Source organism: Pseudoalteromonas sp. FUC4 (genome assembly GCF_008370255.1).
In the GTDB taxonomy this organism is placed as follows: Bacteria; Pseudomonadota; Gammaproteobacteria; order Enterobacterales; family Alteromonadaceae; genus Pseudoalteromonas.
This window is the reverse complement of record NZ_SEUI01000003.1, coordinates 288,358-346,028: the sequence shown is the minus strand read 5'-3', so window position 1 is coordinate 346,028 and position 57,671 is coordinate 288,358. Positions and strand designations below refer to the sequence as shown.

Annotated in this window: 55 protein-coding genes (2 of these 55 only partly in view); 24 read left to right on the top strand and 31 right to left on the bottom strand. The window is 39.4% G+C overall.

Going from position 1 to position 57,671, the window contains the following annotated elements; genetic code table 11:
- Positions 1 to 178 carry the beginning of a glycine cleavage system aminomethyltransferase GcvT gene (gene gcvT, locus EU510_RS11110; RefSeq protein ID WP_149593545.1) on the bottom strand. It extends 905 nt beyond the left edge of the window, so only the first 178 of its 1,083 coding nucleotides appear in the window; its start codon is at positions 176 to 178; its stop codon lies beyond the left edge, outside the window.
- Between the two features lie 117 nt (positions 179 to 295).
- Entirely contained in the window at positions 296 to 895 is a 600-nt protein-coding gene (locus EU510_RS11105) for a hypothetical protein (RefSeq protein WP_149593544.1), read from the bottom strand.
- A 126-nt stretch (positions 896 to 1,021) separates the two neighbouring features.
- Here EU510_RS11105 and EU510_RS11100 point away from each other — a divergent pair, with 126 nt between their 5' ends.
- Both EU510_RS11100 and EU510_RS11095 read left to right on the top strand, forming a co-directional pair.
- Positions 1,022 to 1,867 carry a LysR family transcriptional regulator gene (locus EU510_RS11100; RefSeq protein WP_149593543.1) on the top strand — a complete coding sequence of 282 codons (846 nt, stop codon included), beginning with the start codon at positions 1,022 to 1,024 and terminating at the stop codon, positions 1,865 to 1,867.
- A 212-nt stretch (positions 1,868 to 2,079) separates the two neighbouring features.
- Positions 2,080 to 4,236 carry a TonB-dependent receptor family protein gene (locus tag EU510_RS11095; RefSeq protein WP_149593542.1) on the top strand — a complete coding sequence of 719 codons (2,157 nt, stop codon included), beginning with the start codon at positions 2,080 to 2,082 and terminating at the stop codon, positions 4,234 to 4,236.
- A gap of 119 nt (positions 4,237 to 4,355) precedes the next feature.
- On the opposite strand, the gene rlmB is transcribed toward EU510_RS11095, so the two are convergent.
- The 5 genes from rlmB to EU510_RS11070 all read right to left on the bottom strand — a co-directional run bounded on the left by rlmB (position 4,356) and on the right by EU510_RS11070 (position 10,340).
- A complete protein-coding gene (gene rlmB, locus EU510_RS11090) occupies positions 4,356 to 5,099 on the bottom strand; it encodes a 23S rRNA (guanosine(2251)-2'-O)-methyltransferase RlmB (RefSeq protein WP_002958023.1) in 744 nt (247 codons plus the stop codon).
- The gene (gene rnr / locus EU510_RS11085; protein WP_149593541.1) at positions 5,096 to 7,591 is read right to left on the bottom strand and encodes a ribonuclease R; all 2,496 of its coding nucleotides are present in this window, start codon (positions 7,589 to 7,591) and stop codon (positions 5,096 to 5,098) included. Before rnr ends, rlmB begins: the two co-directional genes overlap by 4 nt.
- A 199-nt stretch (positions 7,592 to 7,790) precedes the next feature.
- Positions 7,791 to 8,525: an enoyl-CoA hydratase/isomerase family protein gene (locus EU510_RS11080; RefSeq protein ID WP_149593540.1), complete on the bottom strand. Its 735-nt coding sequence runs from the start codon at positions 8,523 to 8,525 to the stop codon at positions 7,791 to 7,793.
- 100 nt (positions 8,526 to 8,625) lie between these two features.
- Entirely contained in the window at positions 8,626 to 9,240 is a 615-nt protein-coding gene (locus EU510_RS11075) for a DNA-binding response regulator (protein ID WP_149593539.1), read from the bottom strand.
- Positions 9,240 to 10,340 carry a sensor histidine kinase gene (locus EU510_RS11070; protein ID WP_149593538.1) on the bottom strand — a complete coding sequence of 367 codons (1,101 nt, stop codon included), beginning with the start codon at positions 10,338 to 10,340 and terminating at the stop codon, positions 9,240 to 9,242. Before EU510_RS11070 ends, EU510_RS11075 begins: the two co-directional genes overlap by 1 nt.
- Before the next feature lie 327 nt (positions 10,341 to 10,667).
- On the opposite strand from EU510_RS11070, the gene EU510_RS11060 reads away from it, so the two are divergent.
- The 4 genes from EU510_RS11060 to queG all read left to right on the top strand — a co-directional run bounded on the left by EU510_RS11060 (position 10,668) and on the right by queG (position 14,701).
- Positions 10,668 to 11,534 (top strand): DMT family transporter, encoded by an 867-nt coding sequence (locus tag EU510_RS11060; protein ID WP_149593536.1) that lies wholly within the window; start codon positions 10,668 to 10,670, stop codon positions 11,532 to 11,534.
- On the top strand, positions 11,531 to 12,235 hold the full coding sequence (locus tag EU510_RS11055; RefSeq protein ID WP_149593535.1) for a glycerophosphodiester phosphodiesterase: 705 nt from the start codon (positions 11,531 to 11,533) through the stop codon (positions 12,233 to 12,235). The genes EU510_RS11060 and EU510_RS11055 overlap by 4 nt, the downstream gene beginning before the upstream one ends.
- Before the next feature lie 45 nt (positions 12,236 to 12,280).
- Positions 12,281 to 13,501: a methyl-accepting chemotaxis protein gene (locus EU510_RS11050; RefSeq protein WP_149593534.1), complete on the top strand. Its 1,221-nt coding sequence runs from the start codon at positions 12,281 to 12,283 to the stop codon at positions 13,499 to 13,501.
- Between the two features lie 66 nt (positions 13,502 to 13,567).
- The gene (gene queG / locus EU510_RS11045) at positions 13,568 to 14,701 is read left to right on the top strand and encodes a tRNA epoxyqueuosine(34) reductase QueG (protein ID WP_149593533.1); all 1,134 of its coding nucleotides are present in this window, start codon (positions 13,568 to 13,570) and stop codon (positions 14,699 to 14,701) included.
- A 34-nt stretch (positions 14,702 to 14,735) separates the two neighbouring features.
- On the opposite strand, the gene EU510_RS11040 is transcribed toward queG, so the two are convergent.
- From EU510_RS11040 to EU510_RS11030, 3 genes are all read right to left on the bottom strand, one after another.
- Complete coding sequence (locus tag EU510_RS11040) at positions 14,736 to 15,863, bottom strand: PleD family two-component system response regulator (protein WP_149593532.1); 1,128 nt, start codon at positions 15,861 to 15,863, stop codon at positions 14,736 to 14,738.
- Between the two features lie 54 nt (positions 15,864 to 15,917).
- Positions 15,918 to 17,912, bottom strand: a complete 1,995-nt coding sequence (locus tag EU510_RS11035; protein WP_149593531.1) for an ATP-binding protein — start codon at positions 17,910 to 17,912, stop codon at positions 15,918 to 15,920.
- Positions 17,913 to 18,031: 119 nt separating this feature from the next.
- A complete protein-coding gene (locus EU510_RS11030) occupies positions 18,032 to 18,520 on the bottom strand; it encodes a GNAT family N-acetyltransferase (protein WP_149593530.1) in 489 nt (162 codons plus the stop codon).
- Between the two features lie 81 nt (positions 18,521 to 18,601).
- Here EU510_RS11030 and EU510_RS11025 point away from each other — a divergent pair, with 81 nt between their 5' ends.
- From EU510_RS11025 to EU510_RS11000, 6 genes are all read left to right on the top strand, one after another.
- On the top strand, positions 18,602 to 19,177 hold the full coding sequence (locus EU510_RS11025) for a glutathione peroxidase (protein WP_149593529.1): 576 nt from the start codon (positions 18,602 to 18,604) through the stop codon (positions 19,175 to 19,177).
- 86 nt (positions 19,178 to 19,263) lie between these two features.
- Positions 19,264 to 19,545, top strand: a complete 282-nt coding sequence (locus tag EU510_RS11020) for a peptidylprolyl isomerase (protein WP_002958009.1) — start codon at positions 19,264 to 19,266, stop codon at positions 19,543 to 19,545.
- A gap of 64 nt (positions 19,546 to 19,609) precedes the next feature.
- Positions 19,610 to 20,188 (top strand): glutathione S-transferase family protein, encoded by a 579-nt coding sequence (locus EU510_RS11015; RefSeq protein WP_149593528.1) that lies wholly within the window; start codon positions 19,610 to 19,612, stop codon positions 20,186 to 20,188.
- Between the two features lie 17 nt (positions 20,189 to 20,205).
- Positions 20,206 to 20,556 (top strand): DUF2750 domain-containing protein, encoded by a 351-nt coding sequence (locus EU510_RS11010; protein WP_149593527.1) that lies wholly within the window; start codon positions 20,206 to 20,208, stop codon positions 20,554 to 20,556.
- Between the two features lie 99 nt (positions 20,557 to 20,655).
- Entirely contained in the window at positions 20,656 to 21,336 is a 681-nt protein-coding gene (locus EU510_RS11005; protein WP_149593526.1) for a hypothetical protein, read from the top strand.
- A gap of 148 nt (positions 21,337 to 21,484) precedes the next feature.
- A complete protein-coding gene (locus EU510_RS11000; RefSeq protein WP_149593525.1) occupies positions 21,485 to 24,058 on the top strand; it encodes a M1 family metallopeptidase in 2,574 nt (857 codons plus the stop codon).
- A 105-nt stretch (positions 24,059 to 24,163) separates the two neighbouring features.
- Here the strand turns inward: EU510_RS11000 and EU510_RS10995 are convergent, their stop codons facing one another.
- The gene (locus tag EU510_RS10995) at positions 24,164 to 24,529 is read right to left on the bottom strand and encodes a hypothetical protein (RefSeq protein ID WP_149593524.1); all 366 of its coding nucleotides are present in this window, start codon (positions 24,527 to 24,529) and stop codon (positions 24,164 to 24,166) included.
- A 75-nt stretch (positions 24,530 to 24,604) separates the two neighbouring features.
- Positions 24,605 to 25,480, bottom strand: coding sequence for a hypothetical protein (locus tag EU510_RS10990; protein ID WP_149593523.1), 876 nt, complete (start codon positions 25,478 to 25,480; stop codon positions 24,605 to 24,607).
- 157 nt (positions 25,481 to 25,637) lie between these two features.
- Between EU510_RS10990 and EU510_RS10985 the strand changes: the two genes are divergently transcribed.
- The 3 genes from EU510_RS10985 (at position 25,638) to yjjG (ending at position 27,835) form a co-directional block, all read left to right on the top strand.
- Positions 25,638 to 26,537 carry a phosphoribulokinase gene (locus EU510_RS10985; protein ID WP_002958002.1) on the top strand — a complete coding sequence of 300 codons (900 nt, stop codon included), beginning with the start codon at positions 25,638 to 25,640 and terminating at the stop codon, positions 26,535 to 26,537.
- A gap of 64 nt (positions 26,538 to 26,601) precedes the next feature.
- Positions 26,602 to 27,147 (top strand): inosine/xanthosine triphosphatase, encoded by a 546-nt coding sequence (gene yjjX / locus EU510_RS10980; protein ID WP_149593522.1) that lies wholly within the window; start codon positions 26,602 to 26,604, stop codon positions 27,145 to 27,147.
- A 13-nt stretch (positions 27,148 to 27,160) separates the two neighbouring features.
- Entirely contained in the window at positions 27,161 to 27,835 is a 675-nt protein-coding gene (gene yjjG / locus EU510_RS10975) for a pyrimidine 5'-nucleotidase (RefSeq protein ID WP_149593521.1), read from the top strand.
- A 78-nt stretch (positions 27,836 to 27,913) separates the two neighbouring features.
- Here yjjG and lpxC read toward each other — a convergent pair whose 3' ends face one another.
- From lpxC to mraZ, 16 genes are all read right to left on the bottom strand, one after another.
- Complete coding sequence (gene lpxC / locus EU510_RS10970; RefSeq protein WP_002957999.1) at positions 27,914 to 28,825, bottom strand: UDP-3-O-acyl-N-acetylglucosamine deacetylase; 912 nt, start codon at positions 28,823 to 28,825, stop codon at positions 27,914 to 27,916.
- Between the two features lie 106 nt (positions 28,826 to 28,931).
- Positions 28,932 to 30,176, bottom strand: a complete 1,245-nt coding sequence (gene ftsZ / locus EU510_RS10965) for a cell division protein FtsZ (RefSeq protein ID WP_149593520.1) — start codon at positions 30,174 to 30,176, stop codon at positions 28,932 to 28,934.
- A gap of 21 nt (positions 30,177 to 30,197) precedes the next feature.
- A complete protein-coding gene (gene ftsA / locus EU510_RS10960) occupies positions 30,198 to 31,430 on the bottom strand; it encodes a cell division protein FtsA (RefSeq protein WP_007582937.1) in 1,233 nt (410 codons plus the stop codon).
- Positions 31,427 to 32,212 (bottom strand): cell division protein FtsQ/DivIB, encoded by a 786-nt coding sequence (locus EU510_RS10955; protein WP_002957996.1) that lies wholly within the window; start codon positions 32,210 to 32,212, stop codon positions 31,427 to 31,429. The genes ftsA and EU510_RS10955 overlap by 4 nt, the downstream gene beginning before the upstream one ends.
- A 1-nt stretch (position 32,213) precedes the next feature.
- The gene (locus EU510_RS10950) at positions 32,214 to 33,134 is read right to left on the bottom strand and encodes a D-alanine--D-alanine ligase (RefSeq protein WP_149593519.1); all 921 of its coding nucleotides are present in this window, start codon (positions 33,132 to 33,134) and stop codon (positions 32,214 to 32,216) included.
- Positions 33,131 to 34,582: a UDP-N-acetylmuramate--L-alanine ligase gene (gene murC, locus EU510_RS10945; RefSeq protein WP_002957994.1), complete on the bottom strand. Its 1,452-nt coding sequence runs from the start codon at positions 34,580 to 34,582 to the stop codon at positions 33,131 to 33,133. The genes EU510_RS10950 and murC overlap by 4 nt, the downstream gene beginning before the upstream one ends.
- Entirely contained in the window at positions 34,583 to 35,659 is a 1,077-nt protein-coding gene (gene murG / locus EU510_RS10940; protein WP_149593518.1) for an undecaprenyldiphospho-muramoylpentapeptide beta-N-acetylglucosaminyltransferase, read from the bottom strand.
- Complete coding sequence (ftsW, locus tag EU510_RS10935) at positions 35,656 to 36,831, bottom strand: cell division protein FtsW (RefSeq protein WP_024606332.1); 1,176 nt, start codon at positions 36,829 to 36,831, stop codon at positions 35,656 to 35,658. Before ftsW ends, murG begins: the two co-directional genes overlap by 4 nt.
- A complete protein-coding gene (murD, locus tag EU510_RS10930) occupies positions 36,828 to 38,162 on the bottom strand; it encodes a UDP-N-acetylmuramoyl-L-alanine--D-glutamate ligase (protein WP_149593517.1) in 1,335 nt (444 codons plus the stop codon). Before murD ends, ftsW begins: the two co-directional genes overlap by 4 nt.
- Positions 38,163 to 39,245, bottom strand: a complete 1,083-nt coding sequence (mraY, locus tag EU510_RS10925; protein ID WP_002957990.1) for a phospho-N-acetylmuramoyl-pentapeptide-transferase — start codon at positions 39,243 to 39,245, stop codon at positions 38,163 to 38,165.
- Entirely contained in the window at positions 39,245 to 40,627 is a 1,383-nt protein-coding gene (locus EU510_RS10920) for a UDP-N-acetylmuramoyl-tripeptide--D-alanyl-D-alanine ligase (protein WP_149593516.1), read from the bottom strand. Before EU510_RS10920 ends, mraY begins: the two co-directional genes overlap by 1 nt.
- Entirely contained in the window at positions 40,624 to 42,102 is a 1,479-nt protein-coding gene (murE, locus tag EU510_RS10915; protein ID WP_149593515.1) for a UDP-N-acetylmuramoyl-L-alanyl-D-glutamate--2,6-diaminopimelate ligase, read from the bottom strand. The genes EU510_RS10920 and murE overlap by 4 nt, the downstream gene beginning before the upstream one ends.
- Complete coding sequence (locus tag EU510_RS10910) at positions 42,095 to 43,912, bottom strand: penicillin-binding transpeptidase domain-containing protein (protein ID WP_149593514.1); 1,818 nt, start codon at positions 43,910 to 43,912, stop codon at positions 42,095 to 42,097. Before EU510_RS10910 ends, murE begins: the two co-directional genes overlap by 8 nt.
- The gene (ftsL, locus tag EU510_RS10905) at positions 43,909 to 44,235 is read right to left on the bottom strand and encodes a cell division protein FtsL (RefSeq protein ID WP_002957986.1); all 327 of its coding nucleotides are present in this window, start codon (positions 44,233 to 44,235) and stop codon (positions 43,909 to 43,911) included. Before ftsL ends, EU510_RS10910 begins: the two co-directional genes overlap by 4 nt.
- Positions 44,232 to 45,170, bottom strand: coding sequence for a 16S rRNA (cytosine(1402)-N(4))-methyltransferase RsmH (rsmH, locus tag EU510_RS10900; protein WP_024606338.1), 939 nt, complete (start codon positions 45,168 to 45,170; stop codon positions 44,232 to 44,234). The genes ftsL and rsmH overlap by 4 nt, the downstream gene beginning before the upstream one ends.
- Positions 45,171 to 45,198: 28 nt before the next feature.
- Positions 45,199 to 45,657 carry a division/cell wall cluster transcriptional repressor MraZ gene (gene mraZ / locus EU510_RS10895; protein WP_007582904.1) on the bottom strand — a complete coding sequence of 153 codons (459 nt, stop codon included), beginning with the start codon at positions 45,655 to 45,657 and terminating at the stop codon, positions 45,199 to 45,201.
- Positions 45,658 to 46,152: 495 nt separating this feature from the next.
- On the opposite strand from mraZ, the gene EU510_RS10890 reads away from it, so the two are divergent.
- Genes EU510_RS10890 through EU510_RS10880 form a run of 3 tightly spaced genes read left to right on the top strand, consistent with a single transcriptional unit; the run spans position 46,153 to position 47,197 of the window.
- Positions 46,153 to 46,491, top strand: coding sequence for a DUF883 domain-containing protein (locus EU510_RS10890; RefSeq protein WP_149593513.1), 339 nt, complete (start codon positions 46,153 to 46,155; stop codon positions 46,489 to 46,491).
- Between the two features lie 6 nt (positions 46,492 to 46,497).
- The gene (locus EU510_RS10885) at positions 46,498 to 46,953 is read left to right on the top strand and encodes a threonine/serine exporter (protein WP_149593512.1); all 456 of its coding nucleotides are present in this window, start codon (positions 46,498 to 46,500) and stop codon (positions 46,951 to 46,953) included.
- Position 46,954: 1 nt separating this feature from the next.
- Complete coding sequence (locus tag EU510_RS10880; protein ID WP_149593511.1) at positions 46,955 to 47,197, top strand: hypothetical protein; 243 nt, start codon at positions 46,955 to 46,957, stop codon at positions 47,195 to 47,197.
- A gap of 3 nt (positions 47,198 to 47,200) precedes the next feature.
- Here the strand turns inward: EU510_RS10880 and EU510_RS10875 are convergent, their stop codons facing one another.
- Together EU510_RS10875 and EU510_RS10870 are read right to left on the bottom strand one after the other, a co-directional pair.
- On the bottom strand, positions 47,201 to 48,175 hold the full coding sequence (locus EU510_RS10875; RefSeq protein ID WP_149593510.1) for a glutathione S-transferase family protein: 975 nt from the start codon (positions 48,173 to 48,175) through the stop codon (positions 47,201 to 47,203).
- Between the two features lie 21 nt (positions 48,176 to 48,196).
- Entirely contained in the window at positions 48,197 to 49,039 is an 843-nt protein-coding gene (locus EU510_RS10870; RefSeq protein ID WP_149593509.1) for a pirin family protein, read from the bottom strand.
- A 200-nt stretch (positions 49,040 to 49,239) separates the two neighbouring features.
- Here EU510_RS10870 and EU510_RS10865 point away from each other — a divergent pair, with 200 nt between their 5' ends.
- Together EU510_RS10865 and EU510_RS10860 are read left to right on the top strand one after the other, a co-directional pair.
- On the top strand, positions 49,240 to 52,344 hold the full coding sequence (locus EU510_RS10865) for an EAL domain-containing protein (RefSeq protein ID WP_149593508.1): 3,105 nt from the start codon (positions 49,240 to 49,242) through the stop codon (positions 52,342 to 52,344).
- 88 nt (positions 52,345 to 52,432) lie between these two features.
- Positions 52,433 to 53,320 (top strand): LysR family transcriptional regulator, encoded by an 888-nt coding sequence (locus tag EU510_RS10860; protein ID WP_149593507.1) that lies wholly within the window; start codon positions 52,433 to 52,435, stop codon positions 53,318 to 53,320.
- Positions 53,321 to 53,323: 3 nt separating this feature from the next.
- On the opposite strand, the gene EU510_RS10855 is transcribed toward EU510_RS10860, so the two are convergent.
- On the bottom strand, positions 53,324 to 54,277 hold the full coding sequence (locus EU510_RS10855; protein WP_002957975.1) for a YihY/virulence factor BrkB family protein: 954 nt from the start codon (positions 54,275 to 54,277) through the stop codon (positions 53,324 to 53,326).
- A gap of 127 nt (positions 54,278 to 54,404) precedes the next feature.
- Between EU510_RS10855 and EU510_RS10850 the strand changes: the two genes are divergently transcribed.
- The 4 genes from EU510_RS10850 to EU510_RS10840 all read left to right on the top strand — a co-directional run.
- A complete protein-coding gene (locus tag EU510_RS10850) occupies positions 54,405 to 55,484 on the top strand; it encodes a mechanosensitive ion channel family protein (protein WP_149593506.1) in 1,080 nt (359 codons plus the stop codon).
- A gap of 439 nt (positions 55,485 to 55,923) precedes the next feature.
- Positions 55,924 to 56,070 carry a hypothetical protein gene (locus EU510_RS19905; protein WP_188085419.1) on the top strand — a complete coding sequence of 49 codons (147 nt, stop codon included), beginning with the start codon at positions 55,924 to 55,926 and terminating at the stop codon, positions 56,068 to 56,070.
- Positions 56,071 to 56,186: 116 nt separating this feature from the next.
- The gene (locus tag EU510_RS10845) at positions 56,187 to 57,458 is read left to right on the top strand and encodes a dicarboxylate/amino acid:cation symporter (protein ID WP_149593505.1); all 1,272 of its coding nucleotides are present in this window, start codon (positions 56,187 to 56,189) and stop codon (positions 57,456 to 57,458) included.
- Positions 57,459 to 57,493: 35 nt separating this feature from the next.
- On the top strand, positions 57,494 to 57,671 hold the start of the coding sequence (locus EU510_RS10840) for a putative porin (RefSeq protein ID WP_149593504.1). 884 nt of this gene lie beyond the right edge of the window; 178 of the gene's 1,062 nt are visible here — the first part of the coding sequence; the start codon lies at positions 57,494 to 57,496; its stop codon lies beyond the right edge, outside the window.

The window sequence follows — 57,671 nt, the reverse complement described above, 5'->3', positions numbered from 1 at the left end:
GCCCTTCAATATCAACAATAGTCATGTGTGATACGTCAAACATACCTGCGTCGGTACGCACGCTATTGTGTTCTTCTATTTGTGAGCCGTAGTTGATTGGCATTTCCCAGCCATGAAAATCAACCATTTTTGCGCCCGCTTCTAGGTGCTTAGCATGTAGTACAGTTTTAGAAGTCATAACATTCCTTCACGTTTAAATTAACCCTGCTTAGGGCGTGGCTTAAATAGACTTTAATTGCTTAATTACAATTAAAAACAGGTAAACATTGTTATGTTCACCTGTTGTTTTTATTCGTTATGCGGCTTCACTATGCATAAGTGCAAAACCTTGCGCTTGCATGTAGCTTTGCCATTTTTGTAATTCTTGTTGTTTAGCGACTAATACAAAGTGTTGTTCGTCGTTATTATCAATGGCGGTAATAAATACATCACCGCTTTGTGCACCGTAGCAAAGTTGCGCGTCAGAAAGGCGCAAACCTGGCGTTAATTTAAAGGCATTAACTAGGGTATCAAATGCGTTGTCGCCACTTAAAATAAAGCTTGCTAGGTCGGTGCGTACTACATAATCAATATCAAAACGTAGTTGTTGCTCGTTTATAAGCGCTTGTAGTTGAAGGCTTGCATTGTGTGGCAGTACGAATCTAAAGGCGGTTTCGCTAAAGTAATAAACAGCAAAACTGTAGTCAGAATTATAATCGCCATCAAGCGTGCCTTTTAAGCCTAAACCGCTGGCGGTAAGCTTAGTTAAATCAAGCCCTAAAATAGTGCTTAAAAATACACTGGTTTCGGTGCCGCTAAAATCCATTACAACGTGATTGTTGTTAGTTTGCAAAGCGTTAGTAACCGCACTACTTGCGTTGCTGTGGCGGGCAAACATTATTGGGTTAAAAGTCATAACAAACACCTATGTATTTTCGATTATAAAAGTATATTGCCCACGCCTATCAACAACAAATTGTAATTATTTATCAATTGATAAATAATACTTATATATATAGCCATATAAATTGTAATTTTAAATATGAAAAACATATCAACAGACGGTTTACGCACTTTTGTAATGGTAGTTGAGGTAGGTGGTTTTGCTAAAGCAGGCGATTTACTTGGCCTGTCGCAACCTGCTGTAAGTTTGCAAATAAAGCGCTTAGAAGACGTGCTTGGCTATAAACTATTTAAAAAACAAGGGCAGCGCCAAGTATTAAATCAGTACGGCGAGCTATTATTGCCTATGGCAAAACAAATGATGCAACACAACGATGCTATTTTGCAGCAGTTCACCTCAGAAAACATTGCAGGTAAAGTGCGCTTGGGTATTCCGAGCGAATTTGCAGCGCGTATTTTACCCTCAATTATTGGCGACTTTGTGGCGCTCTACCCTGAGGTGTCGTTAGAAGTAAAATCGCGTTTAAGTAAGCATTTGCTTTCGGCTTCTCGCCAAGATCAGTTCGATTTAGTACTTGCGCTAAATGAGCGACTCAACTCTGATAAGTTCCCTATTTTTATGCAAGACGAGTTAGTCTGGGTGGGCGACCTGTCACTTGCGCAAAACGACGTGGTTACACTAGTTACCGCACCAGAGGGGTGTATTTATCGTCGCCGTGCTACTGATGCATTAAAAAGTGCGGGCATTAAATACCGAATAGTTTATAGCAACGCCGATTTAACCGGCCTTATTGCTGCATTAAAGGAAGGCTTAGGCATTACGGTACTTGCCAAAAGCACAGTACCGAGTGAGCTTAACTATCAGGTTCAAACCAAGCATTTACCTGCCCTTGGTAATATTGGTATTAGTTTGGTTAAAAGTTCGGGTGAGTCGGAAAACGCGGTAGATAAACTCGCTGAATTTATAGCCCTACGCTTGGGCTAGCGCTTATATGGTACATATAACTCGTTCAGTCTTTATAACTAGTAAAATAATTACAAAATAATACAAAAGAAACAATTTAGTTAATTAAGTTGCATAAGCAGGTGTTTTTAGTTCTATTAAACTGAATAATTAAATAGTTAATAACATTGATTCGTATTCGTTAACGTGTTCAAATTACGCCAATTAAGATAATTGACATGATTAGGAACACAATGAACCCTAAGTTTTTAGTATCTACTCTGGCAACTGCGGTTGCTTTGTCTTTTAGTGCTACTGCAATAGCAAAAGACACCAGCAATAAAGAACAACGCTTTGAACAAATTACTGTTATTGGCTCTCAGCAAGCAATTAACGATATTCCTGGTTCGGCTACGTTTATTTCTGAAGAAGAGCTTCAAAAATTCCAGTTTACCGATATTTCTCGCGTTTTAGCGTCTGTTCCGGGCGTGTACGTGCAAGAAGAAGACGGCTACGGCCTTCGTCCTAATATTGGTATGCGCGGTACAGGTACTGGTCGTAACGATAAAATATCAGTAATGGAAGACGGTGTTTTAGTTGCACCAGCACCATACTCAGCACCATCTGCTTACTACTTCCCTACTATGGGTCGTATGGAATCTATTGAAGTATTAAAAGGCGCGGCATCAGTTAAGTACGGCCCGCGTACTACGGGTGGTGTTTTAAACTTACTTTCGCGCAGCTTACCTACTGAGCCAAATAGCTCAAAAGGTATGGTAGATGCAGCCCTTGGTAGCGACGGTTACTACAAAGGTCACGCTTACTTTGGTAAAGAAAAAAACAACACAGCAGGCTTAATTGAAGTATTTACTTACGGCGCAGACGGCTTTAAAGAGCTGCCAGTAGGCAATGACAACACCGGCTTTGAAAAAACAGATTTACTACTAAAGTTCGGCCATACGTTTGGTCAAAACGATGCACATAATCTTGAGCTAAAAATTAAGTACTCTGACGAAACATCAGACGAAACATACATGGGCTTAACTGACGAAGACTATCAAGAAAGTCCTTACCGTCGTTATGCTGCATCGCAAAACGATGAAATGAATACTCGCCATAACGCATACCAACTTAACTACGCGTACCGTTTTGGTGATGGCTATGAATTTTTAGCTACGGCTTACTTAAACGATTTTCATCGTAACTGGTATAAAGCCAGCAAAGTAAGCGAAAACTACCTTGAGCAATACAGTGAATTTGAAGCAAACCCGACAAGCGAAGGCATTGAAGGTATTGGTATTAAAGCTAATAACCGCGATTACCAAGCTAAAGGTATTCAGTCTGAATTACATATTCCTGCAGGCGATCACTATGTGACTGTTGGCGTACGTTACCACGAAGACGAAATGGATCGTTTTCAATGGGAAGACAAGTACACACTTAATCAAGACCTAAGCTTAACGCTTACAGAGCAAGGCGTTCCGGGCTCTGATAGCAACCGTGTAGATAGCGCAGAAGCAAGTACCTTGTTTATTCAAGACGAGTGGACAATTGATGCATTAGTAGTAAGTGCAGGTCTTCGTTATGAAGACATTACTATTACGCGTGAAGAGTGGTCTAAATCAGATCCAACTCGCAGCAACGGTTTAACTAAAGATGTGTCGAACGACACTGAAATTTTAGTGCCGTCATTAGGTGCCACTTACACACTTAACGAAAACGTAACGCTACTTGCAGGCATTCAAAAAGGGTATGCACCAGCAGCGCCTGGTAATGCAGACCAAGAAGAAGAAGAAAGTGTAAACATTGAGTTTGGCTCTCGCTTCAATATGGATGGCTTTAGCGGTGAAGTAATTGCCTTTTACTCAGACTACGACAACATGCACGGTAACTGTACTGCAGCGGTTGGTTGTAGCGACGACAACATTGGCGACCAATACAACTACGGTGAAGTAGAAGTAGCGGGCTTTGAATTTAGTGCAGCACGTACGTTTGCAACTGATACAGCTATGTTCCCAGTTAAATTAACGTATACCTACACAGACTCTGAGTTTAAAAACGATTTTGATTCAGAAATTTGGGGCGCGGTAGAAAAAGGCGATGCAATGCCTTACGTACCAGAAAACCAAGTAGCGTTATCGTTAGGTGCTGAGTTTTCTGCGTTTGTAGTTAACAGCCAAATACGTTACGTATCTGATGCGCATGCTAACTTAACTGAGTCGGGCTTAAACGCAATTGATAGCCGCGTAGTATGGGATTTAGCTGCTAAATACTTAATTGATGAGAATCAAAAAGTATACCTAAGCGTTGATAACTTGTTTGATAAAACATACGTTGCTAACCGCTCAAACGGTGGCATTCAACCAGGTAAGCCGCGTACAGTACAGGTAGGCTACACTTACTCATTCTAGCGAGTTATACCAACCTGCATCAATTGATGCAAAGTTAAAGCGTAAATTACAGACACAAAAAAGCCGAGATTGAATTTCAATCTCGGCTTTTTAATACATAAAACTTATCGTTTTATATATTAGTTATTTGCGTTACGTTGGCGTAATACTTCAAACAAACAAATACCCGTGGCTACCGATACGTTTAAGCTTGAAACTGTACCCGCCATTGGGATTTTAACGAGCATATCGCAATGCTCACGCGTTAAGCGTCGCATGCCCTCGCCTTCTGCGCCCATAACAATAGCCATTGGCCCCGTTAAGCTTGCATCAAATACGTGGTTATCAGTTTCGCCAGCAGTGCCTACAACCCATACGCCTGCATCTTTAATTTCACGAAGCGTACGTGCAAGGTTAGTCACTTGAATAAGCGGTACTGTTTCGGCTGCGCCACAGGCCACTTTACGTGCTGTGCCGTTAAGCTTTGCCGACTTATCTTTAGGTACAATAACAGCGTGAACACCAGCAGCGTCTGCACTACGTAGGCATGCACCTAAGTTATGCGGATCGGTAATACCATCAAGCACAAGTAAAAACGGTGTGTCTTCACGAGCGATTATCGCATCAAGATCTTTTTCGTTAAACGTTGGCGCTGCTTTTACGTTGGCAATAATACCTTGATGCTGCTCACCTTTTGATTTGCTATCAAGGGCTTTACGCTGCATAAACTGTACTGAAATACCAAATTTACGTGCTTCATCAATAATCGGAGTTGAGCGTTTGTCGTCACGACCTTTAAGGGCGTAAATTTCTACAAAGCGCTCTGGTTCGCTTTCTAAAATTGCTTCAACAGAATGAAAGCCAAAAATTAATTCATTACTCACGTATTGTCTGCTCCTGGGCTAGTACGTTTGCGGGCATTTTTGCCTGCTCTTTTAGGCTTTTTAACGGCCTTCTTCTTTGGTTTTTTCTTTACGGCAGTGTCTGCTGCTTTTTTATCTGCAGGTTTTGTTGCAGACTTATTTGCAGGCTTGCCTTTATCTTTATTTGCTGGCTTTTTTTTACCTTTTGGTTTGTCATCGCTGTGCGACTTTTTACCTGGTACTTTGCCTGCTTTTAATTGCGAACGTACACTTGCTGGCGCATGCTCAGACTTGCCTGAACCTTTTTTTGGTGCACGACGACGTGAGTATCTGTCTTGTGCAACATCGCCTTTAAGCGTTAAGTTTATACGGCGATCGTCTAAACTAACCGACGCAACTTTTACTGTTACTTTATCGCCAAGGCGATAAACTTTGTGAGAGTGCTCTCCTATTAAGGTGTGTTTTGCAGCATCATGTGCAAAAAACTCGTCGCCTAAATTAGTAACGTGAATAAGCCCATCAATTTGTAAATCGTCTAAACGAATAAACAAACCAAAATTGGTAACCGATGAAATAACACCATCAAACTCTTCACCTACATGGTCTTGCATAAACTCACATTTAAGCCAATCAGCTACTTCGCGAGTTGCATCGTCAGCGCGACGCTCTGTTGTAGAACACTGCTCACCTAGTTGATCAACTTCGTCGTCGGTATAAGCATATTCGCCAGACGTTTGCTGACCTTGTGCTTTTATTACTGCTTTAATAGCACGATGCACTACTAAATCTGGGTAACGACGTATTGGCGACGTAAAATGCGCGTAAGCCGATAACGCTAAACCAAAGTGACCAATGTTATCTGGCTGATATACAGCTTGTTTCATTGAACGCAGTAACATAGTTTGAATAAGTTCAGCCTCTGGGCGCTCACCCAATCGCGCTAATACTTGCGTTATTTCTTTTGGTGTTGGTTCGTCGCTTAATGTACTCTCGATACCTAACTCGCCTAAAAACTTAGTAAAGTTACCTAGTTTTTCTTGATCTGGTTCGTCATGCACACGATAAAGCGCACTCGCTTCATGCTTTTCAAGAATTTTAGCCGCTGATACGTTGGCTAAAATCATACATTCTTCAATTAGTTTGTGCGCGTCATTACGAATAACAGGCACTATTGATTCTATTTTACGCTGAGCGTTAAATACAAAACGTGTTTCTAGGGTTTCAAACTCTATGGCACCACGGTCTTGGCGTGCAGCTTTAAGTGCCATGTACATTTGCTGTAAATCAGTTAAATGTGGCACAACGGCTGAGTATTCTTCGCGTAGTTTTTCATCGTTTTGTAAAATGGCATTTACTTTGGTGTAAGTTAACCGTGCATGCGAGTTCATCACGGCTTCGTAAAACTTATAACCCGAAAGTTTACCCGCGCTCGACACGGTCATTTCGGCAACCATACATAAGCGATCTACTTTTGGATTAAGCGAACATAATCCGTTAGAAAGCACTTTTGGTAGCATAGGAATTACTTGCTCAGGAAAATACACTGAGTTACCACGCAAAATTGCTTCTTTGTTAAGCGGCGTGTTCATTCCTACGTAATGCGATACATCGGCAATAGCAACCCATAAGCGCCAGCCACCTGATTTTTTAGGTTCACAATATACGGCGTCATCAAAGTCGCGTGCATCTTCGCCATCAATAGTTACAAGTGGTAAATCACGTAAATCTACGCGACCTTGTTTGCCGGCTTCTTCAACAAATTCCCCTAGGTGAGCAACTTGTGCTTCAACTTCTTCTGGCCACACATGAGGAATATCGTGATTGCGCAGTGCAACTTCAATTTCCATACCTGGGGCTAAATGCTCACCAAGTACATCTATAACTTTACCTACCGCGTTCATGTTACGGCTTGGGTTTTGCGTAATTTTAACCTGCACCATTTGGTTATGGCGGGCACCGTTTTCGTTGCCTGGTAAAATCATTATATCTTGCGTTATGCGCGGGTCTTCAGCGACTACAACAGCAACACCGTGCTCAACAAAGTAACGGCCAACAATTGGTGCGCGCTCGTTAGTAAGCACTTTTATAATACGTGCATCGCATTTTGAGCCAGAACCACGTTTAGTGCCTTTAGCTAGTACAATGTCGCCATGTAACACCATATTCATTTGGTGCTTAGCAATAAACCAATCTTTACTCTCGCCTTCAACTTCTAAAAAGCCGAAACCGTCTCTGTGGCCTATTACTTTGCCTTTGGTTAAACCGGCTTCGTCAATTAGGGCGTAGCATTTAAATTTATTAAAATACAGCTGTCCGTCACGCTCCATAGCGCGAAGGCGGCGTTTAAATGCTATTTGGCGTTCGTCATCGTTTACTGCTAGTTCTTCACATAATTGCGCGTAGTTAGCAGGCTTTGAACGCTCTTGAAGGTGAGTAAGTATAAACTCACGACTAGGGACTGGGTTTTCGTACTTTTCTTGTTCTCGACTGAGATTTGGATCTTGGTTTGACATTCACTATCTTGTTAGTTGGTTATGTAGGTATTTTAACCCATATAGTTATAATGAGACAGGTAAAAGCTATTAAACTTTTAAGAAAGCACTTTTACCTTGCTGTTTACCTTGGTGTATAGTTTAAAAATTTAGCGCAATGGGGCTTAACGATCCCTTAACTGCAAAGTGTTTTCATCTAGTAGCAATACTAAGACTTATACTATTTTTTTTGTAGATTTTTCCACAGCAGTTTACTTATATTATCAATAAAGCTTGGATCTTCTTCTTTCATCGTAAGTAAAATCTGCTTATTCATTTGTGTTTTATTTTGAGCGTAAATCCAACGATTTTTATTAAACTGCTGAGCAAACTCAAGTACACCCGCTTGTAGTTCATCGTTATTTTCAAACACAGCTTCAACTACTTTGTTCTCTAGCAACTGCTGTGCACCAACACGCTCTCCTGACATAGCTAGGCGATTAAAGAAGGTTTGCGAAATGGCTTTATTAATTACAGGAAACATAGATGGAACAAACGGCACCATTACATCCACTTCAGGAAAACAAAAAAAACCTTTGTCTGATTTCATAAATCTAAAGTCGCACGCACACGCAAGTACAAAACCATTACCATAGGTGTGCCCGTTTAACGCAGCAATAATAGGCATAGGAAAAGTAACTATACGTTTAAATAAGTTACTTATTTGAATCATAAAGTCAGAAATTGCTGCAGGTAAAATACTTGGATTTGACATCCATTGAAGGTCGATACCCAATGACCAACTTTTATCACTCGACGACGTTAAAATAACTGACTTAATATTTTGATCTGCTTCAATGTGGTCTAGGTGTAAATTAAACTCAGCCAAAAACGCTGGGTTGTGGCGGTTTTCAGCGGTATTCATGGTGAGTATAGCGATATTATTTTTWGTTGTTAGTTCTATTAAATTTGCCATTAAAACCTCTTTTAGCGCTTTTTAAGCTAATTTTAAGCGCTGTTCGTTACTTTTATGCATAACATAGTAATACTTTGCTTATAATTTATAAACCCACTAATTAAAGCCACCCTTTTTGTTTAGCTATACGCGCAGCATCTATGCGGTTAGTGGCATTTAATTTTGCAATAGCGTCTGATAGGTAGTTACGCGTAGTCCCTTCGCTTATAAATAGCTGCTTGGCTATGTCGCTTGTTTTAAGGCCGTCGCTTGCAAGTTTAAGGGCTTTGCGTTCTTTATCGGTAAGCGGATCGGCGTCGTCTAATGCATTAATAGCAAGCTCTGGGTCTATCACTTTTTGCCCCTGCATTACTTTTTTAAGCGCATTTATCAGCTCTTCACTGGGTGCTTCCTTTAAAATAAAACCTTTAACACCTGCCGTAAGCGCTCGCCTAATATAACCTGCACGAGAAAATGTGGTCATAATAACCATTTTTATAGCAGGGAACTTAGCGGCTATTTTTTCGCTAAGCTCTATACCATTCATGGTTGGCATTTCTATATCGGTTAAAATTATATCGGGGTGTAAATCACTATCAAGCGCCTCAATTGCATTAAGTGCATCTTGCCCGTTACTTGCCTGCCCAATAATCTCAATATTAAAATCAAGCCCTAACAATGCTGCTACTGCGTCGCGCACAAGCGCTTGATCTTCCACTAAATACACTTTGATCATTATAAATCCTTAGCTGTAATTGGCAGCACTACTTTTAAAGTAAAATTATCGCCACAGGTAAATGCTGCACTGCCATTTAGTTGCTCTGCTCGCTCTTTAATACCATTTAGGCCATTGCCCGAATTCAATGTACTACACAGACCATGGTCAATTACGGTTATAAGTAACTGCTGCGGTGTTTGTTCTATATTTATTTCGCAATTTTTTGTGCTGCTATGGCGTAATAAGTTAGTAACTGCCTCTTTAATTATTAACCCAGCGAACCCTTCAACCTTAGCGGGCAAAGTACTTACACTTACACTAACTTTTACACTAAAACCTTGCTCTATTAACCTTTGTTCTAATTGTGCTATTTGACTGACAAGATTAAGCTGTTTTAAATCACTTACAGCGTTTCTTACATCGCTAAGTAACTGCCTTGCCAAATCGGCCACTTGTGCAATTTCGCTATTTGCTTGAGCGTAGCGCTCTCCTTGGTTTAATTTATTAGCAAGCTCAGCTTTTAAAGCAATAGATGACAGTGAGTGGCCTAAAATATCGTGCAAGTCGCGAGCTATTCGTTCTCGCTCAGCAATTGCTGCTAATTGCTCTAATTGCTTAGCGCTTTCTTGTTCGCGCTTTTTGTGTAAACGCTCTTTTTGACCTGCTATACCAAAGGCAAATAAAGCCCCACACAATATTAAAGATCCGGCTAAAAAGTACTTAACGTTATGTACATCAGCAGTATATGCAGCCCCTATAACGCTTACAATAACAGCTAGTGCTGCAAAAAGCCGCTGTTTGTAGCTGTATGATGCCCCTGCTATATAGGCAATAAATCCAAATAATGTTGAAGTGCCTGACGTATAAAATGTGGCACAAAAGCACACCAATAACATCACTATAAATAACTTGGTAACATTAGAGTTTTTGCAGTCCATCGCCTTGATGTAAAGCAGTATAAAAACAATGTAAAATGCGAACGTCATAACAATGTTATTTACGCTTAAATTGGAAATATTAAAAATGGTAGGCAGTAAATAAAAACCGGTGAAAATTAGCGGTGCATAATCCCAAAACTTTTTCCCTGACGTTTTTTCAGCTGTACTTAATGTGTCCATATTGGGGCCTCTGACTTATTCTTTTTATTTATAGCACTGTTTTTATTAATAAATATAAATAACATAAAAATGCTCATGAGTATAAAGTAATCATTTATTGAAACTGTAAAGCCCAGCCCATCAACAAATTCATTAATAGACAGGCTTATTAAAATTAAAGAGTTCATAATTATCCCCTGTTGAGTAAGGTAACTATGCCAGCGTACAAAAATAATAGGAGTGTGAAGTGTCATCAACTTTTATGACATTTGTCATGCGATAAAAAAATTCATCTTAAGAATTTTTAAGCAATGTTAATATGTTCAAAAAGTACAACAAGGAAACTAAATGCAATCTCAGCAGCAAAGTTTAATTTATTTGCACATAGCGGTATTACTTTTTGGCGGAACCGCTCTGTTTGCCAAGCTTATTGGTTTAAATGCTTTAGATATTACCGTTTACAGAACTGCAATTGCAGGAATGGCTATTTTAACCATGCTCTATTTTCAAAAAAAACAAATTAAACTCAACAAACCTAAAGACTATCTTATTGCATTATTTTTAGGTGTTGCGGTGGGCGTTCACTGGGTTACCTATTTTGCTGGTATGCAAATGGCCGGTATAACAATTGGGATGTTGGCGTTTTTTAGCTACCCTGTAATGACGGTGTTTTTAGAGCCCCTATTTAATAAAAGCAGGCCAAAAGCAAAAGATATAATAAGCGCCGCCGTAGTTGTTTTAGGTATTTACTTATTAGTACCAAGTGCAAACTTGGGCGACGATGTAACCTTAGGTGTGATAACAGGTGTGATATCAGCATTGTTTTTTTCAGTCAGAAACATTACCCATAAGCGCTACTTTAGCCAATATGGTGGCCCGCAAACTATGTTTTATCAAACCTTAGTGGCAAGCATTATGTTGTGTGCATTTATAGAAGTGCCAGTGTATGAAGTTAGTAATCACGACCTGATTTTAATTGCTGTAGCGGGTGTTATATTTACAGCTACACCGCACTCGTTATTTGCAGCAAGTTTAAAACATTTATCAGCGGCAACCGCTGGGTTAATTTCTTGCTTGCAACCACTTTATGGCACCATACTGGCTATAGTAATTATTCATGAACGTCCTACTGTTATGACGTTAATTGGTGGAGCACTCATAGTTAGTGCCGCTTGTTTTGAAACGTGGTCAATCACTAAAAAGGCTCGACAATGAAAATATTTGCGCATCGTGGTGCCAGTGGAGATTTTCCTGAAAACACCAAAAGCGCTATTTTAGAAGCGTTAAAAGTAGGTGTTGATGGTATTGAAGTAGATATTCAAAGTTCCATCGATGATTACATGTTAATACACGATTCATGGCTTGATAGAACCACCAGCGGAAAAGGTAGGGTGAGTAGCTTTTCCGCTCATGAGCTCTTTAAGCTTGATGCTGGAAATGGTGAAAAAATCCCTACACTTCAACAGCTGTTTGATTGGAATAACAATAAATCTTTATTAAATATAGAGCTTAAACACACGTTTGCACTAGAAAGGTTTGTGGCTCAATTAGAACAAAACATTGAAGCTAAAAAAATATCGAAAGCCAATATTTTAGTATCATCGTTTGATCATCATCAACTACAGTGGCTTAAAAACAAGCTACCATGGCTTAAAATAGGCGCCCTTACTTCTTCTATTCCAATTAACTTTGCAAAGTTTGCTAGTGATTTAAACGCTTTTAGCGTGCATGTAGATAAAACCTTTATAAATAAGGCTTTTGCAGATGATGCAAAAAAAAGAGGCCTAAAGATTTATGCTTATACAGTCGATAGGGAAGAAGATATAGCGCTAATGATTGAGTATGGCATAGACGGAATTTTTACAAATTACCCAGCGCGAACCAAAGCTTACTTGTTGTCGTTACAAAAGAGCTAACTTACATTCCCCTCACTTAAATAACAACCGTAGGGCTTGAGCATAATGAGTGGTTTCATGAAAATTTATAACTATATAGAGCAAACATTCTTTTTTACGTTAACGCGTAAAATAGTCGGTAATTTAAGTTTTGTATTACTGTTTCAAGCAATTACGTTATTTTGGCTGCATCAGAGTTTAAGCGAACAACAGCAAAATACAGGGCTATTTTGGCTGCTTACGCTTGTTATTATATCTGGTTTTATTTTTACTCTTTTTTATATGCGTTTTTTAATTGTTCGCCCTGTTACTGCTATGCGCGATACTTTGATAGAAATAAACCAACAAGATGCAAATTTAGCAGCAAAACTTCCCCAATTTTCGTATGACGAATTTAAAGATCTAAGTTCACAATACAATATATTTACTGCCCATTTAAGTGAGTTACTAAGCACAACATATAACAGTGCTCAAGCTAGTGCACACAGCAATACACAAGTCACTCAATCAATGCAAAACACTGAGCAATCTAGCGAGCAACAAATACAGTTAAGCCACAGTATTATTAATGCCAGTATGCAAATAACCCAAAGCCTACAAAACATAGTAAATAATACAGATAGCGTGCATAACGTTAATAATGAACACCTTAACTTTGTAAAACTCTCTGCATCAGAGCTCGCCGCTTTAGTAAAGCAGGTTAAACTTATTACTAATATGCTAGGTAGCTTTTCAAATACAATTGCGGGGCTGAAAGAGAACAGTGAAAACATTCGTAGTATTTTAAAAATGGTTGAAGAGTTTTCTGATCAAACTAATTTGTTAGCCCTCAACGCCGCAATAGAAGCCGCTAGAGCGGGTGAAGCTGGCAGAGGATTTGCCGTTGTTGCAGACGAAGTACGCACGCTTTCAATAAAGGTAAGTGGCGCAACTAGGCAGATTAGCGACTTTATAAACCAGATGAATGATTTGGTAAACGAGACAAATAAAGAGTCAGAGCAATTAATGTCTCACTCTAATAACGCACAAAGCTCAATAAGTGCAACCTGTGATGGCTTTACTAAAATGCTTAGTGAGTTTGAGCACAACCAACAGCAGCTGCAACAAATAGCCAGTGCTGTACATATGCTTGAGGGCACTCAAAGTACGACTCACCAGTCGGTAGAGCAAATCGTAGCTTTAGGGGAGCAAGCTAAACAGCAAATAGATACGGCATTAGCCGATAGCGAGCAATCTCAACAGCTAAGCTTACAAACCCAACAACAGTTAAAGCGTTTTGTGCGCTAAGAAGCGTTTTCGGGCTCAGAGAAATATGGTAAATTACGCAGCTATTAATTTAAGTGTGTAAAGCGTGTGAGCAACCCTACCCCAGACTATGAAAAACTAGCCCTGCAAATAAAAACCTGGGGGCAAGAGCTTGGCTTTAGCGAAGTGGGCATTACTGATATTGACTTATCTAAGCACGAAGCCCAATTACAACGTTGGCTTGATGCAGGCTACCACGGCTCGATGGATTATATGGCTGCGCATGGCATGAAACGCGCCCGCCCTGCTGAATTAGTGCCTGGTACACAACGTGTTATATCTGTAAAAATGAACTACCTCCCACCTGATGCTGGCTTTGCAAAAACCTTAAAAAATAAAGAAAAAGCATACATAAGCCGCTATGCACTGGGTCGTGATTACCATAAATTAATGCGTAATCGTTTAAAAAAACTCGGCCAAAAAATAGAACAAGAAATTGGCGAGTATGGCTTTAGACCTTTTGTTGATTCAGCTCCTGTACTTGAGCGTCAACTTGCCGAAAAAGCCGGTTTAGGGTGGCGTGGTAAGCATTCGTTATTAATTAATCAAGAAGCAGGATCGTGGTTTTTTTTAGGCGAGCTATTTATTGATTTACCTCTACCTATAGATGCAGAGAACACCTTTGAAGGCTGCGGTAAATGCGTTGCTTGTATTACGCTTTGCCCAACAGGTGCAATTGTAGAGCCTTACGTTGTTGATGCACGTAAATGTATATCGTACTTAACCATAGAACACCAAGGTCCTATTCCAGAGCAGTATCGAACTTTATTAGGCAACCGTGTTTATGGCTGCGATGATTGCCAGTTGGTATGCCCTTGGAATCGTTATGGGCAAATAACTGACGAAAATGATTTTCATCCTCGTACTCAATTAAAAGACAAAGACTTACTTGAGCTATTTGCTTGGGATGAGCCTACATTTTTAAAAAATACCGAAGGCAGCCCTATTCGCCGTATTGGTCACGAGCGCTGGTTACGTAATTTAGCAGTTGGTTTAGGTAATGCAGAATTTAGTCCCGCTATTATTCATGCCCTAGAAGATAAATCTCACGTATGCAGCGAGCTTGTTTTAGAGCATATTGAATGGGCGCTTGCGCAGCAAAACGATAAGCAACGATTACAAATTCGTAAAACAGCTAGGCTAATTAGAATTGTAGAAAAAGGCTTACCAAGGGATGCATAGCACCGCTTAAGTAAACCTTTATATTGCGAAGTAACTAGTTTTTCAAAAGTAACGATAGATCTTGTTCTATCTCTGTAAAGGCTGCTTTGACTTGTTTAACAGACTCCTCTCTTGCTACTGAGTTTTGGATTGTTTCATCTACTTTTTTATAAATAAACACCTCCTGATCTTCATCCAGTCCCATAGATGGGATACGTTCTTCGAGCTCTTCTTGTAACTGTTTAAACACTCTTTCGTTGTTTTGACGGTTTTCATTCAACAAGCTAATTAAGCTATGAAACTTACTATGAACAGTACTTGCTACGGCATTAAGTTTCGCTCGTTGTGATTCAAGCATTTTCTTGGTCATGATGGCACGTAGCTGCTGCTCGGTAACACTGACAATAAAACATACGTGGTCGCGTATACGGCCATGCTTATCAGGATCATGATCGGGCATATTTAAAATAAGTAAGCTAATCAATTCATAGTTAACTAAAATTCGGTGCGAAAACTCATGTAAGCGCCCTTTGTTTTTCAGCATTTCAAATAGCTCCACCACAATAGGTGAACACACGCCGTTTAGTGCAAAGTGGCTAATTTCATTATTTTCTCTAAATTCTACATTGCTTTGTAAATCAAAGGACTGCAGACAATCTACAAGCGCTTTACCCAGCTCTTGAGGATCGTTAATAAAACCAATGTTTTCAACGTAATTAACTATTTGCCCCATTTCACTGCTATTGGCCATTGCATTAAATGCAGTTGATGTTGCATCTTCAACTTGCTTTTCTAGGCTTTGCTTTTCAACGAGTACTTGATTTAAATTTTTAAGCTTAGACTTAAGTTCGTCATGGCCAAAAGGTTTTACAATATAATCTTCTGCGCCAACAGAATAGCCTTCCATGCGTTCTTCAACAGTGCCGCGAGCAGAAACAAACATAACAATAATGTGTGCTGTATTTGGATTTGCTTTAAGTGCTTTACATACTTCATAGCCGTTCATTTGCGGCATGCTTACGTCGAGTAATATAACCTGAGGCATATAACCTTCAACCATGTTTAAACACTCAGGACCACTTGTTGCTACTTGTAATTCAAAATCAAGCTCCTCTAAAATTTCCTCAATAATTTCAAGGTTAAAGGGTTCGTCATCAACGGCAAGTATTTTAGTTAAGGCCATAATTTATCATCCATTCAAATTCTCAAAAAAGTTACTTGGTATGCTAGTTAGCAATTAATTACTGTGCTGTATTAATTGATCTTCAGCCAAATGCTCGTCTAGGTTTATTTCTAATGGCACCTGTATAGATATAGTTGCACCACCATTTTCATTATTGTGTGCGGTGATCTCGCCTTGATGTAAAGATACAAATTCTCTACACAATGCAAGACCCAATCCTGTACCACCGGCACCGCTATTTGTTTTACTGCTTTGTACAAACTTAGTAAAAATATGTTCCAGCTCATCTTCTGGAATACCGACCCCATTATCGGTAACCTCTATAGTAGCAAGCTTATTATCTGACTCTAAATTTACCCGTATTTTACTTTTTGGTTCACTAAATTTGAGTGCATTACCTAATACGTTTCGAAGTAACTGGTTTATTTGCTCTTCATCACACTGCGAAATTACAGGTAACGGCTGCTCGGTAAATACAATCTCAATTTCTTTCTCCATTGCCGTACCAGATACATCATCAATACTTGTTTTAATAATGTTCGCTAAATTATACGGACGAGGATTAAATGGAAACTTACCCACATCTAGCTTAGACAGATCGAGTAAATTATTAAGTAACGAAAGTAAACGCTCGCCACTACTTTCTATTCGAGATAAGTATTTTATGAGTTTTTCTTTTGCAAAATCCCCTGCATCTAATTTACTTAACCCAAAACGCGAAAAGCTTAAAATAGAGTGCATAGGTGTGCGAAGCTCATGAGACATGTTTGCTAGAAACTCTGATTTACTTAAGTTTGCAGCCTCAGCCACGTTTTTAGCATGCTCCAGCTGTGAAGTACGTGCTCTAACTTGCTCTTCAAGTACATCTTTTGCTTCTAGCAGTAAATCTTCTTTTTGCTTAAGGTGGGTTACATTTTTAAATATGACGGCAAGTGCTATTTCGCCATGGTGATCTATTTCATTAAAAGACCCCACTAACGGTATATAGCCCCCTGCTGTTTTAGATAAACGTAAGTCGCAGCTAAATTGGCGATTGCTGTTTAGTGTCGAAATTTTATCTTTAATACCTAAAATTGAATCATCATCTAAAAAATCAAATACTGATTTACCTTCGAGTTCATTAAACGGTAAATTAAATAGTTTTAAACAAGCATCATTAGCTTCTATCACTCTACCGCATTTCTCAAACAACATAATTGCATCCGGCGTATGCTTATAAATAACCTGAAGTAGGCTGTCTTTTTCAATCAGAGCATCTACGGTATCTTGTAGCCTTTCTACAAGCTCTGCGTTATGACGTTTTAATAACTCTGTTTGCCATAATTTATGTATTGATTGCAATAGTGAGCTATCGTTTAGTGGTTTTACGAGTACGTCTTCTACGCCTTGACGAATTGCGTCAATCATTGAAACTTGATCAGGGCGTGAGGTAAATAACAAACAACGACAATGCGGTTGGGCTACTTTTAAATTTGAAAAAATTCCTAAACCTGTTCCGTCATCTAAAACAAAATCACTTATCAGTATATCGATTTTCTTTTCTTTCGTAATTTCTAAAGCTTCTGCAGAGGTGGTTGCTGTATGGGTCTCGATATGAGCACCAATCAAGCTGTTTTTCATTTTTTCGAGGCGCTCAGGAACATGATCGACGAGTAAAATAGTAGGTAACTGCAAAATATGATTAGAGCCTAATTCTAGTAGGCTCTCTAAAAGAGAAGTAATTTCTTTATTAGAAAAAAATGGGTAGACCACGGTTGCGTCAGGCGCAATATGATTTAGCTCGCTAAACGCAGTTAGTTGTTCACCGCTTTGTGCTTTTGGAGCAAGCAGCATAAAACGCTCTTGCGCTACTTGGCTAACAAGCGGCTTTATAGAGTCGACAGGCACACCATGGGAAACAACAACTAAGTCGTAGTCGCCTATATTGGTATACATGTCTAGCATGCTGAAATGAATTAATTCGACTTCACATCCTATTAATTCTAAAAGCACTTTCACACGCATTGCGATGACACTGCTACTATCAATAATTAATATTTTTCGAATCATCAAGCCACACTTCAAATTAATAAACTTAATATCCTAATAGCGTAGTCTATTTTTATTTAATTGGCATAAAGCCCTATCGTTATTTTGTAAAAAAATATTACAAAGTTTTAAAAAACAGTTTATTTAAGATGCTTTCCAAAAATAGTCAGGCTGTAGGCCTTGTTATCCATTATAGCTACGCTTGGTAACTCACCCCATATTTCAAAATCAAAATGCTTAAACAATTTAACACTGGGTAAATTATGACTAAAAATAAAACCAAGCAATACTTTAATATTTAATTGCTTAGCTTGTGTTTGAGCAAATATCATTAGCTTTTTACCAAGCCCTTTACCTTGTGCTTTACGGGTAATATAAATGCTCATCTCTACTGTGCCATCGTAAGCAGGGCGCCCATAAAACGACTTATAACTTACCCAGGCAAGTACTTGGTTATTTTCGCAGTAAACGTAAATAGGTCTTTTATCGTTATGGCTATTAAACCAGTCACGCTTTTCGTCAACAGTAACTTCTTCGGTATCCGCAGTTACCATTCGCCCAGCAATGGTTTCGTTATAAATGGCTACAATTTCACTAAGATCATCAATAGTTGCTAAACGGGTTGTCATAGGTCATTCAAAGGTTGATCAATTTGTTTCATATTAGCGTATGATTATCCAATCAAACAATTGAAAAGTTTAGGTAATGTAATGCTAAAAAAAATTATAATAGGATTAATGGCTTTATTTATTAATGCCCCACTCCACGCTGAAACATCATCAACTATTAACCAAACCTCTACCCAAGACTGTCAAGATTTTACCAATGTCGATATTCGAAAGCTTCGCTCAAAAGAATCTATTAATTTATGCCAATTTAAAAATAAGCCTTTATTAATAGTAAACACGGCAAGTAACTGTGGTTTTACACCCCAATTTAAAGGCCTTGAAGCGCTATATCAACAATACAAAGAACAAGGTTTAGTCGTATTAGGTTTCCCTTCTGATGATTTTTTTCAAGAAGAGGATAGTGAAAAAGAAACTGCAAAAGTATGCTTTGTAAATTATGGTGTAACCTTCCCTATGTTTGCTACAAGCGAAGTGCGTGGTAGTAAAGCGAATCCAATTTTTAAATATTTGAATGAGCAAACTAGCTCTCCAAATTGGAACTTTTATAAGTATTTAGTGTCTGCTGATCGTGAGACGGTTTTACGGTTTAACAGCAAAGCAGCACCTGATTCAGAGCAAATGATTGCAGCAATTGAAACTGCGCTTTCTGAAAAATAAGTTTATACTGGTACAATTAGTTGAAACTAACTAGAATGACATTTCAATTAGGTTAAAAAAACACCACACTATATTTGGGAGATTTTATGACAGTAGCAAGCGCACGACATATACTTGTAGACAGTGAAGCACAATGCTTAGACTTAAAAACAAAAATTGAGCAAGGCGAAGACTTTGCTGAATTAGCAAAAGCACATTCTAATTGTCCATCAGGTCAGGATGGCGGTGCTCTTGGTGAGTTTGGCCCTGGTATGATGGTTCCAGAGTTTGATAAAGTTGTGTTTTCTGCGCCAATTAACCAAGTTCAAGGCCCTGTACAAACTCAATTTGGTTATCATTTACTTGAAGTTACTAGCCGTTCAGAATAAATTTAACTGTACTGTAAGTAACATTTTATAAAAGCCGCTTATGCGGCTTTTTTATGGAGTAATTATGCAATTAATTGGTTCTGTACCTTCACCTTACGTACGTCGAATTAGAATTTGGGCGCAAGAAAACGACTGCAAGCTAGAACTTATAAGTTTAGACATATTTTCTGATCAAGACCGCCCTACCATGGCCAGTAAAAACCCAGCCCGAAAAATCCCGATTTTGGTAGATGGCGACTTAACACTTAGTGACTCTAATTCTATATTACGCTATTTACTTGAAAAAACAGGTCAATCAAAACTGACTTGGCCTCAAGAGCACTTACTTACGACTATAAATGCCTGTAACGATTCGCTAGTAGAGATGGTGTTATGTAAACGCTCTGGGTTTGACACCAAAAGCGACAAATTATTTTTTAACCTGCAAAACGAACGAATTGAGCAAACATTAAGCTTTTTAAATACCCATTTAAGCGATGAAGAATTTAAAAGCTGTGAATACCTCAACATCAGTTTATACTGCCTACTTGATTGGATTTGCTTTCGTGAATTAACTGACTTTAGTCAGTATTCAGAGCTTGTTGCTTTTCATAAGCAATATGGTGAGCGTCAAGCAGCAATAGACACTAATCCTCGTCACTAATTTAAAAGGGTAAACACATGAGCGATATCGAAATTGAATCACAACTAGTTAGCTTCGTAGAAAAAGTACGTGTTAGCGAAGTAATTTGGGCACTTGGTGCAGAAGATAATGGCTTTGTAGTGTGCGATTCTAACCAATTTGACGAAACTGATGTACTGCTGCTGTGGGAAAGTGAAGCAGCAGCTAAAGCACAGTGTAAAGAAGAATGGAAAGATTATAGCCCAGTAGAAATAAACCTAGATGAGTTTTTAGACGCATGGGTTGAAGACTTAAACGAAGATAACGCACTTGTTGGCATCAATTGGAATGACGACCAAGTATGTGTAGAGATTGAACCTACAGGTTTAGCTCGCGCACTAAGTGAATAATACTTTATACGCTTTACTCTAAAAGCGGATAAAACCCGACTAGCATCTACTGCTAGTTGGGTATAAAATAAAACACATCATTATTTTCAAGGTATTACGTTGAAAACCCATCTTGGTCGCCGGCCCTTTTCAGCCATGGAACTGCACACTCTTTATAATGGATATATATACGGTGATTTTAAAGTTGCACGCGAGCAACCAAAACACTGGCATTTTTGGCTTCCGTTAATAGCATATTACAGTGGTGCTTATAGCGATGAGGTTGGTTACTTAACGCTTGATGATCTGTCTTTTGAAAAAAATGTATTATGTTTTAATTTTCATACCCACGGTAAAATAAAACCTCGTTTAGTCCCTGTACATCAGGCAGTTATAGATGCTGGATTTAATGAATATATAGCGTTTATAAAATCAAAAAATCAACACAGATTAATGTTCGACTTACCTGCTAAAACTGGCAGATACAGTGAAAAAGTCCGTATTTGGTTTTCAGGTGAAGGTGAGCGAGCCGGTTATCTGCAAAAATGTGATATACCAAACGTTGATCAACTTGGTATGAAAACAGCAATAAGCAGTCTTCGTCTTAACTTTGAGCAACAAGTTCGTATATACGCTCTACAAGCCAACTCTAAAGACGCATTTAATTACTTGATGGGTTTTAACGAGTATCCACACGATGTATTTAACGATACCCACTTATTAAATACCGTTGTCCAACAAATACGTATTATTAACTCACACCTGCATTGGCAACGCTTTATAGCACGCGAAAGCCACTGACAAACTTTGTTACTATTTCCCCTTAAAGTCACCGTTATAATCAATTACTCTATTAAAAAAAACTGTTAGGATATCCAACCCCCTAATTATATGAGCATAAAAAAGCCTATTTAGGGTCGTTTCTAACAACAACAATCTAGGGATCACTATGTTTCTTAAAAGCCTCTTAACAGTGAGCGTTGCTTTGGCAATGGGTGCTGCAAACGCTAACGAATTCGTTATTGAAAAACTCGCAAAACCAAGTTCACAACAGGTGTCGTTAACACTCGACCCGAGCCAAGATACATTTACAGGGATGACAGAGATTTCCCTAGAAGTACTAAAACCAACAAAATACATTGAGTTAAATGGCGTAGCTTATGCTGTTAAAATGGCGCAACTGCTTGGTGAAGAAAACTGTGATTTAAACAACGAAATGCTTAAAACGGGCAAAGTTAAATTTAGTTGTGATGAGCAAATTCAACCGGGTAAATACACACTTAAAGTTGATTTTTCAGCGCCATATAATCGTCAAAGCGTTGGTTTATACAAAACATTAGATCAAGGTACACCTTACTTATTTACTCAATTTGAAATGAGTGATGCACGACGTGCATTTCCAGTTTTTGACGAGCCAAGTTACAAAATTCCATTTCAGCTAACAATCACTGCGCCTACATCACAAAAAGTATATTCAAATACGCCTGAGCTAAAAACAACAGTTAATGGCGATATGACCACACACTATTTTGATAAAACGCCGCCAATCCCTTCATACTTAGTCGCTATGGCTGTTGGCCCGTTTGAAGAATTAGATATTAAAGGCATGCCAATTCCTGGCCGTGTAATTACCCCTCAAGGTAAAATTCACTTAGCTGAATATGCAAAAGAAAACATGCCAAAAGTACTGGGCGCACTTGAAGCGTATTTTGGTATTCCTTACGTTTACAAAAAATTAGACTCAGTAGCAGTTCCAGAGTTTCCATTTGGCGCAATGGAGAACTCCGGCTTAGTAACCTACCGAGAAGATATTTTATTAGTTGATTTAGCTGCCGCAACCCGCAGTAAAAAACAGCGTAATGTATCAATTATTGCTCATGAACTTGCTCACCAATGGTACGGTAATTTAGTAACCATGAAATGGTGGAATGACTTATGGTTAAACGAAGCATTTGCTAGCTGGATGGCTGCAAAAATTACTAAGCAGCTTAACCCTGAGTTTGAATCGCACTTAGACTTACCACAAAACAACGTAATGGCACTTGATGCACGTTTAAGTACTAAGCCTATTCGTAAGCCAATTAAAACCGAAGCCGACATTATGGATGGTTTAGGTCTTGCTTACAGTAAAGGTAGCTCAGTACTTGCTATGGTCGAAAATTGGATTGGCGAAGATGCATTTCAAAAAGGTATACAAAGCTACTTAAAAGAGTTTTCGTATAAAAACGCAGAAGCGGCCGACTTATGGGAAGCACTGGGTAAAGCATCAAATAAAGACGTAGCGAGTGTTTTAAAATCGTTTATTGAGCAATCTTCTTTCCCGCTCGTTAAAGTAACTCAACAAGGTAGCAAAGTAACTATTTCACAAAGCCGCTTTGTAAACGCAGGCGTTGATGCGCCAGAGCAGTTATGGAATGTACCAGTTGCAATTAAATATGGTGCTGGCGATAAAGTAAAAACAGCAAACGTATTACTTAATAAACAAAGCCAAACACTAGGTTTAGACTTTGAACCAGAGTGGATTTATCCAGATCAGGGTGCACTAGGCTACTATCGCTGGGTAATGGATGATGCACAATTTAGCGCACTTGTTAAAAAGGCGCCAAGCGTACTGAGTGACCGTGAACGCTTGGCGTTGTTATCGGCTACTGACGCACTACTTGATGCTGGTGTTATATCTGCAGCTAAATTAATGCAAACTCTTGAAGTATTCGTAAGCGATAGCCACCCTCGCGTAGCAAATACCGCACTAGGTTACTTGGTATCACAACAACGCACTTTTAAAGACGATAGCAATAAAGATTTATGGCCTGAATTTATTCGCGGTGCAGTAACGCCTGCGGCTAAAAAATATGGCCTAGAAGCTAAAGCTGGAGAAGACGGTGCTATTGCACAACTTCGTGCGGCCGTTGTGTCACGCTTAGGTTTTGATGGTGAAGATCAAAGCGTAATCAAAAAGGCAAAAGAACAAACGCAAGTTTATTTAAATGATCCACAAAAAGTAGACCCTTACTTAGCAGGAACATACTTAACACTTGCTGCTTATCATGGTGATAAAGCACTGCTTGATCAATTCATGACTACGTTTAAAACAACTAAAGATCCACAAGTACGCACTAACATGCTTGCTGCAATGGGATTTTTTGGTAAACCTGAGTTACAAAAAGCAGTACTCGCTTATAGCTTAACGGATGAAGTAACGGCATCTGATATGCGCACTATTTTATCTGGTCAGAGTTATACAGATGAGCGCCAAGCGTTATTTATTGATTGGGTTTACAGTAACTACGATAAAGTAACCGCAAGCTTACCGCCTTTCTTTATTCCTAACTTGCCGTACTTTACAACTGCGAGTTGTAATGCCGAAAGCTTAGCTAAAACAAAAGCCTTTTTTAACGAAAAAGTAGCCGATGTGGCCGGTTACGCGCGTACATTAAGTAAGCTTGAAGAAAGTACTAATGATTGTATTGCGCTTAAAACACGTGAACTTGAATCGGTTAATAGCTTCTTAAAAAGTAAGTAACGCTTAGATTCATACAGCTATAAAAATACAAAAGCCGCTGAGTATTAAACTCAGCGGCTTTTTAGTAAGTATCTTAACCAAGCTTTTGCTTAACTAAGCCTTTTATTAACCACCAATAATCATAGTTAGCTTGGCTATAAAGTCTTTGGCTGCTTGCTCAGAATTTATTTTAAATGCCACACCATAGTGAATAGGTTGAGCGCTTTTAAAAATGCGCGTAGGAAAGCGTGTCATCTCGCTGCTATGAAAATACCCTTGCGCACGCGTTACGCCATCAATATCATTAAAATCATCGCTAAATACTTCAAATGCCGGGCGAATTACTATTTTACCCTTGCCGCTTTCGCTGTGAGTATAAAATGCTTCTTTAGAGTTTACTAACATGTACTCTGCAATGTTTTTAATTTTAAAATTACTTCTACACTGTAATTTAATAAGCTGTTCTGTCAGCTCGTCTGCACTATAAGCCACGTGTAATCCCTATTAGTTAATTTGCGTATTAGATTAACGCATACACACAATAAAATCTGAATTTATTTGTCTGCTTTACTTTGTTATATCACATACAAAAGCGAGTTTTTCATTGTTGTAACTCATTCTTGTTATATTTGTTTCGCAGTAGGTGCTTAAATTAAGCCATTGCGATACTTCATCACTTCCATCAAGTTTACGCTGATAAACGCGGTTTTTAATAGCATAAGCAATGGTCGTATTATCTTTTAAAATAAAATCTTGAACTTGAGCCGGTAACCTTAATAGGTCTTCAACCTGTTTATCTTGTGGATTAAAACTCGCTAAAATGTGTTGCTCGTTTTTAGTGTAACTAAATAAAAATGCAGCCATTGAGTTGTTATAAATAAGCGTTCGGCCAATATTACTGGCAGCTATTTCCCCCTTCGCCTGTGCAACAGAAGTATATTGAAGAGTGTGAGGCTTTCCTAAAATAAACATCACTAAATCATTTTGAACACCCCATGCATGGTATCCAACAGGTTCAATCCAATCAAAAATACGACTTGGCGCATCTTCACTTTTGAGTGGGTATTGCCACAATTTTTGCTTACCGTCAGCTTCTACAACAATTGCTGATATCGCATCACCACTTGGCATAACTGTTGGTGAATATTCGCTTACGGGAGAGTTAGTTATATTGGTAACTTTTTTTGACGTGAAATCATAATAAGCAATATCAGTTTGGCTCTGCCCTTTATTAATTACTTCATGAGTAAAGTATAAACCTGTACTTGTTAAGTGCGGTTGGTTGTTATAACTATTTTTATCGCTCACTATACTAACTTGTACCCCGAAAGGTGTATTTAAATCAGCAAGTAATACTTGGCTTTTTGGCATGCTAGCCTGCACCACTATTGGACTCAGTGCTGCTATAGAAAATAATCCAAGTAATGGTTTAATAAGTTTCATGCTTTCTCTCGTTTTAATTTTAAGCACCTCATGATAACGTTATTTGCTGATGGCGTCACTTGAGCTAAGTCAGTCAACTCTTAAGATACCCAAACGACTTAAAATAATGTTAAGTTTAGTCTGGTTATAAAACCTGGTCCTAAAAAAGAGAATTAACATGTCAGCTAAAAATCCTATTATTGCGATTACGGGTTCATCTGGTGCGGGTACAACCACCACAACGAATGCAATTAAACATATTTTCCGTAGCCTTAATATTCAAGCGGCTTTTGTCGAAGGAGATAGCTTTCATCGTTACACTCGCCCAGAAATGGATAAAAAAGTTCGAGAGGCACAACAAGAAGGTAAGCATATTAGTTACTTTGGCCGAGAGGCCAATGACTTTGGCGCTTTAAAAACGTTGTTTGAAAACTATAGCGAAACAGGTCAAGGAAAGTTACGCCGCTACTTACACACCTTTGATGAAGCCGTTCCGTACAATCAATTACCAGGTACATTTACACCTTGGCAAGATCTTGATCATAATACTGACATTTTGTTTTATGAAGGATTACACGGTGGTGTAGTTGATCAAGATGTAGACGTGGCAAAGCATGTCGATTTATTAATAGGCATGGTTCCAATTATTAACCTTGAGTGGATTCAAAAATTAATACGCGATACATCCGAACGAGGCCATTCTCGCGAAGCGGTTATGGGCTCTATTGTGCGCAGTATGGATGACTATATAAATCATATTACCCCACAGTTTTCTCGTACCCATATTAATTTTCAGCGCGTGCCGACTGTTGATACATCAAACCCATTTAGCGCCAAAGATATTCCATCTCTTGATGAAAGCTTTGTAGTTATTCGTTTTAGGGGTATTGATGATGTTGATTTTCCTTATTATTTACGGATGATCGAAGGCAGTTTTATGTCTCGTATTAATACGCTTGTAGTACCAGGGGGCAAAATGGGCTTAGCTATGGAGCTGGTGCTTACTCCACTTATTAAAGATATTATTTTGAAAAAACGTGCACTGGAAAACTTAGCACCTTTGGATATACCTATTTAACTCCTCTTCTAAGATTGAGCTCTCTCACGTACACTGCTGATTTTTAGTAACAATAAGGGACATTGTGTTGTACTCATTAAAAATTATTGTGGGTTCTAAAAACCCTGTAAAAATTAACGCTGCTAAACATATTTTTGCAATGTATTTCCCTGAACATGAAATTGATTGCCAAGGTGTTGATGCCCCATCCAATGTGCCAGATCAACCTATTGGCGAAGAAGAAACACGTGTTGGCGCACAAAACCGTGTTAATTATTGCAAAGAGCATTACCAAGCTCACTACTACGTGGCAATGGAAGGCGGTGCAGAGCAATTTAGCTATGGTGCAGCAACCTTTGCTTACGTAGTTATTGATAATGCCTTAAATCAGGTTGTAGGGCGCAGCAGCAACCTCCCCTTGCCTCAAGTGCTTTATAACGCATTACTTAATGGCGAAGAGCTTGGCGATGTAATGGACAAAGCATTTAATACCACCAACGTTAAACAAAAGGGGGGCGCTATTGGGTTACTTACAAACAATCACGCCACGCGCGAAAGCACCTATACACAAGCACTCACTTTAGCTATGGCACCTTTTCTACACGTAGATCTCTTCAGCCAAACAAATTAATTTAGGAAGTTTAATGAAATACAACTATGTATTGTTTGATGCAGACGAAACCTTATTTAGGTTTGATATTTTAGCGGGCATGACTCGCATGTTTAAAGCTTACAACGTAGATTTTAGCCAAGACGATTATATTAATTATCAAAAAACCAATAAGCAGCTGTGGGTTGATTATCAAAATGGCACTATTAGCGCAGATTACTTACAAGTAACACGCTTTAATGAGTGGGCTTCAAAGCTTAATGTGCCCGCAAAAGAGCTAAACGATGCTTTTTTAGATGCTATGGCGCAAATTTGCGAGCCATTACCTGGTGCTATTGAGCTTTTAAATAAACTTAAGCCAAATGCTAAGTTAGGTATTATTACTAACGGATTTGCCCGCTTACAAACCGTACGCCTTGAGCATACTGGCTTAAAAGATATGTTTGAATGGTTAGTAATATCTGAACTTGTCGGTATAGCAAAACCAAATAAAGCGATTTTCGAACATACATTTGAGCTAATGGGTAACCCAGATAAAAGCGAGATACTTATGGTGGGTGACACTGCTGCAAGTGACATACTTGGCGGCAACAATGCAGGTATTGATACTTGCTGGCTACAACACCCAGGTGAGCAATTGGCCGATGGGATAAAACCAACCTATACAGTAACTCATTTAAATCAGTTACAAGCTCTTTTAGAGTTATAATAGAGTAAATTTTACGCAAAAAAATGACGCTAATTAGCGTCATTTTTTATAACTGTTTGTGACTATTCTTTTACTGCTTTAGGCTGGAGCTAACTCAAGACCGGGTGCAGGCATCGTTACAGGCGTTTCAAATGTTGCCCACTCCCATGCTGACTCTGTAGCCATAATTTTACGAAGTAATTTATTATTTAAATCATGACCCGATTTAAATGCAGTTACTTTACCTAAAAGATTATGACCTGTCATAAACATGTCACCAACACAGTCTAATATCTTGTGCTTAACAAACTCATCGCTATAACGTAAGCCATTAGGATTTAAAACTTTGAATTCATCAAGTACCACAGCACTATCCATGCTACCACCTAGCGCTAGGTTGTTTGCATGCATGTATTCAATATCTTTCATAAATCCAAAAGTACGCGCACGGCTAATTTCTTCAATAAAGCTTTGCGTTGTTATGTCCAATCCAATACGTTGGCGACTTTCATTGATAGCTGGGTGGTTAAATGCAATCTCAAAGTCGATATGAAAACCATCATATGGTTCAACTTCAGCCCACTTACCATCTTCTTCAATGCGTACTTTTTCTTTAATACGGATAAAGCGTTTAGCAACGTTTTGTTCTTCAATTCCGCCTTTTTGTAACAGATATATGAATGGTAATGCACTACCATCCATAATCGGGACTTCTGAGCTATCTAATTCTACAATTAGATTATCAATGCCCATTGCAGCAACAGCTGCAATAAGATGCTCAGTAGTCGATAAGCGAACACCATCTTTGTTAATTAAACAGGTACACAACTGCGTATCACCAACGGCTTCAGGTGTTGTTTCAAAATCAACAACCGGATCAAGGTCGACACGACGAAATACAATCCCAGTATTTGCGCTCGCAGGTCGGAGAGTTATTGTGACCTTCTCACCTTTATGAAGTCCAATTCCTATGGCTTTGACTACTTGTGCAATCGTACGCTGTTTAATCATAGGTATGCTCACTTTTAAATCAGTTACAGTTATACGGCGGAGTTTAACATAAATCCTTTTGCCTTTCAATATTTGTACACATTTCAAACAAAAGTATTACTTAATGTTAATCAGCCTGCTTACGTAAAAAAGCGGGAATATCAAAATAATCACCACCTTCTGATTTATCTTCTTTTTTACTATTTTGCGCTGAAGAACTTGAACTGCTTGAACTCGTTGAAGGCGCTTTTTCTTTGCTTTCAGTTTGTACTTTAGTCGTGTTTTCTTCAACGTTTGTATCTTGGCTTGCAAAGCTTGGTACGTACATACTGCTCGTTTGGTTTGATGTGCTTGCAACATCAGAACCTGATGCTTTTTTAAAGCCGTTATCAACAATACCAAACTGTGGACGACGATCGCCGCCTAAACCAGTTGCAACAACCGTTACACGTAGCTCATCAGTCATTTCTGGGTCGATTACCGCACCAACAACAACCGTTGCGTTTTCTGACGCAAGTGCTTTAACGTGATTACCCACAATTTCAAATTCTTCAATCGCAATGTCCATACCAGCGGTAATATTAACTAAGATACCTTTAGCACCTGTTAAATCAACGTCTTCTAGTAGTGGGCTTGAGATAGCAGCTTCTGCAGCTTCTTGTGCACGATCAGGACCTGACGCAGACGCCGTTCCCATCATTGCAGTACCCATTGCAGACATTACTGTTCTAACATCGGCGAAATCCACGTTAATTAAACCAGAACGTGTAATTAGCTCTGCTATACCTTGTACCGCACCAAATAATACGTCATTAGCTTTAGCGAAGGCATCTAGAAGTGTAGTCCCTTTCCCTAAAACTTTAAGCAATTTATTGTTAGGAATTGTAATAAGTGAATCTACAATTTCTGACAATTCATTAATGCCTTGTTCAGCGGCTGCTGCACGTTTTTTACCTTCAAAATCAAAAGGACGTGTTACAACTGCAACAGTTAAAATACCGAGTTCTTTAGCAATTTTAGCAACTACAGGTGCTGCACCAGTACCTGTACCGCCGCCCATACCGGCTGCAATAAATACCATATCGGCGCCTTCAAGGCTGGCACGAATTGTATCTGCATCTTCTTCAGCCGATTTACGGCCGACTTCAGGGTTTGCGCCCGCACCTAACCCAGAGGTTATTTGCGTGCCTAGTTGAACTGTAATATCGGCAGCAGAGTTACGTAATGCTTGCGCATCCGTATTTGCGGCTATAAAACGCACGCCTTCTATTTGTTGTTTTACCATGTGCTCAACAGCGTTACCGCCACCACCGCCCACGCCGATTACTTTTATTACAGCTTCTTCGCTGTGTTGTTCCATTATATCAAACATGTTTACTCTCCGACTTGAGTCTTAAAACTCGCCTTGGAACCATTTAGTAATGCGGTTCCACCAATTATTGTTATCCTCTGCTTTCGACTTTTGTGCATTCATCGATTGCATGGTACGCCCGTATTGTAACAAACCAACAGCGGTTGCGTACGAAGGATCATCTACATAGTCTGTCAAACCAACCATCCCGATTGGTTTGCCTATTCTTACTGGCATTTGGAAGATGTCTTCTGCCACTTCCATAGCGCCAGTCATTTTAGCAGTCCCGCCTGTTATAACGAGACCTGCCGCAATTTGGTCTTCTAAGCCTGAACGACGAATTTCTTCCATCGCAAGCTCAAATAATTCTCTAAAACGAGGCTCTACCACCTCAGATAATGTATGGCGCGACATTAATCTTGCTGGTCGCCCGCCTACACTTGGTACTTCAATTGTGTCTTCGCTACTTGCCATTTGGCTACTAGCACATGCGTATTGTACTTTGAGTGACTCTGCATGTGATATAGGTGTACGAAATATTTTTGCAATATCACCAGTAACTTGGTTACCCGCTACAGGTATGACCGCAGAGTGACGAAGTGCGCCATTAATATAAATGGTGATATCCATAGTACCGCCACCAATATCAAGTACTGCAACACCTAGCTCTTTTTCGTCATCTGTTAGTACAGAATAACATGAGGCTAGTGCAGTAAAGATAAGTTGATCGACTTCAAGACCACAGCGTTCTACACATTTTTCGATATTTTTTGCCATATCGTTTGAGCACGTAATGATATGTGCACGCGCTTCCATACGAACGCCGCTCATACCTAGCGGGTTTTTAATGCCCTCTTGCATATCGATGCTGTATTCTTGCGGCAATGCATGTAGCATTTTACGCTCTGCTGAAATAGGCACAGAACGCGCAATATGTATTACGTTTTCAATATCTTCGTCAGTGACTTCGGTGTTATTAATTGCCACCACGCCACTTTCGTTTTGGCACTGTATATGTTTGCCAGAAATACCCAAATACACAGAGCTAATACGACAATCAGCCATTAACTCGGCCTCGTCTATTGCTCGTCGAATAGACTCAGACACTAAGTTTAAATCGTTAACGCCGCCTTTATCCATACCATGAGATACTTGGCTGCCCACACCAACAATACTGAGCTTGTTATCTGCGGTGATTTCACCTACCGTGGCAACCACTTTCGAGGTGCCAACGTCTAATCCTATTACTAGGTTTCTTTCTGCTGACTTAGTCATGCCTTACTCTTATTTTGTAATTGTTCTTCTTGCATTGGCTTAAAGCTTACTGCAAGGCCGGTATCATACCGTAAATCGATTGTATCTACTTGTGCATCTGCACGTTGTTCCATTCGTGGGTAAACGTCTATAAAACGTTGTACACGCTTGGCTTTATCTTTACGCCCTAAATTTAAGCGAATTCCGTTATCTAGCCAAAGTTGCCACGAAAAACGCTCCGATAATGCCAAACTTGTTAATGTTAAACCATTAACTCTGAGCATTTCATCAAATTGTTTAAAAGCAACCCACGCCTCTTCTTCGCTACCTTCTGGGCCATATAACTGCGGTAAGTTATCATCTAACTTATCGCTGCTGGCTTGAAATGCTTGGCCACTTTGGTTGAGCAACAAGTCGCTATTCCAGTGAGCAACTACTTCATGTTCAACTACATACACCTGTATAGTATCAGGCCATTGTTTACGTACCGAAGCGGTAGCAACCCAAGGCAAATCTTGAACTAGCTGCTGCACGTGCTTAACATCAAGTTCAAAAAAACTACTTAAATCGGCTTTTTTAATTGCTTTTATAATTGCCGTTTCATCTGTGTATTTGGGATGCCCTTGCACTGTAAGGTGCTTAATTTGAGCATCTTTATTTTCAACTAACCAATCAGATACACCTGTGGTTATTTGTACTAAGCCTATAACCACAACCAGAAAAAAACTCACTCCAAAAATCAGCGACCAATTAAAGTTAAGTTGCTGTTTTAGTTGTTGAGCTTTTTCTAAAAGGGGATGCATATTAAAGCGTTTGCTCTAAAATGCGAACAACTAATTGTTCAAAAGTTGCCCCTTTCGCTTTTGCAGCCATCGGTACTAGTGACTTTTCAGTCATGCCTGGTACTGTATTTACTTCAAGCAGGTAGAAATTTCCTTGCTCGTCTTGCATCGCATCAACACGACCCCAACCACTTGCCCCCACTAAATCAAACGCATCTAGCGATATGGCCTGTAAGTACTTAGTATCTTGCTCTGATAAATCGGCAGGACAATGGTACTGGGTTGTATTTGATTGATACTTAGCTTGGTAATCGTAAAAACCATTAGGTGTCGTCATTTCAATGACTGGTTGTACTTCGTCGCCAAGCACTGTAACGGTGAACTCACGACCAGTGATCCACTGCTCTACAAGTACTTGGTTATCAAACTTAAATGCATTAGCTAGTGCATCTTCAAGCTCTTGTGTTGTACTTGCTTGGGCCATACCTATGCTTGAGCCTTCGTGGGATGGCTTAACCATTACCTTTTTAAACTCGCCCATAATAGCTGCAGCATCAAAGCCTTTTTTAGCATCAACTACGGTATAAGGTGCTGTACTTAAACCCGCTGATTTAAATAAGTGTTTACAACGGACTTTATCCATAGCAAGTGCTGAACCTAGTACATTACTACCCGTGTAAGGCAAGTTCATAAATTCAAGTGCGCCCTGCACTGTGCCGTCTTCGCCGCCACGGCCATGCAAAGCGATAAAAACGCGATCTACATTTAATTCTTTTAACTCCCACAAAGAACGACTTTGTGGGTCAAATGCAATTGCATCAATACCACTATTTTGCAGCGCATTTAAAACAGCCTGACCCGATCGTAAAGACACTTCACGTTCTGCTGAGTTACCACCTAGCAGTACCGCTACTTTACCAAATTGTGTGTTTACCTGAGTCATACTTCACCTTGCTTAAGTTTTTCTATCGACATACCCGTCGCAGCTAATGTTTTAACTAACTGACCTATATTACCAGCGCCTTGGGTTAATACTAAATCATTATTTTGTAAATTTGCGGCCAAAACACCTGCAAGCTCAGCATTTGTTGCCACATGTAGCGGCTCTTTACCACGCTGGCGAAGGCTACGACATAGGCTTTTACTGTCTGCGCCCACAATAGGATCTTCACCAGCGCTATACACATCAAGCAATAGCAACTGATCTACATCAGCAAGTACTTTTACAAAATCTTCGTACAAGTCGCGTGTACGAGAAAACCTATGAGGTTGATATACCATTACTAAGCGCTTATCAGGCCAGCCTTCACGCACTGCTGCAATTGTTGCTGCAACTTCTGAAGGGTGATGCCCGTAATCATCAACTAACATCACATTGCCCCGCTCGTTTTCAAATTCACCATAGTGCTGAAAACGACGACCAATACCTTCAAACTTCTGCAGCGCTTCTAAAATTGCATGGTTCGCAATGTTTTGATCTTTTGCCACCGCAATGGCAGCGGTTGCATTAAGTGCATTATGTCGACCAGGCATATTCAAAGTGGCAGTTAAACACTCACCTTGTTTGTTAGTTACTGTAAATGTGCACGTATTTGCTGATTGGCTAAAGTCGCTCATGCGATAATCAGCATCCTTTGATTCGCCATACGTAATAACTGGGCGACCAAAGCGCGGGATAAGCTCAGCTGCAACTTCAGAATCAATACATACAACGGCTAAACCATAAAACGGCAAGTTATGAATGAAATCGACATACGTGTCTTTCATTTTTTCAAGGCTGCCGCCGTAAGTATCCATGTGATCTTCTTCAATATTTGTGATCACCGAGACCATTGGCTGTAAGTGTAAAAACGACGCATCGCTTTCATCAGCTTCTGCTATTAAAAAATCACTTTTTCCTACTTTTGCGTTACTACCTGCGCTATTTAACAAGCCACCAATAATAAAAGTTGGATCGAGCCCTGCTTGCCCATAAATACTCGCAATTAAGCTTGTTGTCGTTGTTTTACCATGCGTACCCGCAATCGCTATACCGTGGCGAAAACGCATTAACTCTGCGAGCATTTCTGCGCGGCGCACAACGGGTACTCTTGCTGCTTTAGCTGCAATAATTTCAGGGTTTGTTTCATCAATCGCGCTTGAAACAACCACTACATTGGCATCCTTCACGTTATTTTCATGATGGCCAATAAATACCTCAGCACCGGCTTTAATTAAGCGATCTGTCATAGCGCTATGAGCAATGTCAGAACCTGTAATACGGTAGCCTTCAAAAGCGAGTACTTCAGCAATACCGCCCATACCTGCTCCACCAATACCAATAAAGTGAATGGTTTCTATTCGGCGCATTGCAGGGCGCGTGTGTTTTTCTTGTACTGACGTTTCTTTCACTTATTTTCTCTTATTTGTTACTTGCTCACAGTGCGTTGCTACGCTTGCTGTGGCATCTAAAATAGCTTGTTTTTTTGCATTTGTAGCCATTTCAGTAATTAATGAAGGTTGGGCTAAATACGGGCTTAATAGTTCAACAATTGATTGTTTATTAAACTGCCCTTGTGGCATTAATAATGCGCCATTAGCCATCACTAAATATTGTGCATTTGCTGTTTGATGGTCGTCCACGGCATGTGGAAAAGGAACAAAAACAGCCATTTTACCTGCTGCTGCAATTTCGCTGACAGTTAACGCACCAGCGCGGCAAACAACAATATCAGCCCAGCTATAGGCTGCGTCCATATCATCAATAAATTCAGCTATTTTTGTATTATCATCTGCAAAACCATGCATTTTATAAGCTGTTTCTACAGTAGATAAATGACCCTTACCTGTTTGATGCCATACGCTTATAGGAGCCGTATTATTTAGGACTTTAAATGCTTCTGGTAATGTTTGATTAAGCACTTGTGCACCAAGCGAGCCCCCTACCACTAAAATATTAATAGGGCTTGATACATCGCGTTTGGCTATATTCATAACGCTTTGGCGAACTGGGTTACCTACTAGCTCGGCTTGCCCCTGTGCAAAAGCACTTGGAAATGCTGCTAATACACGTGTAGCCACCTTAGCTAGCAGTTTATTACTCATACCCGCTACAGCATTTTGCTCGTGAATAACAAGCGGGATACCTAAACTCTTTGCGGCAATTCCCGTTGGTCCCGTAACATAACCGCCCATAGCGAGTACTACATCAGGACGCTGTTCTTTCAATACCTTACGCGCTTGCAATACTGCATTAACTACCATGAATGGGGCTTTAATAAGACGTTTTAATCCGTTACCACGAACACCTTTTACATTAATAAAATCAATATCTATATTATGCTTAGGTACAACGCTTGCCTCCATTCGATCTGGTGTGCCAATCCAGCTAACTTGCCAGCCCTGCTGTTTTAAATAATCAGCCACTGCAATACCAGGAAAAATGTGTCCGCCAGTTCCACCAGCCACTACTACTAATTTTTTACTCATCGCTTGCCTCCACGTGAGGTGGCTTGTTTGGTTGCCATTTTAGTTTCAAAATCTACGCGCAATAAAATACCCGTGGCAATGGTCATAATTAACAAGCTTGAACCACCATAAGAAATAAATGGCAGGGTTAAACCCTTCGTTGGCAAAATACCCGCGCTCGCACCTACATTCACCATGGTTTGAAATGCAAACCAAATACCAATGGCAAACGAAAAATAGCCTTCGTATTCTTTGCCACACTTAAGCGCTTGTTGGCCTATTAATAACGCTCTAAATACTAAAGTAGCTAATACCATTAAAATACTTACAACGCCTATTAAACCAAGTTCTTCACCTATTACAGCAAAAATAAAATCGTTATGCGCTTCAGGTAAATATTGCAGTTTTTGTACACTGTTACCTAAGCCTTGGCCAAACCAACCACCTTGGCTATAAGCCATTAGCGATTGAACCAACTGATAACCCTTACCAAAAGGATCATCCCAAGGGTCTAAAAAGCCGACAACACGCGCCATTCGATATGGTTCAACAATAATCAGTAATACAACCAAACCAACGCCGGTTAGAATAAGTACAAAGAACTGCCATAATTTAGCGCCAGCTAAAAACAGTAAACCAACCGTTGTTACAAACATAACAACCACTGTGCCTAAATCAGGTTGCAACAAAATAAGCAGCGCATACACTGCAAATACAGCTATTGGCTTTGCAAAGCCTTTAATATTTTCTTGTACTTCTTCGCGCTTTCTTACCAAATAACCCGCAATATAACTAAAAAAGTATAATTTAGCGGCCTCAGCAACCTGAAAACCAACAGGACCAATAGGTATCCATCGTTTAGCACCATTCACTTCACGCCCAACAATCAATACCGCTATTAACAGCACCATGCCTAGTATTAATAAATAAGGGTTGGATCGTTTCCACCAATCCATTGGCACACAAACACTTATCCAAAAAAGTACAAAAGACATTGCCAAAAACATACTGTGGCGAATAGTAATATGGTACGGGTCATCAAATAACCGCTCAGCGGTCGGCATTGAAGCGCTGGTTACCATGATAAAACCAACACCAATTAACATAATTACGCAGTACAGCAGCGGTACATCATACAACTGACCTGAAGGTTTTGGTGTTAATGCATCTCTTATATCGGCAAAAGCAATCATAGTTGCCCTGCCATAACACATTGAATAAAGTCATCACCGCGTTGCATATAGTTGTTATACATATCAATGCTGGCACATGCGGGTGCTAACAAAACAATATTGCCAGTACTACTAAGTACGTTGGCCAAAGCAACGGCTTCTTCCATGTTATTAGTTAAATAGCTCTTATTGGTGATCGCAGCTACGTCACTTGCATCTTTACCAAAACAAATTAATGCTTTTACATGTTGTTCTATGTAGGGTTTAAGTGCATTTAAATCGGCGCCTTTAGCATCGCCACCTGCAATAACAATCAGGTTTTCACCATCACTAGCCAAGCTATCTATTGCAGCAATGGTCGCTCCAACATTCGTTGCCTTTGAATCGTTAAAATACTTTACACCGTTAAGCTCAGCTACAAATTGGCAGCGATGAGCCAATCCATTAAATTGACCTAACGCGTTCTTATATTGCGCTTTACTTACTTCAAACGGACTTAAAAGCGCCATTACTGCAAGCGTATTTAAATAATTGTGCTTACCCACTACCGCAAGCGTATCAACAGGTAAAAAGGCATCGCCTTTAAGCATAAAATGAGTTTCTTCATTATGCTGCGCTAAATGGTAATCACCTTGTTGAGCACCAAAGCTGATTAGGGGGGTTGTACCGCGCTTAACTGGATGAGTTTGAATATCGTCTGCATTGACAACTATCAGCTCTGCACAGTCATAAATACTTAGCTTTGAGTCTATATAAGCTTGGTAACTGTCGTATCGATCAAGATGATCTTCAGACACATTTAATACCGTTGCACTCACAGGTTTTAAACTCGTTGTGGTATCTAGTTGAAAACTAGATAACTCAAGTACATACACATCAAAATCATCATTGAGCAAATCAAGCACCGCGGTGCCAATATTCCCACCCAAAGCAACTTTATAGCCGGCTTCTTTTAATACTTCATAAGCAAGCGTAACCACGGTTGATTTACCGTTAGAGCCCGTTACAGCAACAACTGGTTTTGTATTAATACGAGCAAATAACTCAACGTCGCCAATCACTTCAACACCTGCGTTAATTGCATTTTCAACAGCTGGTATTTTTAAGCTAAGCCCAGGGCTTATAATAATCATATCGTTTGAACAAAGCTCAGCGTCATCTAAATTACCAAAGTGGGTATCTAGATTTGGCGCATGCTCTTTTAACCAATCAATCCCCGGCGGGGTTGCTCGGCTATCAACGACCTTAGGGGCGAGGCCATGAGATAATAGAAAACGCACAATGCCCAGACCGGTTACACCGAGTCCGAGCACTGTTATTTGTTTGTTTTTTATCTCGTTTAAATACTGCATTTATCGAATCTTTAAAGTAGCTAAGCCAGCAAGCACTAGCACAACAGAAATAATCCAAAAGCGCACAATAACGCGAGGCTCTGGCCAACCTTTTAATTCATAATGATGATGAATCGGCGCCATTCTAAAAATACGTTGTCCGCGTAATTTATACGATCCCACTTGTAATATTACCGATAGTGCTTCCATTACAAATACACCGCCCATAATAATGAGCAGTAACTCTTGGCGAACTAAAACAGCAATAATACCTAATGCACCACCAAGTGCTAATGAGCCAACATCGCCCATAAATACTTGTGCTGGATAAGTGTTAAACCATAAAAAGCCAAGTCCTGCGCCCACAATGGCGGTACATACAACGACAAGCTCACTCGCTAGCGGTAAATGTGGAATATGTAAGTAAGCCGAAAAGTTAATATTACCTGTTAAGTAAGCAATAATTGCCAATGCCGCAGCCACCAAAATAATTGGCACAATCGCCAAGCCATCTAAACCATCGGTCAGGTTTACTGCGTTTGATGTACCTACTATGGCAAAATACGTAAGCACGATATAAAACAAACCTAATTGCGGTAACACGTCTTTAAAAAATGGAACAACAAGTGATGTCTCAGATGCTTGTGCACTGGTAAAGTACAAAGCAGTAGCTACAACTAATGCAATGACCGATTGCCAAAAGTACTTCCACTTAGCAATTAAACCTTTTGGGTCTTTACGAATAACTTTACGGTAATCATCAACAAAGCCAACAATACCTAATGAGCCAATTACAAACAGTGTTGCCCATACATATTTATTTGATAAATCGGCCCAAAGTAGCGTGCTGGTAAAAATAGCCGCTAAAATAAGTAAGCCACCCATTGTCGGTGTACCCGACTTAGACAAATGCGATTGCGGACCATCGTCGCGAACTGTTTGACCTATTTGCATACGTTGCAAACCACGAATTAACTTAGGTCCTAAATAAAGAGACATAATTAGCGCAGTTAAAATACCTAAAATGGCACGTAGCGTTAAATACGAGAAAACATGAAAACCACTAAAATACTGTGTTAAATACTCTGCCAGCCAAACTAACATTATGATACTCCATTGATGGCTTGTTGCTGGCCATTAACTAAATCGGTTACTAATAATTCCATGCGAGAACTGCGCGATCCTTTTACTACTATTGTTGTTTTTTTATTCACTTTATTAATGCTTTCTTGAATTTTTTGCTGCATCTGTTCGCGGCTCGAAAAGTGACGATTAGGGAGTTCAAACACATCACTTGCGTATTTACTTAACACGCCTAATGTAAATAACTCATCAATCCCTTGCTCTAGTGCGTACTCGCCAACTTCTTGATGGTACTTACGTGCATCTTCACCCAGCTCACCCATGTCTCCGAGTGCCAAAATGCGGTGACCTTGCATATCACTTAACAAGTCAATCGCAGCCTTTACCGACTTAACATTGGCATTATAGGTATCATCAACCACAGTGAGTAAATCAGACACTTCAATTAAATTAACGCGTCCTTTTACATCACCCATTGTGGCAAGTGCATTGGCTATTTCTTCAAGGGTTACATCAAATTCACTGGTCAGCGCCGCAGCGATAAGTGCATTACTAATATTATGCTTACCAGGTAGTGCCAAAGTAACTGGCACTTGCTTGTTTTTAGTGCAAAGCGTAAAGCTTGCACGTGCATTGGCATCAAGCGTGATGTTCTCTGCCCAAATGTCTAGTTTTTCGGTTGTAGAAAAGCGTTTAACATTACGCCCTTCAAGTTTATCTAACCAATACTGGCTAAATTCACTATCGCAATTAACAATGGCAACACCGTCATCTTTTAGGCCATCAAAAATCTCACCTTTAGCTTTTGCAACGCCCATTAAGCTACCAAAACCTTCTAAGTGAGCTGCTGCAACATTACATACAACGGCCACATCTGGTTTTGTCATTGCCGTTGTGTAAGCAATTTCACCTAAGTGATTTGCACCCAGTTCAATAACAGCAAAACGATGTTGAGGCTCTAAGCGCAATAACGTAAGTGGTACGCCAATATCGTTGTTAAAATTACCTTTAGTAGCTAATACATCACCGTGAACCGACAAAATTGCCGCACACATTTCTTTTACGGTGGTTTTGCCTACACTCCCTGTAATTGCAATTGTTTTAGGCGCTACTTGCGCCATAACAGCGGTGCCAATTGCACCTAGTGCAATACGTGTATCGCTTACTATAAATTGTGGAATATCTACATCAACTTTGTGCTGAACAATAACGCCTATAGCGCCTTTTTGTTTAGCCTCAGCAATAAATTTATGGCCATCAAAATTTGGCCCTTTAAGTGCTAAAAACACTTCGCCATCGCACACTGTACGAGTATCAGTATTTATATTTAGCACGTGTTGATTATCACCTTGATAATCGGTTGTTAGAACATTAGCTAACCAATCAAAATCCATTGGGATCATTGTGTTATCCCTCTTACTGCTTTTTTTAGTTGTTCTTGTACATAGCGGCGATCGCAAAAATCGATGCGCTTATCACCTATAATTTGATAATCTTCGTGGCCTTTACCTGCAATCAAAATAACATCATCAGCTGTAGCATTTTCTATAGCAAAACGAATTGCAGTTGCTCTATCAGTCTCTAAATGTGCATTTTGAGGATGGGCTAGACCGCCTGCTACATCTGCAATAATGTCATCAGGATTTTCTGTTCGAGGGTTATCGCTGGTAATAATCACTTTATTAGCGTTTTGCTCTGCAGCTTGTGCCATTAATGCGCGCTTACCTTTGTCTCTGTCGCCACCGCAACCAAATACACAACTTACACCACCTGGCACATGCAACTGCAGTGCTTGTAATGCAAGCGCAAGTGCATCGGGTGTATGGGCGTAATCAACTACACACGTTGGCATGCCAGCTTGACTAAATGCTTGCATTCGACCAGCGACTGGCTGTAACTGCGCACAACCTGAAACTAGCTGCTCAAGCGGATAACCTAGCCCTAATAATGTAGCGATCGCTGCCGTTAAGTTATATAAGTTGAATTCGCCAAACAGAGGCGATTTAATTAAAATATCACCCCAACTTGTCGACAACTGAGCCGAAATACCTTCACTTGAATATTCAATATCAGAAAAATAAACGTATCGGGCTTTCTTAGGAGCTAAGTTTTTGCGGCCATAACAAATTAGGTTGTTAAAGTCATACTTTTCAAGCCATTGCTCAGCTTGAAAGTCATCTTGATTAAGCACTACAACTTGCGGCTCAAAATCACGGAAAAGCATTAATTTCGCATCGCCGTAACTTGCCATATCACCATGGTAATCTAAGTGATCGCGCGAAAGATTAGTAAACACAGCCGCTTTAAACTGACATTTAGCAACACGTTGTTGCACTAACCCATGAGATGATACTTCCATGGCTACCAGCTTTTTATGCTGCGAATTTAAATCGCTCAAAATATGCTGTAAATCAACTGTTGAAGGCGTAGTGTTTATCAGTGGAATTAAGTTATCAGGATGGCCATAACCTAAAGTACCTATAATAGCCGACTCAGTACTACAAAATTGTGCTAAGTGGGCAATCATTGCTGTGGTAGTTGATTTACCATTTGTACCTGTCACACCAATTAAATCAAGAGTTTGACTTGGTTGGCTATAAAAGCGACTAGCTAATTCTGGAAGCTTTTTATCAAGCTCCGAGACTAAATACAGTGGCTCAAAACTGCTTTCAAATTCACATAATCTGTCAGCAATGATAGCTATTGCGCCATTTTCAATTGCTTTAGCAATAAATTGTCCGCCATCAAGTGTATGGCCTTTAATAGCAACAAATACATCACCTGGCGTTACTTCACGGCTATCAAGGCGTAAATGCTTTACCAGTTGCGAGGGCGCATCTATTTCGATGTATTTTAAAATATCCTTTAAATCACGCATCGTTATCTTTACCTTGTACGTACGCAACCTCTTCCTTGTCAGGCGCTACGTTTAATATTCTTAATGCGTTAGAGATGATTTCTGCAAATGCAGGGCCAGCGGTGGCACCTCCATAGTACACATCACCACCTGGTTCATTAATCATAACTACCACGGCTAAACGAGGATTACTTGCCGGTGCTACACCTGCAAAGTAACCTACATATTCATCACCATAACCACCTGCTACGGCTTTTTTAGATGTACCTGTTTTACCGGCAGCACGATACCCATCAACTTTTATGTTGCGAGCAGTACCGTCTTTTTCAAATACACTTTCCATCATGTGGACTACGGCTTCTACGTCTTTTTGTTTAAAAATACGTTCGCCTTCAGGTATATTATCTTGCTTTAAAATAGTCAGTGGTCGATTAACTCCACCAGCGCCTAACATGGTATAAAAGCGCGCCATTTGCGCAGTACTTACCGAAATTGCATAACCAAATGATAAAGTTGCAATTTCAAAGTCAGACCAACGACGATTTGGATAAAACAAACCACTGCTTTCACCTACCATTCCAGTACCGGTGTCACTGCCAAAGCCTACTTTTTGATATAAGCCAACAAGGTAATCTTTAGGCACTAACTGAGTAACCTTCGCAACCCCCATATTTGAGGAGTACTTTAGTATTTCGCGCAGTGTTAGTTCACCGTGATTACGAGTATCTCTAACTAAACTACCACCTAAACGCATCCAACCTGGATAGGTATCAATCGTGTCATCTGCCTGAATGGCGCCGTAGTCTAGCCCAGCCAAAATGGCTAGAGGCTTAACAGTTGAACCTGGTTCAAACAAATCTGTAATTGCGCGATTACGACGCTTATGAGGGGCGGCATCGCTTAAATTATTTGGATTAAATGAAGGACTATTTACCATTGCCAGCACTTCACCGGTTTTAACATCAACTACCATAGCTGAGCCCGATGTAGCTTTGTAAGTCAGTACAGCTGATTTTACAGCTTTGTAGGCAATAGCTTGAATTCGCTGGTCAATACTTAATTCTATACTTTCTGGCTCTACGCGCTCGCGCTCGTCAAGTACTTCTACTTCACGCCCTTGTGCGTCTTTACGTATAGTGCGGCGGCCTTCCTCGCCCGTTAAAGCGTTTTCATATAGCTTTTCAATGCCTTCAATGCCTTTACCATCAATGTTGGTAAAGCCAATAATATGGGCTGTTACTTCACCTGCTGGGTAATAGCGTTTAGATTCATCAAGTAAATGAATACCTGGTAGGCGTAAATCGCCAATATAATTTGCTACAGCAGGGGTAACTTGGCGCTTTAAATAAACAAAGCGACGCGAGGGATCGTTTAATAGTCGAGAGTTAATCTTCTTAGGATCAATGCGCAATACATCAGCAAGCTCACGCCAGCGTAAATCGTTTTTATAATAAAGTGCAGTACGCTTATCAAGCTCGGCGGTATTTTCAGCTAAAGATAAATGATCTTCACCGCTTTTACGTGCTTGTTTAATTACTTTAGAGACAAGCGACTTGTGCAATGCTTTAGGATCAGCATATACACTTACAACAGGCACACTTACCGCTAACTCTTTACCATTGCGGTCAAAAATCATCCCGCGTTGCACATGTAATTTTTCAACGCGTACGGTACGTTTGTCACTTTCTGAACGTGCTTTATCAGGTTCTATTACTTGTAAATAAGCAGCGCGAGATACGAGTGTTACAAACACCATAAACACAACTGCACACACCAGCATAAAGCGCCATGTGATTAAATTAGTGACTGGTTTTTTGCCTCTATTTCTCATTGTACTATTATTACCTGCTCATCTTGACTCGTAGGTCTTTTCATTTTCAATTGTGATGTAGCTACTTCTTCAATGCGCGCATGTTGCGAATAAAACTCTTCTTCAACAAGTAAGTAGCGCCACTCTAAATCGAGCTCATCGCGTTCTTGTAATAATTGATCTTGCTGTATAAGTTGGCCACGAGCTAAGTGGGTTGTTTGCACAACAGCTAAACTAGAAGCGAATATCACAACCAACAAGGCCGAGGTTAGCTTATTAGCTCCTAGACCTTTTAATATTTCAAAGAATAAATTAGGTTGCCGATAGCTCGCTTTTTTACTCATCCCAACCTCTGTGCAATCCTAAGTACAGAACTACGAGAACGTGGATTACGCTCTACTTCTGCAGCACTTGGCTTAATAGCTTTACCCACTGCTTTTAACGTCAGGTTTTTATTTATTTGTGCATCAGTTAAAGGCAGACCTCTGGGTAATGCTTCTCCCTTACTCTGTTTTCTAATAAACTGTTTTACAATACGGTCTTCTAAAGAATGAAACGAAATCACCACTAAACGTCCGCCTGGCTTTAGCACCTTAACTGCAGACTGAAGCGCAGTTTGAATTTCTTCAAGCTCACTATTAATGTAAATACGAATAGCCTGAAAAGTACGGGTAGCTGGGTGTTTAAACTTATCTTTTACCGGTACAGCTTCATCAACAAGGTCAGCAAGCTGCTTGGTAGTTGTGATTGGCGTGTGCTCACGAACTTCAAGTACTTTGTGTGCAATGCGTTTACCAAACTTTTCTTCGCCCAATTTTTTAATTACGTGGGTAATATCATCCAACTCAGCCTCTGCTAACCACTGTGCTGCACTGCGACCTGTTGTAGGGTCCATACGCATATCGAGTGGGCCGTCTTTCATAAAACTAAAGCCACGCTCAGCGTCATCAAGTTGTGGCGACGAAACACCAATGTCTAATAAAATGCCATCGACTTTACCAATTAGATCGTTTTGCTGTGCTACTTCGTATAAGTTTGAAAATCGAGTATGTGCAATTGCAAAACGTGGGTCATCAGCAAACTTTTCAGCTGATTGTATTGCTTGTGGATCTTGGTCAATTGCTTGCAGGCGACCTTCATCACCAAGGCGTGCTAAAATTTGCCCAGAGTGGCCACCACGTCCAAATGTACCATCCATGTATATACCGTCTGGCTTAATTGCAAGGGCATCGATGGTCTCATCCATTAATACGGATACGTGTTCAAATTGCGCTGTCATTAGCTATTGTGTGCCTTTTTTTGTGCCGTTAGAGTGTAAAATTATCTAAATCTTGGTTAGGTTCAAAATCACCAAGCCTTTCAAGCTCAGTATCTTGCTGCATTTGCTCGTGCCAACGCGCTTCATCCCAAATTTCAAACTTATTCATCAAACCAACCAGCATGATTTTTTTGCCAAGAGATGCATGTGCACGTAATGACGGCGCAAGCAAAATTCGACCATTTTTATCAAGTTGATACTCTGTAGCATTCCCGAGCAACATACGCTGCATTCGACGGGCTCGTGGGTTCATATTGGAGATTTTAGCTAAACGGCTTTCTATTTCGAGCCACTCAGCCAACGGATATAACCATAAACACGGTTCATTTAATGCGACGGTACAAATAACTGTCCCCTGATCTTCAGACAACAGAGATTCTCGGTACTTTGTCGGTACCGCAAAACGCCCCTTATCATCCAAACTCAGTGAACTCGCGCCACGAAACATAAAAAACCTACTTTGAAATTGTTTTATTCAATTTTTTGTTTATTTTATCCAATGAGATCCACTAAAAACCACTTTTCACCACAGTGCTCCAGTTTAGGGCTTGACAAGCCATTTTGTCAAGTAAGCTGACCAGCTTTAGTGAGTCTCAAAGCTAGAAAAAATAAGGGCTCAAGCGAAGCGTTTGAATTACGTGGGAAAAAGTGGGATTGAGGTAAAGAAAAATATCAGCTTTGCTTTATAACTTTCTGTTTACATGCATTGCTTACTGAATAACCAATGAATATTTACAATTTTTAAGGCGTTTTTATCCTCTTTGTAAAATTTACCTAGCCGTGTAGTAATAGTTACTGTTTATTTTAAAATACCAATTATCAAAAATTAAAAATAACAAACAAAATCCATCAAATTCAGGTGGTTAAAATAAATAACAAGTTTGGTTTAATCATTGCATCATCTAAATCACTATTTAAATTTTTAACTTATTAAGGATTGATTATGGCTACTGCAACGAATACGAAACCAAATACAACTTCAGATGTTAAGCCTGACGTTAAACTAACAAATACTGAGTCTCCTCTTACAGAGAAAGCAACATCAGCGGCGCACGATGCTGTAGATGCACTTTCTAGCAAAGCTGCAACAGCTGAAAGCAGTGTGCGTAAAGGAGCTTCTAGCTCAGCAGATGCATTAAGCGAAAAACAACTTATTGCACGTGATAAACTAAGTGAATGTACTGCAAAAACTCGTGCTTTTGCTTCTGAAAACCCATTAGCAACGGCGGGTATTGCTTTTKCTGCGGGTATGTTAATCACATCACTACTTCGTCGTAAGTAATTAGTGATGAATAACCCACAAACAACAGCAACCAAGGATGGTAATGCGCAAGACCAAACTACTGAGCAACATAGCCAAAAGGACGATTGGCAAGATCATGTTGCAATGCTTTTAGATTACTCTAAGCAGCTCAAGGATGATTACCAAACTCAAGGAAAGATCACCCACCAGCTTGCTAAAGCTGAATGGCGGTTATCGCTTAGGTCGCTTGCATTGATCACTATATTTTTAGGATGCTTTGCCAGTGGTTTGGTTTTGTTGTGGGCTGGATTTCTAGGTGCTGTTGGATACGGTGTATACGATGTTTTTGGGTCTGTATGGCTAAGTATTGCAACAGCTACTTTGCTACAAGTTGCTTGTTTAATATGGCTTTGGAAAAATACAGTTTACTTAAGCAATAAAATTGGCTTTAGTAAAACGCTTAAAAGTCTAAAGCAGCTATTTAACCTACAAGGAAATTAGTATGTTAGTTAACTACTTAATTAAAGCACCTAATGAAAACGTTGATGCTCTAAGTAAGCAAATGGATACGCGCAGTGAATTGAAACGCCAACATCATGCAGCGTTTCAATATAGACTAAAGCGTTTTGCCGCAACTAAAGTGGGCCTTTCAAGTGCCTTTATCGCAGGAGCAGCAGTTCAAGCGGGTAAAAGCGAAACCAGCTTGGTCAGAAAATACGGCTGGCTAGTGAACTTGATAGCTTAAGCGCTAAACATTTCTACCGTGATCAGAAAAGTAATCAATACTTGGACCCCTTGGAACAACTTGCGTTGGGTTGATCATTGTGTGACTAAAGTAGTAATGACGCTTAATATGATAAAAATCAACTGTTTCAGCCACACCTTTAACTTGATAAAGCTCTCTAAGGTATCCACTCAACGCAGGGTAGCTTTCAATTGTGCGTAAATTACACTTAAAATGGCCAACGTAAACACTATCAAACCGAATGAGAGTGGTGAATAATCGCCAATCTGCCTCGGTGAGCCTATTGCCTGTTAGATAACGCTGCTTGCTCAGTATTCCCTCTACTTTGTCGAGTGCTTTAAATAAATCGTTAAACGCCTCTTCGTACGCACCTTGAGTTGTTGCAAACCCAGTACGATAAACACCATTATTTATATTTGGATAAATCAACGCGTTTAATTCATCAATTTTTGGTCGTAGTGCCTCTGGGTAGTAGTCATCGTCATTACCTGTTAACTCATTAAACGCACTATTGAACATACGTATAATATCAGCAGACTCATTACTGACAATTTTATTTAGCTTTTTATCCCACAATACGGGTACGGTGACTCGCCCGGAATACTTAGGGTTATTTTTTGTATACACTTGGTGTAAGTAGTTACTATTAAATAAAGCATCACCAGTACTGTGGTTTTGCGTATCAAAAGCCCAACCACTATCAAGCATATCAGGGCTAACAACCGACACCGTAATTAAATTTTGCAACCCTTTTAACGCTCTAAATATAAGCGTTCGATGCGCCCAAGGACACGCGAGTGATACATATAAATGATACCTGTTCGCTTGTGCTTTAAAACCGGCCTCGCCCGTTATTCCAGCGCTACCGTCAACAGTTACCCAGTGACGTAGCTGCGCCGTTTCGCGTTCAAACTTACCGTTACTTGAATCAGTGTCGTACCATTTATCTTGCCACTGGCCGTTAACTAATAATCCCATAAAACTCTCCTAAAAATACCGTTAAATTTTGCCAAACTCGCCGTTTTGATAATCATGCACTGCTTGCTGTACTTCAGCTTGCGTCGTCATTACAAACGGCCCCATATGAGCAATCGGCTGATTAAGTGGATCGCCTGCTAAAACCAAAACACCAGCGCCGTGCTCAGAGCTAATATTAATATCACTGCCTGGTTCTAAAATAAGTAACTTACCCGCTGGTATTGTTTGATTGTCGCTCGTTATTAGTGAGCCGCTATGAATATAAAGCATTACTTTTTGTTGGCTAAGAGGCTTTAAATAGGTGCCTTTACCAGCAGGTAATGTAATATCAGCGAGCGCCGCATTAGCAGCTAAACTTTGCAGCTCGCTTGTAAGCGTTTCACTTTCGAACTGCCACGATCCCGCAAGTGCTTTTAACGTCACGCCTTGCGTATTTGTGAAACTCGGGGCTGGGGTTTTAGTCGTATCTTGATAACGTGAATCACGCATTTTTTGTTCGCTTGGCATGTTTATCCAAATTTGAAAGCCATGCAGACCATCTATAGCATCAGCGAGTGGCATTTCACTGTGCATGACGCCGCGCCCTGTGCTCATCCATTGCACATCACCTGCTTTAATTGCTTCTTTATTACCCATTTGGTCACGATGCTCAAAGCCACCTTTTAGAATATAAGTAAATGTTTCAATACCTCGGTGCGGATGCTCGGGAAAGCCTCCCATATAATCTTTTTTATCGTCTGACTTAAGTTCATCAATCATCAAAAATGGATCTAAATATTTACCATCAAACCCTGGTATACGGCTAATGCTCACGCCATCGCCATCTTGAGTTCCATAGGCTGTAAGTATTTTTGATATTTTCATTTTTTAATTCACTTTAAGAATAAGTTTATTGGGCTATTAAATCATTCATTAAACAAAACAACTATGTCTTTAAATCGAGCTTAAGGTTCTAAAAAATAGAATGACATTGATTCACTGGTTACATTTTCAACCTTATAATTACTATGGTTATTTGGAGTCAATTTGGCTACAATTGTTATTGCAAAATACGAAACTAAGGAATGGTTATTTTTACTTATTCTCTCAAACATCAGCTTTATCGTTTACTTATATTGCTAAGTATTCCGGGCACCGCTGTAATTATTTTTACCCTGCTGCTTGAACGCCACCACTCTATTGAGCAAAGTGAAAAAAAAGTAAAGAACATTGCTAAGCAATTAATTTTACAACAAAAGTACTTAGTCGATGATATTGACCGTTTAGCGCGTTATTTGGCTAAAGAAGAAAGTAAGAAAGAAAATCTAGCAACGTCCTGCCCTAATTATTTTAATCAATTTAGAGCTATTTATGCCCATGTTGCCAATATCGGGATTATAGATCCAAATGGCATTGTTATGTGTACAACAAGCGGATTAGCCAAAACAATAAGTATTGCAGATCGTGCGTATTTTCAAAATGCCTTAAAAAGTAACCAATTGTCGGTAGGTTATTTTCAGCACGACCGAAGCCTGCAAAAAAACACTCTTAACTTTGCGTTGCCTATCATTAATAAAAAAAATGCAATTCAGGGCGTTGTCGTTATCGTTGTTGCGCTTGACTGGTGGAACAATGCTTTTAATGATATTGAACTTCCATCAGGCTCTATTGCTGCAATTGCTGATTCTAATGGAAAAATTTTAGCGCGTTACCCACCAACAACTGCATCCCTTGGCGATAATATTGCAAAGACTTTATTAGCAACTGATTCTTCGATTGATAATGAGGCATCAACAAAAATAAAATCTATTGAGGGTGAAGATCGAATGCTTCATCACTCTATTATTTATAAAGATCCGAGTAATAACAGTTTAAATATACATATTGCACTTCCTATTACGCATGCTTTAAAGCAAATAAATAATAATTTTTTTATAGCGATTGGTGTGTTTATTTTATCACTGCTGATACTGTCTCTAATTGCACGTAAGCTGCTTAAAACCAGTATTATTGACCCAATTAATAATCTAACAAATGCAACAAACGTATTGGCTAAGGGCGAAATGCCGTCACAAAAAATACAGCCAAATAATCCAGAGCTCAATACTCTCTATCAGCGTTTTAAATCAATGGCGCAAACTAGGTTAACCGCCGAGGCCAATTTAAAAAACAAGCATGATGAGCTTACTAGCTTGCTTAATACTCTGCCCGATAGTTACGTTAGAATTAACATCCATGGCGATATTCTCAACATAACAGGGCAGTTTAAGCCTCAAGTAAATCCTAACAGCACTGTAGTACCTCATTTATCATCAATACTTTCTCACAACAATGTGCAGCTTTTGTTATCGCAGTTATCTAAACTTGATGTTTCGAGCAATTTAGAATTCACACTCGAAAAATCAGATCCTAAACGCAGCTTTGAAGCACGTATTAGTGCAATGCAAAGTAAAAATGAATACGTTGTGGTACTAAGAGATATAACACAACGAAAAATAAATGAAGAAGCACTCCATCTTGCCTCGCTAGTGTATAACAACAGTAGCGAAGGCATGGCAATCACCGATCCAATGGGTGTAATATTTGATGTAAACCCTGCGTTTTGCAAAACGACTTTATATAATAAAGAAGAGGTTATTGGGCGCTCCTCTTCAATTCTTTCATCAGGAAAACATGATAAGAATTTTTACAATAAAATGTGGTCTGAATTACAACAAACAGGCCGCTGGCAAGGCGAGGTTATTAACCGTAAAAAGAACGGGCAGCTTTACTCTGAGTGGCTCACAATCGATACGGTTTATGATACAAACAACGCGCCTATTCGTCGAATCGCGATATTCACAGACCTCACTGAGAAAAAACAAGCCGATGAAACAATTTGGCGACAAGCACACTATGATCACCTAACTGACTTACCAAATCGTTTGGAATTAAAGGAGCGTTTAAATCAACGATTTTCAAATGTTGTGACCCCCGAAAATCAATTGGTTGTCATGCTTTTAGATATAGATCACTTTAAAGATGTTAATGACACATTAGGTCATCACTATGGCGATAACTTATTAAAACTCGTATCGCAACGCATAGTGCAGTCGGCAAAAAATGCTGAGTTTGTGGCAAGAATTGGTGGTGATGAGTTTGTTATTGTATTCAACCGTATTAAAAGTACGCGTCATATTAATCAAATTGCCAGTAATATTTTGCTTAGCCTATCGTCGGCTTTGCATCTTGAAAACGAAGAATTATTTATCAGTGCAAGCATAGGAATTGCCTGCGCCCCTAATGATGGTGAAAATACTGAACAACTTTTAAAAGCAGCCGATCAGGCTATGTATAAAGCAAAAAGTAATGGTCGTAACTGTTTTGAATTTTTCTCTGCTGACATGCGCGAATATGCATATGCACGCATGGTTTTATTAAAAGACTTACGAAGTGCCATTGAACTTGAACAATTTGAGTTATTTTATCAGCCCATAGTTGCTTTGAATGATTTACATATTCATAAAGCTGAAGCACTTATTCGTTGGCAACATCCCGAAAAAGGCCTAATTAGCCCTGTCGCATTTATTCCACTTGCTGAAGAAACCAGGCAAATAAATGCAATTGGCCAATTTGTATTTGCTCAAACCCTGCAAACGCTTAACGATATTAAAACACTAACCGATGATACTTTTCAAATAAGTGTAAACGTGTCGCCAGTGCAGTTATCTACGCCAGAGAGTGGTATAGATGAATGGTACGATATGTTAAAAGCTGCAAAATTACCTGCATCCTCAATTGTGGCAGAAATAACTGAAGGTTTAATGATTAACCCCGAAGCATTAACACAGAGTCGCTTAAAAGAAATCGTAAAATCAGGTATGCAGCTTGCCCTTGATGATTTTGGCACCGGATATTCTTCGCTCGCTTATTTACAAGAAATGGACACCGACTATCTAAAAATAGATAAACGTTTTGTTGATAATATTCAAGTAGGCAGTCAAGAACTTGCACTATGTGAAGCAATAATTGTTATGGCGCATCAACTGGGCTTAAAAGTAATAGCCGAAGGAATTGAAACTAAATTACAAATGCAGCTATTACTTGAAGCCGGATGTGATTACGGACAAGGTTATTTATTTTCAAGACCTTTAAATAAAAGCAGTTTTATGGCACTTCTAGCTGATAAGAAAGTCGCTTTATTAAAATAAAGAAACAAAAAATCACTGTTACGCAATAAATAATGCGTCTGCGCGGTCAAGTTAAGCAATCAGATATAAGTAGTAACAGGATTTTAAAATGGCAAAAGCAACATTAGAGCAATGGCGAATGTTTAAAGCGGTTGTGGATCACGGCGGATTTGCAGGCGCAAGTGCGGCTGTACATAAAAGTCAGTCAACCGTACATCATGCAGTCCAAAAGCTAGAAGCCGCCTTGCAAATTAAGTTGCTTGAAGTAAAAGGTCGTAAAGCATTTTTAACTGATAGCGGTAAACTAATTTTACGCAGAGCTGAATTTTTAATTGAAGAAGCAACTAAGATAGAATCGGTAGCAAGCACACTAAGCGAAGGTGTAGAAAGCACGTTAAAAATAGCTGTTGATGAAGTTTTCCCACACGCCACTTTATACCAGGCACTTGCTAAAACGAGTGAGCTTTACCCTCTTTTAAAGATTGATTTAGTAGAAAGCGTGCTAACCGGCGCAAACGAATTACTACATAACTCAGTGGTTGATTTAGCTATTTCGTCAATTCCTATCTATGGAATTAGTTGCAGCATGCTCTGCGATATAGAATTTATAGCCGTTGCGCATAAAGACCATGTATTACACCAACATACTGAGCAACTTAATTTTCGCGACTTAAAACAACATCGGCAGATAGTCGTTCGCGATTCAGCAACCCACACCAGTCACAATGAAGGCTGGTTAGGTGCTGATATGCGCTGGACAGTAAGTCATTTACGTAACTCTATTGATATGGTTAGTCAAAATTTGGGTTACGCTTGGCTGCCAAAAACACAAATAGCACATTTAATCGAAGATAAAACGCTCATTGCACTTAATTTAGACCAAGGTACAACCCGTACTCTTAATTTATATTTAATGTGCAACGACAACGACAGGCTTGGTCCTGCAGCACAAGAGTTTAAAAAGCAGCTAACGGCTCTTACTAACTTAGCTAGCTAATAGCTATTCATTTTTTACATCGAGGTGATCTGCTACATAGGCGCCTCGCTGCCCACGCTCTTTAGCTGGGCCTATAGTACTGTCTTTACCTGTTTGCTGTTCAGTTGCAGCATTAATAACAGCACCTAATGTGATTATATAAGCGCTGATATACAACCACATCAACATGATCACTACACCACCTAATGAGCCGTAAGTTTCGTTGTAACTGGAAAAACGCGACACATAAAAAGAAAAACCTATAGATGCCAAAATCCAAAGCACAGTAGCAATAGACGAACCCATCGTGATCCAACGCCATTTAGCCGGTTTACGATGTGGGGCATAACGATATAAAAGTACCAATGCAAAATTAAAAGTAAAAGCTAATAATGGCCAAGAGATGAGTTTAATTAATAAATCTATACTTTCTTTTAGTCCTACTAAATTAAGTACAATAGGTAGGATACCAATAATTAATAGCGCAAAAATTGCGACAACAATCGCCCCTACCGAAAATAAAAAGCGTACTAATTGAGCCTGAAAAAATGAACGTTTTTCATATTCACGATAACTAATATTACACGCAGTAATAAGTGCTTGGCTGCCCTTAGAACTACTCCAAATAGTAAGTATAAGCGTACCAATTGCACTTAAGCTCAAGCTTGCACTTGACGTTTTAGCAAGGCTAGAAACCTGAGATAAAATTAGTTCACTGGTACTTGGTGGAAGCAAAGTAACTATTTTGCTTAAATGATCACTAATATCTGCAGGGGATGAAAAGTATGCATATACAGATACCATCGCCGCAATGGCCGGAAAAATAGCAAGTAACGCATAAAATGCCACACCCGCAGCTACTATAGATAAGTTATCTTCACTCATTTGCTTAAAAATGCGCTTAACAATATCCCACCAACCTATAAAAGGGATATGACCAGGCTGCTCTGCTTGCTGTCCTCGTTTAGCTTCTTTCATTCTAAACCTCAATATTTGTATTACATTACTACAGCAAAATGTTTGCCAAGTTAAATAAAGCGTTTGGTACTAAACTTGCTACTACCTATTATTAATGATTATAAAAACCAAACACGGACGATAAGCCATGCCTAGTAGCAAATCAAACAATATAGCTTTAAACAATACGCTTCCCAGCACACAAAATCTTCAAAGCGATGTGTTTACGTGGCAGTTTTTTCATGAACAAGCTGTGCAATTACTTCATGCAACAGCGCAAATATTACCCACATTACTACTTGGTATAATACTTTTAGCATTAAGCTATTTAATCGCAGGGCCACTTTCTCGATTGCTTATAAAACCTATTGACTACATGACTGATAGTAAACTGGTTCATTTAGTTGTAAGACGTAGCATAAGCACCCTAATTATTTTATTTGGCGTGTACTTATTCCTGCGTTTAGCAGGACTTACTGAGTTTGCGGTTGCCATTATGAGTGGTACGGGACTTATAGGACTTATATTAGGTTTTGCCTTTAGAGACATAGCTGAGAATTTTATCGCTAGTTTATTACTGAGCATACAAAGGCCTTTTAAAATCGACGATGTAATTGAAGTAGACAATCGTTTAGGTATTGTTAAAAAAGTAACCGCAAGAGCAACCACACTTGTTGATTACGATGGCAATCATATTCAAATACCCAATGCGACGGTGTATAAAAATACTATTAAAAATCTGACAGCCAATCCAAAAATGCGTGGGAAAGTAGAAATTGGTATTGGCTATGATAACGATATACGCAGCGCGCAAACTCTTGCCCTAGATATTGCCAATCAACAAAATGCGGTACTTAGCGACCCACCCTCGCAGGTTTTAATAAAAAACTTAGGCTCATCTACTATTAACTTCGTTTTGTATTTTTGGGTTAACAGCGAGCAGCACAGTCCATTAAAAGTAGCTTCCCAGCTTATGCGCGAATTAGTCAATGAGTTCACAAAACAAGACATCAGCATGCCTGATGACGCACGAGAAAGAATTATACTCGCCGACCCTAGTGAAAATGTTTCTAGTTTAGAGGAAAAACAACCATCAAAAGTACAAAGCGAAAAAAGTGAAACTGTTGATCAAACTAAAACACTTGATGATGTGAGCAGTGATACCGACGAAATACGCGAACAAGCAGAGCAATCAAGAGATCCAGAGCAAGGGAAAAACATTATTTAAGCAAGGCTATTTAATCGCGCTGCTACCAATGCAGGTAGCAGCGAAAGTTCAACCTTAAGCGACCTTCTCTACAGCGAACATTATTTATATATAAATAGTAAGTAAAAGCACAAAACCACTGCAATTTAGATTTTTAATGCATTTACCCCAACTTAAACACTAAAATTGAATAATACAGCTAATAATTCAATAACTTTTGTTATACCCATAGTAAAAGTTATAACCTTTTATACCCTATTGATAATAAACATAAAAACCTCTCACACACTTCAAGAAGATGCTTATTACAACTATAAGCCATACATAATTATGCAAAAAGTTATATTAACAAAAGCCTCTAAAAACCCAGTAAAACCAACAACATCAATAAGTTATTAACAATTCATTGCTTGGCATTATTAATGCAATAACAATAATCTAACAACATTAGAGCTTAACTATGCGCATATACAATAAAACTCGCCAAAAAAAAGATTTACTCGGTACTAACGATACCCCTGCTGATGTTTTAGATGGCATACAAATACAACACGCTATCAATAAATCCGACATGCAAATAGCTGTCGTCGAGCCGTGCTCAAAATAGCTCACAAACAAACAAACAAACACTGCTGAGCGAACAAACCTATTAAAAATCAAAAGCATTAAAAACTTAAATAACCCAAAAGTTAAATAACTCCCATTAATAATTGGAAATAAAAAATGACTAATACAACAAGTATGAAAAATAATGAGCCAAAAAAAATGTCGCTCTGGCTAAAAATACTTATAGGTATGATAGCGGGTATTTTTGCCGGCATGCTTTTAGGTAGTAATGCTGAATATATAAAACCAATTGGCCAGCTATTTATTAGTGCAATTAAAATGTTAATTGTACCGCTTATATTTTGCTCTTTAATTGTGGGCGTTACCTCAATGAAAGACACCACAAAAATGGGCCGTATTGGTATTAAATCAATCATATTTTATTTAGCTACAACCGCTATTGCCATTTCAATTGGGCTGGGCCTCGGGATCTTTTTTGAGCCAGGTGCAGGCTTAAATATGGTTGCCACAACAGTAACCGATACAAAACCAACTACCAGCTTAATGGATACTATTGTAGGCCTAGTGCCAAAAAATCCAGTGGGCTCGTTAGCATCGGGTAATATTTTACAAATTATTGTATTCGCATTGAGCTTAGGTATTGCTTTAAACCTTATTGGTGAAAAAGGTCAACCAGCAGCAAAAGTATTTGAAAGCCTAGCAGACGCTATGTACAAACTAACTGAGCTAGTAATGCGACTTGCACCATATGGTGTATTTGCACTAATGGCATGGGTATCAGGTAAATATGGGTTAGACGTACTATTACCACTTATTAAAGTAATTGGTTTAGTTTACCTAGGCTGCATAATTCACATTTTAGTATTGGGTGGCGGTTTTGTTGGCTTGCTAGGTAAGCTTAATCCACAGCGTTTTTATAAAGGTATTATTGAAGCGCAAGTTATTGCTTTTACAACCACAAGTAGCTCAGGAACCTTACCTGCAAGTATAAAATGCGCGACCCAAAATCTAGGTGTATCTCGCACTGTTTCAAGCTTTGTTTTACCCGTAGGCGCAACCATAAACATGGATGGCACCGCGCTGTATCAAGGTGTATTAGCACTATTTATTGCTCAAGCCTTTGGTGTTGATCTTTCTACTACCGATTACCTCACAATTATTGCTACCGCCACACTTGCATCAGTAGGTACTGCCGGTGTCCCTGGCGCAGGCCTGATTATGTTGTCATTGGTATTAACCACAGTTGGTTTACCGCTTGAAGGTATTGCTATTGTTGCAGGCATTGACCGTATTTTAGATATGGCACGCACCACTATTAATGTAACGGGTGATTTAATGGTGACTTTATTAATTGGTAAAAGCGAAGGTGAGCTTGATATCGCTGTTTACAACAAAGAAAGCACTGCTCCACAAACAGCTAAACAATAAACCCTGTTTAATTACCAATTTTATAGAGAATAAAAATGACGACTAAATTTATATATGTACCCATTGCATTAAGCTTAATGGCGCTAGTTAAACCAGCTCATGCAGATGTAACTATTGAAGGTTTAAATGGCTTAGAAGCAGTTAAGTTATTTGGTGATATGCGTATGCGATTTGAGCGCACTGATGGCGATACAATCGATACAACTAGCCGCG

What these genes read in the sequence shown, in the direction of transcription:
- EU510_RS11105 (WP_149593544.1), bottom strand. Translation starts at nt 895, where the DNA reads ATGACTTTTAACCCAATAATGTTTGCCCGCCACAGCAACGCAAGTAGT.
- EU510_RS11100 (WP_149593543.1), top strand. Translation starts at nt 1,022, where the DNA reads ATGAAAAACATATCAACAGACGGTTTACGCACTTTTGTAATGGTAGTT.
- EU510_RS11095 (WP_149593542.1), top strand. Translation starts at nt 2,080, where the DNA reads ATGAACCCTAAGTTTTTAGTATCTACTCTGGCAACTGCGGTTGCTTTG.
- rnr (WP_149593541.1), bottom strand. Translation starts at nt 7,591, where the DNA reads ATGTCAAACCAAGATCCAAATCTCAGTCGAGAACAAGAAAAGTACGAA.
- EU510_RS11075 (WP_149593539.1), bottom strand. Translation starts at nt 9,240, where the DNA reads ATGATCAAAGTGTATTTAGTGGAAGATCAAGCGCTTGTGCGCGACGCA.
- EU510_RS11070 (WP_149593538.1), bottom strand. Translation starts at nt 10,340, where the DNA reads ATGGACACATTAAGTACAGCTGAAAAAACGTCAGGGAAAAAGTTTTGG.
- EU510_RS11060 (WP_149593536.1), top strand. Translation starts at nt 10,668, where the DNA reads ATGCAATCTCAGCAGCAAAGTTTAATTTATTTGCACATAGCGGTATTA.
- EU510_RS11055 (WP_149593535.1), top strand. Translation starts at nt 11,531, where the DNA reads ATGAAAATATTTGCGCATCGTGGTGCCAGTGGAGATTTTCCTGAAAAC.
- EU510_RS11050 (WP_149593534.1), top strand. Translation starts at nt 12,281, where the DNA reads ATGAGTGGTTTCATGAAAATTTATAACTATATAGAGCAAACATTCTTT.
- EU510_RS11040 (WP_149593532.1), bottom strand. Translation starts at nt 15,863, where the DNA reads ATGGCCTTAACTAAAATACTTGCCGTTGATGACGAACCCTTTAACCTT.
- EU510_RS11035 (WP_149593531.1), bottom strand. Translation starts at nt 17,912, where the DNA reads ATGATTCGAAAAATATTAATTATTGATAGTAGCAGTGTCATCGCAATG.
- EU510_RS11030 (WP_149593530.1), bottom strand. Translation starts at nt 18,520, where the DNA reads ATGACAACCCGTTTAGCAACTATTGATGATCTTAGTGAAATTGTAGCC.
- EU510_RS11025 (WP_149593529.1), top strand. Translation starts at nt 18,602, where the DNA reads ATGCTAAAAAAAATTATAATAGGATTAATGGCTTTATTTATTAATGCC.
- EU510_RS11020 (WP_002958009.1), top strand. Translation starts at nt 19,264, where the DNA reads ATGACAGTAGCAAGCGCACGACATATACTTGTAGACAGTGAAGCACAA.
- EU510_RS11015 (WP_149593528.1), top strand. Translation starts at nt 19,610, where the DNA reads ATGCAATTAATTGGTTCTGTACCTTCACCTTACGTACGTCGAATTAGA.
- EU510_RS11010 (WP_149593527.1), top strand. Translation starts at nt 20,206, where the DNA reads ATGAGCGATATCGAAATTGAATCACAACTAGTTAGCTTCGTAGAAAAA.
- EU510_RS11000 (WP_149593525.1), top strand. Translation starts at nt 21,485, where the DNA reads ATGTTTCTTAAAAGCCTCTTAACAGTGAGCGTTGCTTTGGCAATGGGT.
- EU510_RS10990 (WP_149593523.1), bottom strand. Translation starts at nt 25,480, where the DNA reads ATGAAACTTATTAAACCATTACTTGGATTATTTTCTATAGCAGCACTG.
- EU510_RS10985 (WP_002958002.1), top strand. Translation starts at nt 25,638, where the DNA reads ATGTCAGCTAAAAATCCTATTATTGCGATTACGGGTTCATCTGGTGCG.
- yjjG (WP_149593521.1), top strand. Translation starts at nt 27,161, where the DNA reads ATGAAATACAACTATGTATTGTTTGATGCAGACGAAACCTTATTTAGG.
- lpxC (WP_002957999.1), bottom strand. Translation starts at nt 28,825, where the DNA reads ATGATTAAACAGCGTACGATTGCACAAGTAGTCAAAGCCATAGGAATT.
- ftsZ (WP_149593520.1), bottom strand. Translation starts at nt 30,176, where the DNA reads ATGTTTGATATAATGGAACAACACAGCGAAGAAGCTGTAATAAAAGTA.
- ftsA (WP_007582937.1), bottom strand. Translation starts at nt 31,430, where the DNA reads ATGACTAAGTCAGCAGAAAGAAACCTAGTAATAGGATTAGACGTTGGC.
- EU510_RS10955 (WP_002957996.1), bottom strand. Translation starts at nt 32,212, where the DNA reads ATGCATCCCCTTTTAGAAAAAGCTCAACAACTAAAACAGCAACTTAAC.
- EU510_RS10950 (WP_149593519.1), bottom strand. Translation starts at nt 33,134, where the DNA reads ATGACTCAGGTAAACACACAATTTGGTAAAGTAGCGGTACTGCTAGGT.
- murG (WP_149593518.1), bottom strand. Translation starts at nt 35,659, where the DNA reads ATGAGTAAAAAATTAGTAGTAGTGGCTGGTGGAACTGGCGGACACATT.
- ftsW (WP_024606332.1), bottom strand. Translation starts at nt 36,831, where the DNA reads ATGATTGCTTTTGCCGATATAAGAGATGCATTAACACCAAAACCTTCA.
- murD (WP_149593517.1), bottom strand. Translation starts at nt 38,162, where the DNA reads ATGCAGTATTTAAACGAGATAAAAAACAAACAAATAACAGTGCTCGGA.
- mraY (WP_002957990.1), bottom strand. Translation starts at nt 39,245, where the DNA reads ATGTTAGTTTGGCTGGCAGAGTATTTAACACAGTATTTTAGTGGTTTT.
- EU510_RS10920 (WP_149593516.1), bottom strand. Translation starts at nt 40,627, where the DNA reads ATGATCCCAATGGATTTTGATTGGTTAGCTAATGTTCTAACAACCGAT.
- murE (WP_149593515.1), bottom strand. Translation starts at nt 42,102, where the DNA reads ATGCGTGATTTAAAGGATATTTTAAAATACATCGAAATAGATGCGCCC.
- EU510_RS10910 (WP_149593514.1), bottom strand. Translation starts at nt 43,912, where the DNA reads ATGAGAAATAGAGGCAAAAAACCAGTCACTAATTTAATCACATGGCGC.
- ftsL (WP_002957986.1), bottom strand. Translation starts at nt 44,235, where the DNA reads ATGAGTAAAAAAGCGAGCTATCGGCAACCTAATTTATTCTTTGAAATA.
- rsmH (WP_024606338.1), bottom strand. Translation starts at nt 45,170, where the DNA reads ATGACAGCGCAATTTGAACACGTATCCGTATTAATGGATGAGACCATC.
- mraZ (WP_007582904.1), bottom strand. Translation starts at nt 45,657, where the DNA reads ATGTTTCGTGGCGCGAGTTCACTGAGTTTGGATGATAAGGGGCGTTTT.
- EU510_RS10885 (WP_149593512.1), top strand. Translation starts at nt 46,498, where the DNA reads ATGAATAACCCACAAACAACAGCAACCAAGGATGGTAATGCGCAAGAC.
- EU510_RS10880 (WP_149593511.1), top strand. Translation starts at nt 46,955, where the DNA reads ATGTTAGTTAACTACTTAATTAAAGCACCTAATGAAAACGTTGATGCT.
- EU510_RS10875 (WP_149593510.1), bottom strand. Translation starts at nt 48,175, where the DNA reads ATGGGATTATTAGTTAACGGCCAGTGGCAAGATAAATGGTACGACACT.
- EU510_RS10870 (WP_149593509.1), bottom strand. Translation starts at nt 49,039, where the DNA reads ATGAAAATATCAAAAATACTTACAGCCTATGGAACTCAAGATGGCGAT.
- EU510_RS10865 (WP_149593508.1), top strand. Translation starts at nt 49,240, where the DNA reads ATGGTTATTTTTACTTATTCTCTCAAACATCAGCTTTATCGTTTACTT.
- EU510_RS10860 (WP_149593507.1), top strand. Translation starts at nt 52,433, where the DNA reads ATGGCAAAAGCAACATTAGAGCAATGGCGAATGTTTAAAGCGGTTGTG.
- EU510_RS10855 (WP_002957975.1), bottom strand. Translation starts at nt 54,277, where the DNA reads ATGAAAGAAGCTAAACGAGGACAGCAAGCAGAGCAGCCTGGTCATATC.
- EU510_RS10850 (WP_149593506.1), top strand. Translation starts at nt 54,405, where the DNA reads ATGCCTAGTAGCAAATCAAACAATATAGCTTTAAACAATACGCTTCCC.
- EU510_RS19905 (WP_188085419.1), top strand. Translation starts at nt 55,924, where the DNA reads ATGCGCATATACAATAAAACTCGCCAAAAAAAAGATTTACTCGGTACT.
- EU510_RS10845 (WP_149593505.1), top strand. Translation starts at nt 56,187, where the DNA reads ATGACTAATACAACAAGTATGAAAAATAATGAGCCAAAAAAAATGTCG.